The organism is Martinezella lusitana (genome assembly GCF_014207095.1).
Classification (GTDB): domain Bacteria; phylum Pseudomonadota; class Alphaproteobacteria; order Rhizobiales; family Rhizobiaceae; genus Rhizobium; species Rhizobium lusitanum_B.
In genome coordinates this window covers 401446-459116 of sequence record NZ_JACHBG010000003.1, presented here as the reverse complement: position 1 = coordinate 459116, position 57671 = coordinate 401446, and the positions used below count along the sequence as shown (strand labels likewise).

Annotated in this window: 48 protein-coding genes (2 of these 48 only partly in view); 18 read left to right on the top strand and 30 right to left on the bottom strand. The window is 59.6% G+C overall.

Features of this window, described 5'->3' with window-relative positions:
* Together GGD46_RS10135 and GGD46_RS10130 are read left to right on the top strand one after the other, a co-directional pair.
* Positions 1–596: the 3' portion of a response regulator transcription factor gene (locus tag GGD46_RS10135; RefSeq protein WP_184703615.1), read on the top strand. Its footprint begins 64 nt before the window's first position; the window shows 596 of its 660 coding nt (coding positions 65–660); its start codon lies off the left edge, out of view; it ends in the stop codon at positions 594–596.
* Positions 597–806: 210 nt separating this feature from the next.
* On the top strand, positions 807–1424 hold the full coding sequence (locus GGD46_RS10130) for a LysE family translocator (RefSeq protein WP_184703614.1): 618 nt from the start codon (positions 807–809) through the stop codon (positions 1422–1424).
* Between the two features lie 232 nt (positions 1425–1656).
* Here GGD46_RS10130 and scpA read toward each other — a convergent pair whose 3' ends face one another.
* From scpA to GGD46_RS10115, 3 genes are read right to left on the bottom strand one after another with little or no spacing between them, the layout of a single operon-like run.
* The gene (scpA, locus tag GGD46_RS10125; protein ID WP_409527672.1) at positions 1657–3795 is read right to left on the bottom strand and encodes a methylmalonyl-CoA mutase; all 2139 of its coding nucleotides are present in this window, start codon (positions 3793–3795) and stop codon (positions 1657–1659) included.
* Positions 3795–5801 carry an acetyl/propionyl/methylcrotonyl-CoA carboxylase subunit alpha gene (locus GGD46_RS10120; RefSeq protein WP_184703612.1) on the bottom strand — a complete coding sequence of 669 codons (2007 nt, stop codon included), beginning with the start codon at positions 5799–5801 and terminating at the stop codon, positions 3795–3797. Before GGD46_RS10120 ends, scpA begins: the two co-directional genes overlap by 1 nt.
* A gap of 12 nt (positions 5802–5813) precedes the next feature.
* Positions 5814–7346: an acyl-CoA carboxylase subunit beta gene (locus tag GGD46_RS10115; RefSeq protein ID WP_184703611.1), complete on the bottom strand. Its 1533-nt coding sequence runs from the start codon at positions 7344–7346 to the stop codon at positions 5814–5816.
* Between the two features lie 115 nt (positions 7347–7461).
* Between GGD46_RS10115 and GGD46_RS10110 the strand changes: the two genes are divergently transcribed.
* Positions 7462–8871 (top strand): short-chain fatty acyl-CoA regulator family protein, encoded by a 1410-nt coding sequence (locus tag GGD46_RS10110; RefSeq protein WP_184703610.1) that lies wholly within the window; start codon positions 7462–7464, stop codon positions 8869–8871.
* A 57-nt stretch (positions 8872–8928) separates the two neighbouring features.
* On the opposite strand, the gene GGD46_RS10105 is transcribed toward GGD46_RS10110, so the two are convergent.
* The 8 genes from GGD46_RS10105 to GGD46_RS10070 form a co-directional block, all read right to left on the bottom strand.
* Positions 8929–10356 carry a mannitol dehydrogenase family protein gene (locus tag GGD46_RS10105; protein WP_184703609.1) on the bottom strand — a complete coding sequence of 476 codons (1428 nt, stop codon included), beginning with the start codon at positions 10354–10356 and terminating at the stop codon, positions 8929–8931.
* Positions 10353–11573: a mannonate dehydratase gene (gene uxuA, locus GGD46_RS10100; RefSeq protein ID WP_184703683.1), complete on the bottom strand. Its 1221-nt coding sequence runs from the start codon at positions 11571–11573 to the stop codon at positions 10353–10355. The genes GGD46_RS10105 and uxuA overlap by 4 nt, the downstream gene beginning before the upstream one ends.
* 65 nt (positions 11574–11638) lie before the next feature.
* On the bottom strand, positions 11639–12493 hold the full coding sequence (locus tag GGD46_RS10095; RefSeq protein ID WP_184703608.1) for a carbohydrate ABC transporter permease: 855 nt from the start codon (positions 12491–12493) through the stop codon (positions 11639–11641).
* A complete protein-coding gene (locus tag GGD46_RS10090) occupies positions 12490–13380 on the bottom strand; it encodes a carbohydrate ABC transporter permease (protein WP_184703607.1) in 891 nt (296 codons plus the stop codon). The genes GGD46_RS10095 and GGD46_RS10090 overlap by 4 nt, the downstream gene beginning before the upstream one ends.
* A 65-nt stretch (positions 13381–13445) precedes the next feature.
* Entirely contained in the window at positions 13446–14714 is a 1269-nt protein-coding gene (locus GGD46_RS10085) for an ABC transporter substrate-binding protein (protein ID WP_184703606.1), read from the bottom strand.
* A 42-nt stretch (positions 14715–14756) separates the two neighbouring features.
* The gene (locus tag GGD46_RS10080; protein ID WP_184703605.1) at positions 14757–15833 is read right to left on the bottom strand and encodes an ABC transporter ATP-binding protein; all 1077 of its coding nucleotides are present in this window, start codon (positions 15831–15833) and stop codon (positions 14757–14759) included.
* 2 nt (positions 15834–15835) lie between these two features.
* Positions 15836–16999 carry an N-acetylglucosamine-6-phosphate deacetylase gene (locus GGD46_RS10075; RefSeq protein WP_184703604.1) on the bottom strand — a complete coding sequence of 388 codons (1164 nt, stop codon included), beginning with the start codon at positions 16997–16999 and terminating at the stop codon, positions 15836–15838.
* Entirely contained in the window at positions 16996–17775 is a 780-nt protein-coding gene (locus GGD46_RS10070; RefSeq protein ID WP_246806258.1) for a 6-phosphogluconolactonase, read from the bottom strand. The genes GGD46_RS10075 and GGD46_RS10070 overlap by 4 nt, the downstream gene beginning before the upstream one ends.
* Positions 17776–17981: 206 nt before the next feature.
* Between GGD46_RS10070 and GGD46_RS10065 the strand changes: the two genes are divergently transcribed.
* The 3 genes from GGD46_RS10065 to GGD46_RS10055 are packed head-to-tail and all read left to right on the top strand — an operon-like array spanning position 17982 to position 21041.
* The gene (locus tag GGD46_RS10065; RefSeq protein ID WP_184703603.1) at positions 17982–19019 is read left to right on the top strand and encodes a Gfo/Idh/MocA family protein; all 1038 of its coding nucleotides are present in this window, start codon (positions 17982–17984) and stop codon (positions 19017–19019) included.
* Complete coding sequence (locus tag GGD46_RS10060) at positions 19019–20011, top strand: Gfo/Idh/MocA family protein (RefSeq protein WP_184703602.1); 993 nt, start codon at positions 19019–19021, stop codon at positions 20009–20011. The genes GGD46_RS10065 and GGD46_RS10060 overlap by 1 nt, the downstream gene beginning before the upstream one ends.
* Entirely contained in the window at positions 19977–21041 is a 1065-nt protein-coding gene (locus GGD46_RS10055) for a LacI family DNA-binding transcriptional regulator (protein WP_313206294.1), read from the top strand. The genes GGD46_RS10060 and GGD46_RS10055 overlap by 35 nt, the downstream gene beginning before the upstream one ends.
* Positions 21042–21167: 126 nt before the next feature.
* Here the strand turns inward: GGD46_RS10055 and GGD46_RS10050 are convergent, their stop codons facing one another.
* From GGD46_RS10050 to GGD46_RS10025, 6 genes are all read right to left on the bottom strand, one after another.
* The gene (locus GGD46_RS10050; RefSeq protein WP_184703601.1) at positions 21168–22301 is read right to left on the bottom strand and encodes a gluconeogenesis factor YvcK family protein; all 1134 of its coding nucleotides are present in this window, start codon (positions 22299–22301) and stop codon (positions 21168–21170) included.
* A gap of 126 nt (positions 22302–22427) precedes the next feature.
* Positions 22428–23195: an amino acid ABC transporter ATP-binding protein gene (locus tag GGD46_RS10045; protein ID WP_281414630.1), complete on the bottom strand. Its 768-nt coding sequence runs from the start codon at positions 23193–23195 to the stop codon at positions 22428–22430.
* A complete protein-coding gene (locus GGD46_RS10040) occupies positions 23192–23851 on the bottom strand; it encodes an amino acid ABC transporter permease (RefSeq protein WP_184703600.1) in 660 nt (219 codons plus the stop codon). The genes GGD46_RS10045 and GGD46_RS10040 overlap by 4 nt, the downstream gene beginning before the upstream one ends.
* A 10-nt stretch (positions 23852–23861) precedes the next feature.
* Positions 23862–24509, bottom strand: a complete 648-nt coding sequence (locus tag GGD46_RS10035) for an amino acid ABC transporter permease (protein WP_184703599.1) — start codon at positions 24507–24509, stop codon at positions 23862–23864.
* A gap of 65 nt (positions 24510–24574) precedes the next feature.
* Positions 24575–25363 (bottom strand): ABC transporter substrate-binding protein, encoded by a 789-nt coding sequence (locus tag GGD46_RS10030; protein ID WP_184703598.1) that lies wholly within the window; start codon positions 25361–25363, stop codon positions 24575–24577.
* A 361-nt stretch (positions 25364–25724) separates the two neighbouring features.
* Positions 25725–28772 (bottom strand): aminotransferase class III-fold pyridoxal phosphate-dependent enzyme, encoded by a 3048-nt coding sequence (locus GGD46_RS10025; RefSeq protein ID WP_184703597.1) that lies wholly within the window; start codon positions 28770–28772, stop codon positions 25725–25727.
* Positions 28773–28932: 160 nt separating this feature from the next.
* Here GGD46_RS10025 and GGD46_RS10020 point away from each other — a divergent pair, with 160 nt between their 5' ends.
* Entirely contained in the window at positions 28933–29373 is a 441-nt protein-coding gene (locus tag GGD46_RS10020; RefSeq protein ID WP_184703596.1) for an Lrp/AsnC family transcriptional regulator, read from the top strand.
* A 64-nt stretch (positions 29374–29437) separates the two neighbouring features.
* On the opposite strand, the gene GGD46_RS10015 is transcribed toward GGD46_RS10020, so the two are convergent.
* Positions 29438–29932, bottom strand: a complete 495-nt coding sequence (locus GGD46_RS10015; protein WP_184703595.1) for an Lrp/AsnC family transcriptional regulator — start codon at positions 29930–29932, stop codon at positions 29438–29440.
* Between the two features lie 214 nt (positions 29933–30146).
* Here GGD46_RS10015 and GGD46_RS10010 point away from each other — a divergent pair, with 214 nt between their 5' ends.
* The gene (locus GGD46_RS10010; RefSeq protein WP_409527674.1) at positions 30147–32471 is read left to right on the top strand and encodes a transketolase-like TK C-terminal-containing protein; all 2325 of its coding nucleotides are present in this window, start codon (positions 30147–30149) and stop codon (positions 32469–32471) included.
* 22 nt (positions 32472–32493) lie between these two features.
* Here GGD46_RS10010 and GGD46_RS10005 read toward each other — a convergent pair whose 3' ends face one another.
* The 7 genes from GGD46_RS10005 to GGD46_RS09975 form a co-directional block, all read right to left on the bottom strand.
* A complete protein-coding gene (locus GGD46_RS10005; RefSeq protein ID WP_184703593.1) occupies positions 32494–33699 on the bottom strand; it encodes a glycoside hydrolase family 172 protein in 1206 nt (401 codons plus the stop codon).
* Between the two features lie 28 nt (positions 33700–33727).
* Positions 33728–34576, bottom strand: a complete 849-nt coding sequence (locus GGD46_RS10000; protein ID WP_184703592.1) for a carbohydrate ABC transporter permease — start codon at positions 34574–34576, stop codon at positions 33728–33730.
* Positions 34566–35510, bottom strand: a complete 945-nt coding sequence (locus tag GGD46_RS09995; protein ID WP_184703591.1) for a carbohydrate ABC transporter permease — start codon at positions 35508–35510, stop codon at positions 34566–34568. Before GGD46_RS09995 ends, GGD46_RS10000 begins: the two co-directional genes overlap by 11 nt.
* A gap of 63 nt (positions 35511–35573) precedes the next feature.
* On the bottom strand, positions 35574–36926 hold the full coding sequence (locus GGD46_RS09990; RefSeq protein ID WP_184703590.1) for a sugar ABC transporter substrate-binding protein: 1353 nt from the start codon (positions 36924–36926) through the stop codon (positions 35574–35576).
* Between the two features lie 59 nt (positions 36927–36985).
* Positions 36986–37990 carry a LacI family DNA-binding transcriptional regulator gene (locus GGD46_RS09985; protein ID WP_184703589.1) on the bottom strand — a complete coding sequence of 335 codons (1005 nt, stop codon included), beginning with the start codon at positions 37988–37990 and terminating at the stop codon, positions 36986–36988.
* A 207-nt stretch (positions 37991–38197) separates the two neighbouring features.
* The gene (locus GGD46_RS09980; RefSeq protein WP_184703588.1) at positions 38198–38470 is read right to left on the bottom strand and encodes a hypothetical protein; all 273 of its coding nucleotides are present in this window, start codon (positions 38468–38470) and stop codon (positions 38198–38200) included.
* Positions 38471–38788: 318 nt separating this feature from the next.
* Positions 38789–39559, bottom strand: a complete 771-nt coding sequence (locus GGD46_RS09975) for a GGDEF domain-containing protein (RefSeq protein ID WP_246806256.1) — start codon at positions 39557–39559, stop codon at positions 38789–38791.
* 492 nt (positions 39560–40051) lie between these two features.
* Between GGD46_RS09975 and GGD46_RS09970 the strand changes: the two genes are divergently transcribed.
* From GGD46_RS09970 to GGD46_RS09960, 3 genes are all read left to right on the top strand, one after another.
* The gene (locus tag GGD46_RS09970; RefSeq protein WP_184703587.1) at positions 40052–41080 is read left to right on the top strand and encodes an amino acid ABC transporter substrate-binding protein; all 1029 of its coding nucleotides are present in this window, start codon (positions 40052–40054) and stop codon (positions 41078–41080) included.
* 167 nt (positions 41081–41247) lie between these two features.
* Entirely contained in the window at positions 41248–42396 is a 1149-nt protein-coding gene (locus GGD46_RS09965) for an amino acid ABC transporter permease (RefSeq protein ID WP_184703586.1), read from the top strand.
* A gap of 2 nt (positions 42397–42398) precedes the next feature.
* Entirely contained in the window at positions 42399–43493 is a 1095-nt protein-coding gene (locus GGD46_RS09960; RefSeq protein WP_184703585.1) for an amino acid ABC transporter permease, read from the top strand.
* Positions 43494–43708: 215 nt separating this feature from the next.
* Here the strand turns inward: GGD46_RS09960 and GGD46_RS09955 are convergent, their stop codons facing one another.
* A complete protein-coding gene (locus GGD46_RS09955; protein WP_184703584.1) occupies positions 43709–44203 on the bottom strand; it encodes an invasion associated locus B family protein in 495 nt (164 codons plus the stop codon).
* A gap of 605 nt (positions 44204–44808) precedes the next feature.
* Here GGD46_RS09955 and GGD46_RS09950 point away from each other — a divergent pair.
* A complete protein-coding gene (locus GGD46_RS09950) occupies positions 44809–46152 on the top strand; it encodes an amidase family protein (RefSeq protein WP_184703583.1) in 1344 nt (447 codons plus the stop codon).
* 233 nt (positions 46153–46385) lie between these two features.
* Positions 46386–47036, top strand: coding sequence for an HD domain-containing protein (locus tag GGD46_RS09945; protein WP_184703582.1), 651 nt, complete (start codon positions 46386–46388; stop codon positions 47034–47036).
* A gap of 55 nt (positions 47037–47091) precedes the next feature.
* Here the strand turns inward: GGD46_RS09945 and GGD46_RS09940 are convergent, their stop codons facing one another.
* Together GGD46_RS09940 and GGD46_RS09935 are read right to left on the bottom strand one after the other, a co-directional pair.
* On the bottom strand, positions 47092–48048 hold the full coding sequence (locus GGD46_RS09940; protein ID WP_184703581.1) for a GlxA family transcriptional regulator: 957 nt from the start codon (positions 48046–48048) through the stop codon (positions 47092–47094).
* Between the two features lie 187 nt (positions 48049–48235).
* Complete coding sequence (locus GGD46_RS09935; RefSeq protein ID WP_184703580.1) at positions 48236–49285, bottom strand: LacI family DNA-binding transcriptional regulator; 1050 nt, start codon at positions 49283–49285, stop codon at positions 48236–48238.
* Between the two features lie 201 nt (positions 49286–49486).
* Between GGD46_RS09935 and GGD46_RS09930 the strand changes: the two genes are divergently transcribed.
* From GGD46_RS09930 to GGD46_RS09920, 3 genes are read left to right on the top strand one after another with little or no spacing between them, the layout of a single operon-like run.
* Entirely contained in the window at positions 49487–50053 is a 567-nt protein-coding gene (locus tag GGD46_RS09930; protein WP_184703579.1) for a sugar dehydrogenase complex small subunit, read from the top strand.
* 2 nt (positions 50054–50055) lie between these two features.
* Positions 50056–51702 carry a GMC family oxidoreductase gene (locus tag GGD46_RS09925; protein ID WP_184703578.1) on the top strand — a complete coding sequence of 549 codons (1647 nt, stop codon included), beginning with the start codon at positions 50056–50058 and terminating at the stop codon, positions 51700–51702.
* A gap of 14 nt (positions 51703–51716) precedes the next feature.
* On the top strand, positions 51717–53156 hold the full coding sequence (locus tag GGD46_RS09920) for a cytochrome c (protein WP_184703577.1): 1440 nt from the start codon (positions 51717–51719) through the stop codon (positions 53154–53156).
* A 111-nt stretch (positions 53157–53267) separates the two neighbouring features.
* Here the strand turns inward: GGD46_RS09920 and GGD46_RS09915 are convergent, their stop codons facing one another.
* Positions 53268–53432, bottom strand: a complete 165-nt coding sequence (locus tag GGD46_RS09915) for a fumarylacetoacetate hydrolase family protein (RefSeq protein WP_409527671.1) — start codon at positions 53430–53432, stop codon at positions 53268–53270.
* Positions 53433–53550: 118 nt separating this feature from the next.
* On the bottom strand, positions 53551–54501 hold the full coding sequence (locus tag GGD46_RS09910) for an alpha/beta hydrolase (protein ID WP_184703576.1): 951 nt from the start codon (positions 54499–54501) through the stop codon (positions 53551–53553).
* A gap of 264 nt (positions 54502–54765) precedes the next feature.
* On the opposite strand from GGD46_RS09910, the gene GGD46_RS09905 reads away from it, so the two are divergent.
* Both GGD46_RS09905 and GGD46_RS09900 read left to right on the top strand, forming a co-directional pair.
* Positions 54766–57189 carry a glucan 1,4-alpha-glucosidase gene (locus tag GGD46_RS09905; protein ID WP_184703575.1) on the top strand — a complete coding sequence of 808 codons (2424 nt, stop codon included), beginning with the start codon at positions 54766–54768 and terminating at the stop codon, positions 57187–57189.
* 39 nt (positions 57190–57228) lie between these two features.
* Positions 57229–57671: the 5' portion of an ROK family protein gene (locus tag GGD46_RS09900; RefSeq protein WP_184703574.1), read on the top strand. 277 nt of this gene lie beyond the right edge of the window; only the first 443 of its 720 coding nucleotides appear in the window; it begins with the start codon at positions 57229–57231; its stop codon lies off the right edge, out of view.

Sequence of the window (57671 nt, the reverse complement as noted above, 5' to 3'; positions counted from 1 at the left end):
TGCTCATCTCGACCATTGAGAACGTTTCGGTGGTTGGCGAAGCGGCCAATGGCGAAGCCCTTCTCGGGCTCTTGCATGATGCTCGCGCCGATGTGCTGCTCCTCGATCTTGGCATGCCGGGTGTTGCGGGAATTCACTTTATCTCTGCCATCAAAGAAGTTGCGTCTCGCATGAAGATCGTGGTGCTGACGGCGAACATCGAGCGGAGAACCGTGCGCGCGGCGCTCGATGCCGGTGCGAGCGGCTATCTGACCAAGGATGGCGATCCCGAGGAGATCGCAGCCGCCATCGAGGCCGTACGAAGGGGTGGAACCTATTTGGCAAAATCGATCAGATTTGCAGTCGACCAACCAGATCGGCCGAGCAAGGCTCCAGCCACCGAGGAAATCGTCTCGCCTATCCCGCTGACCTTGAGAGAGAGACAAATCCTGCTGCTGTCGGCACAGGGACAGACCGCACGGCAGATGGCGGAACGCCTCGGGATCAGCATTCTGACTGCCCGCAAGCACCGGGAAAACCTGATGCGCAAACTCGATCTGCATAGCTCCGCGGAAGTGACAGCCTATGCCGTCCGCCTCGGAATGCCCGCTGGCTAAAGCTTGCATGCTTGTCTCCCGCGCTGCTCGCGCCCGTGCGTTTTCCTGAGAAAATCAACATAAGCGGGCACCCCGCGGCGCTGAAATACGGCAGGCGTCGTATATGCCGCCATATCGCCTGGGAGTAGTTCTCGGCGCGAGCGGTGCCTTGGCCATCCGCTTCGGCCACTCCGGAAGAGGAGAGTGGTCTGCTAAAGCGGAGGATACGCCATGCCATCGTTGGAACACTGGACCTCGTTTGCCGTCGCGACGATTGTGTTCGCCTGTATGCCGGGTCCGGCAATGCTCTATATGACCGCACAAACCCTGGCGCATGGCACACGCGCCGGACTGAAAGCCGCGCTTGGCGTTCATCTCGGCTGCTATTTTCACATTATCGTCGCCGCCGTCGGCCTTGCGGCTCTTCTCGATGAGGCTCCCGCTGTTTACGCGATCATCAAGCTTGTGGGAGCAGCCTATCTGATCTGGCTGGGAGCCACGATGCTCTTGGGATGCAATCAGCGATCACCCGAAACCACAGACACCAAATCTGCCGTATTTCGCGACAGCGCCATCGTCGAAGTTCTCAACCCCAAGACAGCGCTCTTCTTTCTGACCTTCCTGCCGCAATTCGTGGATCCGGCCGCGGCCATGCCGATTTCCATGCAGTTTCTTGTCCTCGGTGTGATCGTCAACATCGTACTCTCGGCAGCGGATGTAACGGCAGTCGGCGTCGCGTCCCTTACGCTGGGCCGATTTACCCACGCCGGCGGCGGAAGACTGATGCCGAGAACCTGCGGCTCGATTTTGATCATCCTCGGCTTTGCTCTGGCGCGACAGCACGCATGATCGAACATGAAGCGGGTGTGCAACATGATACGGTGGCCAAGTCTCCTTAAGGTATGCATTTTCGGCCAGCCGGCTGGGGTCGTGGAATATCCGCCCATGGAGGGGCAGCATAGCCGCCTGTAGCCATCATGGCAGCGCTCGCCGCTCCTGCCACCCTGAGTACTCCCTCAAGCACAGATCGGACAACCGCCGACATTATCTGCACCCATTAGAACGGCTCTGCTGAATAGCATCAGGCGTTCCTGCGCTTGCCTTCCAGAAGGTCAAGAATGGAGTTGGCAGCATAGAGCACATTGGTGCCGGGGCCAAACACCGCGCTGACGCCATGTTCGAGCAGGAAATCATAGTCCTGGCGCGGAATAACACCACCGACCACGACAATGACCTGATCGGCGCCCTTCTTCTTCAGCGCTTCGACAAGTTGGGGTGCAAGCGTTTTATGCCCGGCAGCAAGCGAGGACATGCCGATCACCTGAACCTTTTCCCTGACGGCAAGGTCTGCCGCTTCGTCCGGCGTCTGGAACAGCGGACCGGCAACCACGTCGAAGCCGACATCGCCGAAGGCCGAGGCGATGACTTTGGCACCGCGGTCATGGCCATCCTGACCGAGCTTGGCGACCATGATCTTCGGCTTGCGCCCCAGCGATGCAGTCACGTCGGAGAGGCGGTTGCTGAGCGTCACAAGCTCGGGATCGCCGGCATAGGCAGCACCGTAAATATCGCTGACAACTTGGGGGACGGCTGAGTGATCGCCGAAGACGGTGCGCATGGCGTCGGAAATCTCGCCGACGGTCGCGCGGGCGCGCGCTGCATCGACGGCGGCGTCGAGGATATTGCCCTCGCCCGTCGCTGCCACCGTCTTCAAGCGCTCGAGCGCCTGCTCGACCTTGACGTCATCGCGGCGCCGGCGTGTCTCTTGTATACGCTTGATCTGAGCACTACGAACGGCGGCATTGTCGATCGCCAGGATCTCGATGTCTTCCTCCGTCTCCAGCCGATACTTGTTGACGCCGACAATGACTTCGTCGCCCCGGTCGACCGCTGCCTGCCGGCGCGTCGCCGCCTCCTCGATCAGTCGCTTCGGCAAGCCTTCGTTGACGGCCTTCGTCATGCCGCCCAGCGCTTCCACCTCTTCGATCAGCGCCCAGGCCTTGTCGGCCAGTTCGTTGGTGAGGCTCTCGACGTAATAGGAGCCTGCAAGCGGATCCACGACATTCGTCACGCCTGTCTCATGCTGAAGGATGAGCTGGGTGTTGCGGGCGATGCGCGCCGAAAACTCCGTCGGCAAGGCGATTGCCTCGTCGAAGGAGTTGGTGTGCAGAGATTGCGTGCCGCCTAGCACCGCTGACATAGCCTCGAAGGCGGTGCGGATGATGTTGTTGTACGGGTCCTGTTCCTGCAGCGAGACGCCTGACGTCTGGCAGTGCGTGCGCAGCATCAGCGACGATGGCTTGGCCGGCTTGAATTCTTCCATGATGCGCGTCCAGAGCAGACGCGCCGCCCGCAGCTTTGCTGCCTCCATGAAGAAATTCATGCCGATGGCGAAGAAGAAGGACAGGCGGCCGGCGAAATCGTCGACATTCAGCCCCTTGGCCAGCGCCGCGCGCACATACTCGCGCCCGTCGGCGAGCGTGAAGGCAAGCTCCTGCACCAGCGTCGCTCCGGCCTCCTGCATGTGATAGCCGGAGATGGAGATGGAATTGAACTTCGGCATTTCCTTGGCCGTATATTCGATAATGTCGGCAACGATCCGCATCGAGGGCTCGGGCGGGTAGATGTAGGTGTTGCGGACCATGAACTCCTTCAGAATATCGTTCTGAATCGTGCCCGAAAGTGCGGCACGCGGCACGCCCTGCTCCTCGCCGGCAACAATGAAATTTGCCAGGATCGGGATGACGGCTCCGTTCATGGTCATCGAGACGGAGACCTTTTCCAGTGGAATGCCGTCGAAGAGGATCTTCATGTCCTCGACGGAATCGATCGCCACGCCGGCCTTGCCGACATCTCCGACCACTCGCGGATGATCGCTGTCATAGCCGCGATGAGTGGCGAGATCGAAGGCGACGGAGACACCCTGCTGACCGGCGGCGAGCGCCTTGCGATAGAAGGCGTTGGAGGCCTCGGCGGTGGAAAAGCCGGCGTATTGGCGGATCGTCCAGGGACGGCCGGCATACATGGTGGCGCGCGGGCCTCTCGTGAATGGCGCAAAACCGGGCAGCGATGAGAGGTGCGGCAGGCCTGCCGTATCCGCCTCGGTATAGAGCGGCTTGACCGCTATTCCCTCAGGCGTTTCCCAGATGAGCGTCTCAGGCGATGCCTTGAGCTCCTTCTCGGCCAGATCAGCCCATTCCTCTAGGGATCGTTCAACCATCATTCGAACTCCAGAATCAGCTCGTCGACCGCAAGGCTATGCCCTACTTTCGCTTCGATACGTTTAACGACGCCCTTACGTTCCGCTTTCAAGGCATTTTCCATCTTCATGGCCTCAACAACGGCCAGCGTCTGACCCGCTTCGACGACACTGCCTACCTCGACGGTGAGAGAGGTAAGCACTCCCGGCATCGGGCACAACAGAAGCTTCGACGTATCCGCCGCCGCCTTGACCGGCATCAGGCGGGCAAGCTCCGCAACGCGTGGCGAGCGGACACGGGCAACAATCTCCGTCCCCCGCCAGCGCAGGCGGATCGCCGACCCCACCAGATCGACCTTGACGCCCAGTATATCGGAGCCGACCGAAAAAGCGCAGTGCGTTTTGCCGGGCAGCCAGTCGGTCTTCACACGCAGCATGTCACCGCCGGCAAACGATACGTTAAGATCACCATCCATCGATTCCACGGAAGTCTCGAAGCGCCACTGGCTGAAGCCAACGACCCAATCCCGGCCGATTTTGCGGCGGTGATTGCCGATTGTGCCGGAAATATCCGCAGCTCGCCTTTGAACGACCTGATTGATCGTGACTGCGATCGCTGCAAGCTTTCGGGCCGACGCCTGGTCAGGCTCGACGCCATGGAAGCCTTCGGGGAATTCTTCGGCAATATAACCTGTTGTTAGCTGACCGGAACGGAACCGCTCCTGGTTCATGACGGCGGACAGGAAAGGCAAGTTGTGTCCGATCCCTTCCACTTCGAAATCGTCGAGCGCATCGCTCATCGCATCGATCGCTTCTTTGCGGCTGGGTGCCCAGGCGCAGAGTTTTGCGACCATGGGGTCATAGTACATCGAGATTTCGCCACCCTCATAAACGCCGGTGTCGTTACGCAGGATAGCACCAGCGCTCGTCGGGCCTTCGACCGGCGGGCGGTATCGCGTCAACCGGCCGATCGACGGCAGGAAGTTGCGATAAGGATCTTCGGCATAGAGGCGACTTTCGATGGCCCAACCATTGAGCTTTACGTCGGCCTGGCCAAAGGACAGAGGCTCGCCGGACGCAACCTTGATCATTTCCTCTACGAGATCGAGCCCGGTCACGAGTTCCGTCACTGGGTGCTCCACCTGCAGGCGGGTATTCATTTCAAGGAAATAGAATTTGTTCTGCTTGCCATCGACGATGAATTCCACCGTTCCTGCGGAATGATAGCCGACGGCCCTGGCGAGCGCGACGGCCTGTTCGCCCATGGCCTTGCGGGTCGCTTCATCAAGGAAGGGTGACGGCGCTTCCTCGATGACCTTCTGATTGCGCCGCTGGATGGAGCATTCCCGCTCGCCAAGATAATGGACCGTGCCATGCTTGTCGCCAAGCACCTGGATTTCGATATGGCGCGGCTCGGTGATGAACTTCTCCATAAAGATGCGGTCGTCGCCGAAGGAATTTTTGGCTTCGTTGCGCGATGCCTGGAACCCCTCCCGAGCCTCGTCGGCATTGTGTGCGATGCGCATGCCTTTGCCGCCGCCGCCCGCCGATGCCTTGATCATCACGGGATAGCCAATCTCATTTGCGATCAACACCGCTTCTTCGGCATTTTCGATCAGCCCCATATGTCCGGGGACCGTCGAGACGCCCGCGCGAGCCGCCAGCTGCTTGGACGTGATCTTGTCGCCCATGGCCTCGATCGCGCCGACGGGAGGGCCGATGAAAATCACGCCTTCACGCTCGAGCGCGGCTGCAAAATGTGCGTTCTCGGAGAGGAAACCGTAGCCCGGGTGTACAGCGTCGGCACCGGTCTTGCGCACGGCATCGATGATCCGGTCTATGACGATGTAGGACTGGTTCGAGGGCGACGGACCGATATGCACCGCCTCGTCCGCCATCGACACATGCAAGGCGTTGCGGTCGGCATCCGAATAGACGGCGACTGTCGAGATGCCAAGACGCTTGGCGGTCTTGATGACTCGGCAGGCGATTTCGCCACGATTGGCGATCAGGATTTTCTTGATCATGGGAGTGGCCTGTCAGAGAGGTATCGTGTCGTGCTTCTTCCAGCGCGCGTCCACCTGCTTGTTGCGAAGCGAGGCGAAGGCACGGGCGATGCGACGACGGGATGAGTGCGGCATGATGACTTCATCGATGAAACCGCGTTCGGCGGCAACAAAGGGATTAGCAAAGCGCTCCTCGTATTCGCGGGTTCGCGCGGCAATTTTTTCCGGATCGGCCAAATCGGCTCGATGGAGGATTTCCGTCGCGCCCTTGGCACCCATGACGGCGATTTCGGCGCTCGGCCAAGCGTAGTTCACATCCGAGCCGATATGCTTCGACGCCATCACGTCATAGGCGCCGCCATAGGCTTTACGCGTGATCAGCGTCACCATCGGCACCGTGGCCTGGGAATAGGCAAACAAGAGCTTGGCACCATGCTTGATCACCCCGCCATATTCCTGCGCCGTGCCGGGAAGAAAGCCGGGCACGTCGACCAAGGTCAGGATCGGAATATTGAAGGCGTCGCAAAAGCGAACGAAACGCGCAGCCTTGCGCGAGGAGTCGATGTCCAGGCAGCCGGCCAGCACCATCGGCTGATTGGCAACGACACCAACCGTCTGTCCTTCCATGCGCATGAAGCCGGTGATGATGTTGCGCGCAAAAGCTGCCTGCAGCTCGAAGAATTCACCCTCGTCGGCAAGGGCGTGGATCAGCTCCTTCATGTCGTAGGGCTTGTTCGAGCTATCGGGTATCAGCGTGTCGAGCCGATTTTCCAGCCGCGCCGGGTCGTCGTGGAATGGCCTTACCGGTGGTTTCTCGCGATTGTTCAGCGGCAGGAAGTCAAAGAGCAGTCTGACATGTTCGAGCGTATCAATATCATCGTCGAAGGCGCCGTCGGCCACCGAGGATTTCGAGGTGTGGGTGCGTGCGCCGCCAAGCTCTTCCGCCGTGACGATCTCGTTCGTTACCGTCTTCACCACGTCGGGGCCGGTGACGAACATGTAGGAGGAATCCCGCACCATGAAGATGAAATCCGTCATGGCCGGCGAATAGACGGCACCGCCCGCGCATGGTCCCATGATGACGGAAATCTGCGGCACGACGCCGGAGGCCTCGACGTTGCGCTTGAACACCTCGGCATAGCCGGCAAGCGAATCCACACCTTCCTGAATGCGCGCGCCACCGGAATCGTTGAGGCCGATGACCGGCGCACCGTTCCGCATGGCCATGTCCATGATCTTGCATATCTTTTGCGCGTGGGTCTCCGACAGGGAGCCACCTAGCACGGTGAAATCCTGGGAGAAGATATAGACCTGGCGGCCATTGATCGTTCCCCATCCGGTCACGACGCCGTCACCCGCGATCTTCTGCTCCGCCATACCGAAATCGGTCGCGCGGTGAGTGACATACATGTCGTATTCTTCGAAGGAGTCTTCATCGAGAAGCACTTCGATGCGCTCGCGCGCAGTCAGCTTGCCCTTTCCGTGCTGGGCCGCGATTCTGCGCTCGCCACCACCCTGCCGCGCCTCGGCTCGGCGTGCTTCGAGTTGATCCAATATCGTCTGCATGATGCCTCCCTCGATATGCCGAAGTCATAGCGAGGGACTGCCTGTGAGAAAATAATTGAACGCGCAGATATGCGGACTTATAAAAATTCAAATTAACAATTGCGAAGTTGCGAAGATGGCCATCGGGAAACTCTTCATCGGGCGAAAAGTCCGGGAACTGCGTCTGGAACACGATGCAACACAAAGCCAGTTTGCCGAACGTCTCGGCATCTCGTTGAGCTATCTCAACCAGATCGAGAACAATCAACGCCCCGTATCAGCCGCCGTCCTGCTTGCGCTGGCTGATAAATACGGGCTTGATATTGCGGAACTCTCCACCGGCGAGACCGATCGACTTATGTCGGCACTCACCGAAGCGCTCGGCGATCCCTTGTTCGAATCCTATTCGCCGACCTTGCAGGAGCTGAAACTGATCGCGCAGAATGCGCCAGGATTTGCCCGCGCGCTTGTCAGCTGCCACCAGGCCTATCGGCGCAATAGCGAACAGCTAGCCAGCCTCGACGACCGGCTCGGTCGTGCCGCAGCCCTCGAAGCGACGCCCTATGACGAGGTTCGCGACTTCTTTCACTATGTCGACAACTATGTGCAGGAACTCGACACCATGGCCGAAGCGCTCGCAGGCAAGCTCGGGCTGCAAGGCGGAGATGGCCAGCCGATCCTGACGGACTATCTGGACAGTCAATTCGGTATTCGCGTTGTTCACGGACCATCCGCCATGAATGCGGTGCGCCGCTACGATCCGGCGGGGCGCGTGCTGACCCTCAACCCTTACGCTCCAGCCGAAACCCGCACGTTCCAGATGGCGGTACAAACCGCGCAACTCTACGCCAGCGAGGTCGTAGAAAGCATCGTTCGCCAGGCAAGCTTCCGTAGCGAAGAGGCCAGCGAGGTCTGCCGCATCGGCCTGCACAATTATTTCGCCGGCGCGCTTCTCATGCCCTATCAAAGTTTTCTGAAAACCGCCCGCGACCTTAGGCATGACATCGAACTGCTCGCCGCCCGCTTCGGCACGTCGCTGGAGCAGGTCTGCCATCGACTTTCGACCCTGCAGCGCCCGGGCATGAAAGGGATACCGATCTTCTTTGCCCGCATCGACCGCGCCGGCAACATTACCAAGCGCCACAGCGCCACCAAGCTGCAATTCGCACGCTTCGGAGCCGCCTGTCCGCTCTGGAACGCTCACCAGGCCTTCGAGACACCGGGCCGCTTCATCCGCCAACTCGCCGAAACGCCGGATGGCGTCCGCTATCTCTGTCTTGCCACGCATGTGAGCAAGGGCGTTGGCGGGTTTCGCACACAACGGTCCAGCCATGCGCTGGCGCTGGGCTGCGAGATTTCCTATGCCAGCGCCTTCGTCTATGCCGACGATCTCAACGTTACCGACAAATCCGCCTTCGAACCGATCGGGATATCCTGTCGTATATGCGAGCGAAACAATTGTGCCAGCCGGGCCGTTCCGCCTTTGCGCCGCAGCATCTCCGTCGATCACAATGTCCGAGAGACGACGCCCTATCAGCTGTCGTGAGACCAAGCTCGGCCGCAGGAAATAGCAACGCTGCATCCCCGCGGCTTCCAATGGAGCTCAAGCTCGCACGGTTCCGATGTGCCGCAGCAAGGCGGCGCCGAACTTTCCGTCCAGCAGCTCGGCTGGAAGAACATGCGGGCAAGCCGCACTGGCCGCCCGCAGGAGATCCATCTCGCTCGACGGCTTCGATAGCGCTTCGCGCAGGACCGCACTTTGCGGGTCGCTGACTTCATAGGCCGCTAGACCCTTTGCCCAGCGCTCCACATAGGCGATCCAGACTGCGATCGCAAAGGCGAAGGGCTCGAAGTCCGTTCCGCGCTTCAACGCGGCGAAGGCAGGAGCGGTTATTCGTTGCGGCAGCTTCTGCGTGCCGTCCATCGCAATCTGCGCCGTCGCATGGGCAATCGCGGGATTGGAGAAACGCGCCTTCAGCTTTCCGACATAGGCGTCAAGATCGATGCCGAGCTGCCCGATCGCGCTCGAAGCCGCCGAGAGATGCCGCGCCACCAGGTCCTTCAGGCGGCCATCGGCCATAACGTCCCGGACATACTTCTTTTCGTAGAGACAGCCGCAATAAGCGATCAGCGAATGGGTGCCATTCAGCATCCATAGCTTCATGCGCTCATAGTCTGTTATATCGGGCACGAAGAGCGCGCCTGCCGCTTCCCAGGCGGGACGGCCGACGCAGAAGCTGTCCTCCAATATCCACTGGCGGAACGGCTCGGTTTCAATGGCCGCCAAGTCATCATAACCGGTCTCTGCCCGTGCTAGCTCGAACACTTCTTGACCCGGAATGGGCGTGATGCGGTCAACGACACCAGAGGGAAAGGCCGCATGAGCCTCAATAAAGCGGACGAGCGATGGATCGTGCACGAGCGCGGCAAGCTCCAGCACCGCCTCCCTCAGTCGGCGGCCGTTTTGAGGAAGATTGTCGCAGCTAAGGACGGTGAAGGCGGGAAGCCCTTTCTGCTGCCGCAATGCCAACGCGGCGACGATTAAGCCGATCACTCCCTGCGGCGATTGCGGCCGGCCAAGATCCCGCGCAATGTCCGGATGAGACGTGTCGAGCTTCCCCGTGCCGGTCAAGCCATACCCCTTTTCCGTCACGGTCAGGCTGACGATCCGGCATGCGGGGGAGGCCATCAACGTGAGCACGTTTGGAATGCGCTCTCCTCCGGAAACCACGGAATGAAGAGCGCCGATGACGGAAGCCTTCGTTTCCACGCCTCTTTCCACAAGGGTATACCGATAGTCCTGAGGCTCCAGAAGGCCGGCAAGCGGCGAGCCACGCAATGATGCGCCGACGACCCGCCAGTCGCCGCCATGGGCTGCAAGCGCATCGTCCGTATAGGACAACAGGTGAGCGCGGGCGAAATTGCCGATACCGAGATGAACGATGCCGGCGCCATGGTCCTGCGGCCTATAGGCAGGCCATTTGGCCGCCCTTTGCGGCAACGGTACACTTGCTGCGCTCAGCCTGCTCATATCTTGCCGCCGGCAACAATCGGATGCGACAGGGCTGTCATGATGCCGCGCAGTTCCGCAAGTCCCTTGAGGCGGCCGATCGCCGGATAGCCGGGGCGTGTCTGCCTGATGTGGTCGTCGAGGATATTCTGGCCATGATCAGGGCGGAAAGGAATCTGCCAGTCTTTGCGGCCCTGCCCTTTCCGTCTCGTCTCTTCGGCAAGCACAGCGGCAATCACCGCCACCATGTCGGTATTGCCTTCGAGATGCGACGCCTCGTGGAACGAGCCGCCGTGCCTGTTGTCCTCAAGCGCGACATTGCGCAAATGCAGGAAATGGACGCGGTCGCCGAGCCTTGCCATCATGCCCGGCAGGTCGTTGTCGCGCCGGGCACCAAGCGAGCCGGTGCAAAGCGTGATGCCATTGGCCGGAATATCGACAGCCTCGACCATGGCGCTGTAGTCGGCTTCGGTCGACATGATGCGCGGCAGGCCCAGCAGCGGGAACGGCGGATCGTCCGGATGGCAGCAAAGCCGCATGCCCAGCTCCTGCGCAAGCGGTGCGACTTCGCCCAGGAAATCGATGAGGTGCGCCTTCAGCTTTTCAGCGGACAGACCGTTATATTGCGCGAGATGATCCTTCACCTCGTCTATCGTCATGTGGATCGCGGCACCCGGCAGGCCGGAGACGATATTGGCGACGAGCTGGCGCTTGCGCTCATCATCCATTTCGGAAAAGCGGCGCTGCGCGGCTTCGACGACCTCTGGCTCCAGTTCCTCCCGCGCCGCTGGGCGTTGCAGCAGGAACAGATCGAAAGCGGCGAAATCCACCGCATCGAAACGCATGCAGGTCGCACCGTTTTGCAGGCGAAAGGCGAGATCGGTGCGCGTCCAGTCGAGGACCGGCATGAAATTGTAGCAGATGGTCTGCACCCCGGCATCGGCGAGATGGCGAAGGCTCGTCTTCCAGCAGCCGATATGCTCCCGCCACGGCCCGCTCTGGCGCTTGACGTCCTCGGAAACCGGCAGGCTTTCGACCACATCCCAGCTCAATCCGGACGCGCTGCCATCGCTCATGGCCGAGATTTCGCGCTGACGGGCGGCAATATCCTCCGACGTCCACACCTCGCCGGGGGCGCGATGATGAAGTGCTGTGACGACGCCTTCAACACCCGCCTGTAACATGTCGTCGATCGATACCGGATCGGACGGGCCGAACCAACGCCAAGTCTGCCGCATCATCTGTCCCTTTCTTCAGTGCATATGTTGTTTGGCAAAGCGGGGGAATCGAAGTCTTGCCGAGACTATTCCTTCATGCCGCTCGTCGCGACACCTTTGACAAAATTGCGCCGCATCGCGCCGAAGAAGATGACACTCGGAATGAGCGACAGAGCGGCGGCGGCGCTAAGGCGGCCAAGGTCGACGGTGAACCCGGTCTGGAACAGAGCCAGCCCGACCTCTAGGACATATTTGTCTCGCGCCGTGTTGACGATCATGGGCCAGGCGAATGTGGTCCACGCCTGGAAGAAGGCAAGGACGGTCAGCGTTCCGATCGGACCGCGCATCAGCGGCAACACGATGCGAAGGAAAATCCACCATTCGCCGGCGCCGTCCATGCGTGCGGCTTCCAGCAATTCGTCGGGAATCGATGTCAGGGCATATTGCCGAATGAGGAATATGCCGAAGCTCATCACTAGGTACCCGGCGAGGAGGCCGCCGATCGAGTTCAGCAGGCCCAGCTGCTTCACACCGAGATAGAGCGGAATCATATAGACTTCGAAGGGAACGATGGCGGTCGCCAGCACCCCGACAAAGATGAGATTGACGCCGGGAAAGCGGAACTTCGCCAGCACATAGCCCGTGATCAATGATGTCAGGACGATCGCCACCGTGGAGATCGCTGCAAATGCAAGGCTGTTGCCCATCCATGTCAGCAATGGCGTGTCGGTCAGAACCGAGGAAAAATTGTCGAGCGTTGGCGATTGCGGGATCAGGCGCGGCGGCCATGCCAGCAATTCGGCCGGTGTCTTGAAGGCGTTCGCCGTGAGCATGATCAGCGGCAAGACCATCAGGATGCCGAAAACGGTCAGGACGCAATCGATGGCGAATTTGGAAGCGGAATATCGTTCCCGGCTCTTCTTGCTTGGGGTCATGCTCATCGACGTGCTGCCTTGTCACGAAAGAAAACGAATTGACCGGCCGTCAGGAACAAAACGATGGCAAGGAGAACGACGGCCTCGGCGGCAGCGTAGCCGACGCGATAATTGCGGAAGCTGTTTTCGAGCATATCGAGCACCAGTACCCGCACCAGCTTACCTGGCGCCCCTTGTGAATCGGAAGCAAGCACGAAGGCCTGACCGTAGATGTTGAAAGCCGCAATCATTGTGACCACCGAGACATAAAGCGTAACGGGTCTCAATTGCGGTATGGAAATATAGCGGAAGCACTCCCACGCCGTGGCGCCATCCAACCTTGCGGCCTCATAGAGCGAGGTGGAAATATTGCGCAGCCCGATCAGGAAGATCAGCACGGCGTAGCCGAGCGCCTGCCACGAGCAGAGCACGATGATGCAAACGATTGACCAGACGGGATGAAAAAGCCACGCCTGCGCCGGGATGCCGAAGATCCCGAGAAAGGCATTGAGCGGCCCCAACTGCGCGTCGAATACCCATTTCCAGGCCATGGCGGCAGGAACGAGCGAGACGATATGCGGTATAAACAGGCTGGTTTCATAGAAGCCGGAGAGCGCACTGCCAAAGCGGTGCTGGATGAGCGCCGCCAGTCCAAGTGCCAAGGGGATCGTCAGAGCCAATACCCCGAAGGCAATGATCGTGGTGTTGCGCAGCGCTTCCAGAAACAACGGATCGCCGACAAGCTCCTGGAAGTTCGCAAGGCCGACGAACGGCTTGTTTTTGGAAATGATATCCCATTTGAACAGGCTGAGCCGCAGCGTCTCGAAAATGGGCATGACTCTGACCAAAACGAAGAGCGTCAGCGGCACCGCCAGCGCGCTTATCACAAACCCCAATTGTCTGCGCTTTTTCATCAGACAGTCCTTCCCTTACGGGGACGGGAGCGTCCCATCCCCTCTCTTCTCTGCCTCTGCCGGCGCTATTGCGCCAGAAGACCTTCGCGCTTCAGGATGTTGTCGATCTCGCCGCTGGCTTCCTTGAGCATGGCATCGATGGCGGCGTCATCCTTCGCCAGGGCCGGGTTGGCGAAAGCGGCTTCGAGGCGGGCGGCAAAGCGGGTCAGGATTTCACTGGATGGTGCAATCGGCGGCAGGCTGAAATAGGTGTAATCGACCGGCGGCGCGACGAAAGCTTCGAGAACCGGCTTCTTGGTGATAATCGCGGAGAAATCGACATTGCTGCGCGAAGGCAACCAGCCGACATTGTCCAGAAGCCATTGCAGATTTTCGGGCGCGTTGGTCTTCTGCACGAATTCCCAGGCAAGCTTGCTCTTGTCGTTGTCAGCGGGAACGAACAGCGATGCCGGCACGACCAGAGACCCCGTCGGCAGCGGCGCGGTCGCGTATTTCAGATTGGGCGCCTTCTTGGCGATGTCGCCGATGACCCAGGATTCGCGAATGAACATCGCTGTCTGCCCCAGTTCGAAAGCCTCGGCATCGGCCTTCATCTGCGGGCTGACAGTCTTGGCGACGAAAAGCTGATCCAGATATTGCTTGAGAGCCTTGCGGCCGGCCTCGTTGGCAACAGCCGCTTTCCATCCCTCGCCATCCTTCTCGACGAGCTTGCCACCGAACTGGTGCAGATTGATCCAGAACTTCTCGCTGATCCCCTGGCCGCCGCCTGACAGGCGCAACGACCAGCCGCTGATGGTGGGATTGCCCGAGGCATCGCGCTCGGTCAGCTTCGCCGCATATTGCGAATAGTCGTCCGCCGTCTTCGGCGGGCCGGAAAGCCCGGCCTTGGCGAATTTCTCCGTGTTGTAGTAGAGGGCCGATTGGCCGTGATAGAGCGGCACGCCATAGACATGTTCGCTGTCAGAAACGGCCGCGATATAGACCGGGCTGAAGTTCTTAGGGTCCTTCACGAAGGCAGCGATCGCCTCCGGTGCCGGCGCCAGCAGCCCCGACTGCACGTATCGCGGCGCCTCCGACTGCATTTCGACGATGTCGGCCGCCGAGCCTGCCGGCAACGCGAAAGCAAGCCGCTTCTCATGTTCCCGCAGGCTGATCGTTTCCACCTTCAGTTCGAAATCCGGATGAGACGCCTTCATCTCGGCCGCTACATGATTGTAAAATGGCTCGAGCTCGGGAGAGCCGCCCCAAAGGGTCAACGTCTGAGCCTGGACCGAACAAGCAAGACCGGCGAGCATTGCGGCGAGCGAGACTGTCTTCAAAAAGTGCGATGCCATTTCAGTTCTCCTCTTCACGAATTGGACCTTCGTGGTCGATTATTATTGGATATTGTCCGGCACCCTTGCGCCGGTTGCCTTGTCGAACAGATGTGCGCCGGCGGCCAAGAGTTTCAAACTCAGCGCTGTACCGGGCTTGTCGGCCAGGCGCTCCCGAATGACCGCGACGATTTCCTCACCGCCAAGCGTGAGGCTTACATGGCTTTCCGCGCCGGTCGGCTCGACCGAAACAAGCGTCGCCGCCACGGCGGAGGGATCAGCGGGGTCACAACGAACCAGTGCCTCGGGGCGAATACCGAGCAGCAACTCTCCGGCGGCGTGGGGCAGGTTTTGCGGAAGCGGGATGGCGGTGCCGTCCTGCGTGATGAAGGCGGATCCCGTAATGCTACCCGCCAGAATATTCATCGACGGGGAGCCGATGAAGCCGGCAACGAAGACATTGGCCGGGCGATCGTAAAGCTCCAGCGGCGAGCCGATCTGTTCGACCACGCCACCCTGCATGACGACAATCCTGTCCGCCATGGTCAGCGCTTCCACTTGATCGTGTGTGACATAGATCATCGTATTGCCAAGGCGGCGATGTAGGGACCTGATCTCCGAGCGCATCTTCACACGCAACTTCGCATCGAGATTGGACAACGGCTCGTCGAACAGGAAGACTTTCGGCTTGCGCACGATCGCCCGTCCCATGGCGACGCGCTGACGCTGTCCGCCGGAAAGCTGCTTCGGATAGCGCTTGAGATGATCGCTCAAGCCGAGAGTGGCTGCCGCCGCCTCCACCTCCCTGCGGATCTGATCCGCCGGAGCCCGACGCAGTTTCATAGAGAAAGCCATGTTGTCGTGCACGGTCATGTGCGGATAGAGCGCATAGTTCTGGAAGACCATCGCGATATCGCGGTCCTTGGAATCGACCTCGTTGATCACGCGGCCGTCGATCAGGATTTCTCCGTCGGAGACGTCCTCCAACCCGGCGATCATGCGCAGCAAGGTTGACTTGCCGCAGCCCGAGGGGCCGACGAGCACGACGAACTCACCATCCTCCATGGTGATTTCGAGGTCGCGCAACGCATGAAAGTCGCCGTAGTGTTTATGCAGTTTGCGGATTTCCACGCGTGCCATTTCTATTTCCCCGGTGTCTTCTTGGGCGAAGCGGGAAGGCCCGCTGCCAATGTCGTTTCACACAGGCGCAGGTGGCGATCTCCCGGCGCCCAATGGAACGCGATGAAATCCGCTGTCGCGCCCTGGACGAAGTCCGTTTCCAGACCAAGCGCTCTCGCCGGGTTGACCGCCGCCATGGTGACCGCATCTCCGAGGCTGAAGCCCTCAAGGCTTGCCGCCAGAGCCACGCCGTCGACAAGCGGCGTCGCCGCGCCTGCAAGGGTCGCCATTCCCACCATCGCCAGACGTCCATCAGCCGACAGCTCGACGTCACCGCCGATGGGCTGGCGATAGCGGCCAGGCGCCATGCCGGCGAGCGCAACCATATCGCTGACGAGGATCGACCGCTCCACGCCTTTTGCTCTCAACATCGCGGTCAGCGTTTCGCGATCGAGATGGTGGCCATCGGCGATGAACATCGCCTGCAGCCTCGAATTTGCGAGTTGCGCCCATAGGAGATTGGGGTGGCGGGGCAGTGTCGAGGCAATGCCGTTACCGAGATGCGTGCTGAAGCCTGCCCCGGCTTGCGCAGCCATGGCGATGTCAGCCGTGTCGGCCGCGGAATGCCCGATGGAGACGAGGCATCCTCTAGCACGGACGTGACGAATGAAGGCATCCGCACCTTCCGTAGCCGGGCAGAGCGTCACCAACTTCACCAGGTTGCCGGATGCCTCCCGCCACTGGTCGAATTCCTCGCATGAGGGTCCGCGGACATGATCACGCGGATGCGCACCACGCGCGCCGTCTTGCGGCGAGATGAACGGCCCCTCGACATGTATGCCGGGTATCATGCCGGCGAGCCAGGCATGCTTCCGGCGCGCACCGGCAATGACGGAAAGCGCATTGCAGATCGTCTCTTGGGAAGCCGTGATCACGGTCGGCAGAAAGGCTCTGACACCCTGTTCGCGCAATCCTCTTGCAACGGCGTAAACCGTTTCTTCATCGATATCGGCACTGTTGAAGTCATGACCGCCCCATCCGTTGACCTGCAGATCGACCAGACCAGGCGCCAGCCAGGGAAGGTCTTCACCGGTCGCGCCGTCCAGCTCTTTGACGGCAGCAACCCGGCCGTCGCTCACGGTCAGCTCAAGGATGTCTCCTGATATCGCGTGCCGCCCGACGATCATGCCGCTCTCCGAAAGACGTCGGGCGTGGAAGCCTCATCGAGATAGAGCACCGCTTGTGGATGCCGCCGCAAAATGCTGGCCGGGCAATCCTCGGCAATCGGCCCTGTCAGCATCCGCGTGACGGCGGCTTTCTTCAGCGCACCGGGGACGACGGAAATCATTCGCCCAGCCGACAGCAGAGCCGGGATGGTGACGGTAATCGCCTGTTGCGGCACATCGGCCAGACTTGCGAAACACTCGTCCTCCACCTGCTGAATGCGGCAGTCCTGCGCAAGCGTGACCACCTTCACGCTCTGCCGATCCTCGAAGCGGGCGTCAGGCGGATCGTTGAAGGCAAGATGTCCGTTCATGCCGACGCCGAGACAGACGAGATCGAGCGGCTCTTCCGCAAGTCTTCCGGCATAGTCGGCCGCACAGGCCTCCGGCGAGGAAAAGCGATGGGGTTCGATACGGTGGATTTTCCCGAACGGAACCAGGGTGAAGAGGTGGCGATCCAGCCAATTGGCGAAACGCGCCTGATGACCAATATCGAGGCCGATATATTCATCCATGTGAAAAGCCGCGATCCGGCTCCAGTCAATATCTGCCGCATTGCGCAAAAGCGCGAGCGTATCCTGCTGGCTCGGAGCAGCAGCGAACATGACGCTGACGCGCGTCTTTGCAGCCAGAAGGCCGCGCAGGGCCTCGGCCAAATCGCGGCTTGCCGCTTCCGCCATCTCGTCGCGGGACGAATAGCTTTGGGTGGCGAGACGATCTGTTTGCCATGCAAGCGGCATTTGCTGTGCTCCCTGTGTCATTGCCTTCAAGTTATTTGCAACCGATTGCATAAGTCAATAGGCCAAATATCGACATTCTAAGATTATTGATACGGGATTGATGCGATAATCGCGACATTTTTACCGCCTTCACTTAAATGCTCTTGCAATTTCCATGAAAGCGGTTGCATAAATAAGCAACAGAGCGGACACTAAAGGAGATAGATGTGACGGCAATCAAAGTCGGGTTGGTCGGGCCAGGAACGATCGGCAGGGTTCACCGGGATGCGATCGCCGCCGCGGAAGGAGTGGAGCTGACCGCCGTTGCCGGAGGAACAGCAGAGGAGCTGGCAGCGTTCGGAACGCCGGCAAATGTGCAATTCTTCGCCGATGCATCGACCATGATCGACGATGCCGATCTGGATGCCGTGGTGATTGCGACCCCGAGCGGCTCCCACTATGCCCCCGCCCGTGCCGCGCTCGATAAGGGCTTGCATGTCGTCGTCGAAAAGCCGCTCGCGGTCGACCTCGAAGAGGCAATCGATCTCTATCACCGCTCCCTCGCCGCCGATCTCGTGTGCTCGACCATGTCCCAGCGACGGCTGGAAGCGCAGCATCAGGACATTCATCGCCGCCTGCATGCAGGCGAACTCGGCCGGCCTATCGCCATTGAAGGTCAGGTCTACTGGCATCGCGCCGACGCATATTACGATGAAAAACCATGGCGTAAGCTTGATGCGCAAGGCGGAGGATCGCTCTTCAACCAGGGCATTCACACGCTCGACCTGATGCTTTGGCTTTTCGGCCCCGTTGCCAGCGTCACGGCAGAGGCGACGAACATGGCTGGACGCGCCGGTGGCAGCGAGGATTTCTGCCAGGCACTTCTGGTCTTCGAAAACGGCGCGCGCGGCACGCTCATCACCAGCACGACAACACCTCCCGGTCGGCCTGCCGCACTCATGCTGTTCACCGATCAAGGGCATGTAGCGCTCAATCACACCGATGTCGTCGATTGGAGCTTTCCCGACCAACCTTTGCCTGCCGCCGCGGATTCCTCGATCAAAAGCGGGGCTGGAAGCCAGGTCAGCATCGGCATTCGCGGCCATGTCGACCAATGGGAGGATGTCAGGGATGCCATTTTCGACAAGCGCCCCGCGCGGATCACCTTCCGCGACGGGCTTGAAGCTGTGCGCGTGATTACCGCCATCTATCGCTCGGCCGAAACCGGCCGGCGAGTCGCGATGAATGAGATCGGAGACGCGTGATGTCCGTCAAGAAGCTTGCGATCCTAGGCGCCGCCCATGGCCATATCAGCTATGTGACCGACGCCCTTGCCACACGCTCGGACGTCGAACTGGTCGCTCTTGCCGATCACGATGAGGCACGGCGGGCCAGCTATGGCGCCAAGCTTGGTGTTCCCGGCTATGCCGATATGACGTCGCTGCTTGCGCGGCATGATATCGATGCGGCTGCGGTGATTGCCGAACCCGGACTTCGTGCCGGGCTGATCGAAGCCTGCCTTGAGCGAGGACTTTTTGTCATCGCCGACAAGCCTTTGGCTCTAACCGTCGCGGAGGTGGACAGGATCGCCAAGGCCGACGGCGGCCGCAACCGTGTGGCGCTGATGCTGGAGAAGCGCTTCTATCCCGTCACACGAAAGGCATGCGAACTTTTCCTTGGCGGTGAGATCGGCGATCTGGTCGCCATCACCTCCACAGGCCCGCACAAGCTGCTGCCGTCGGCGCGGCCAGCCTGGTTTTTCGACCCCTCACTCTATGGCAGCATCGTGAACGATCTGGCTGTTCACGACATCGATCTTGTCCTATGGCTGACGGGCGCGCGCTCGGGCCGTGTCAGCGGCTGGAAGAGCCCCGCTTGCCCGGAGAAGCACGCGGGATTTGCCCTGGCCGGCCGTGCGCTGCTAACATTGGAGACTGGTTTGCAGGCTGTGATCGACATGGATTGGAGGCAGCCCGAGGCCGCAGCAAGGCACGGCGATTACGCCATGCGCCTCATCGGCACGCGCGGGCGAATGGATATTCTTTTCGGCGAAGGCCGTCTTCTTGTCGAGACCGACAGCCGGAGCCTTTGGGAACCTGATCTGCCCGCCCCTATCGGCCCGGCGGACGACGCCCTCGACGCGCTGACGGGCAAGGCACCCTTGCAGGTTTCGACCGCAGAGGCTCTTCTGGCAAGCCGCATCGCGGCCCTTGCCGCCGCGAGTGCCGAAGAGGGAGGGCACGACTATCGCTGGTAAGAGGGATCCGAAGACGAGGGTAAAGCCGACGCTGGATGAGATCGCCGAACGCGCCAATACGTCCCGCTCGACAGTGTCGCGCGCGTTCAGCCGGCCCGACCTGCTTAATCCGAAGACCGTTGCGCAGATCCTCGCGATCGCCGAGGAGATCGGTTATCGGCCAAACAATATGGCGCGCGCGCTGTCGACGGGCCGGACAGGCAATATCGGCCTGCTGGTGCCCGATATCGCCAATCCGTTCTTTCCGCCGCTCATCAAGGCGATCCAGAGCCAGGCAGACGCGCTGGGGCTCTGCCTGTTTCTCGGTTCCTCGGGCGAGAGCGGTGCGCGAGAAAACACGCTCTTCGAGCGGCTTGCCGGACAGACCGACGGAATCATCCTGGCGTCGACCCGCCTGAGCGAGGCGCAAGTGAAGATCCATGCCGCGCGCCACCCCATCACGCTGATCAATCGCGATATGGCCGGTCTGCCGCGCGTGTTGATCGATACGCAGGCGGCTGTGATGGAAGCCGTCGGTTTCCTGGCCGAAAACGGCCACCGCCACATTGCATATCTCTCGGGCCCAAAGGAATCCTGGTCCAATCAGCAGCGTATGGAGGCGGCGACCGAGGCATGCCGCCGGACGGACATGCGCCTTTCGATCATCCCCCTATCCGAACCGAGCTTCGAGGGCGGCGAAGCGGCCGCCGAGGAAGCCGTCGCGGCGGGCGTGACGGCAATCCTGGCGTTCGACGATCTGACGGCCCAGGGAGCGCATGCACGGCTCTCGGCCCTGGGCATAGATGTTCCCAGGGATATCAGCCTCATCGGATGCGACGACGCGCTGCCTGCCATGACCTACCCAGCGCTTTCGACCTTGAGCGGTCTTTCGCAGGAGGCCGGACGGCATGCGTTGAAGCTTCTCTGCGACGCCATCGAACACAGGGACGGTTCGCAGGACATGAAGGTCGTTCTGGGCGCGCGCTTCATACTCCGCGACACTGCCGGCCCGGCTCCTGCTGGTGATGCCAAGGATCGAGACCGCTCGTAACGCCGCTGCGCGCCCATTTTAACGGCCTTTAACGTTGCTCACGTCTTGGCAAAGTCGTGCGCAAAGATGCGACCGGGATAGTCAAGCTTCGGAATAGACTTCGGCAATGGGGCCTATCCGCTCAACTCATGCCCGGCCAGCCTCGTTGCCGCTTGCCATGATCTTCAGCAGGCTTGCAGCAATCGCTTCGCCGTCATGCTGACCGCGGCTCCAGGCATCCTCGAACTCATCCCGAATAAGCATATAAGCAGGCGTTTCGGACAAACCGTCCGTGAGATAGGGGAATCTGCCAACCGTCTTTTCGAAGGGAAAGAGCACGCGGTTTGCCAGAATGTGAGAAAACAGGCCCGACGATCCACCGTGGTCGCGCCAGTGAAAATCGAACGCCGATGACACATCCGCCAACGTCAGGCCGATCGTCTCACGGCACTGCAGAATATTGCCGATGAGCACTTTCGGACAGTTGGCCCGTTCGACAGCTGCGACGACATCATCCACCAGAAGATGCGGGATGACGCTCGTATAGACGCTGCCCGGCCCGAAGGCGATGAGGTCAGCCTGCGCTATTGCGTCGAGAACAGCCGAGTTTGCGGTTGGCCGCTCACCGCTCGTGCGACTGAGGTCGAGTTTAGCGACCCCGATCCGGGCCTCCGGTTCGGACATGGTCGTGATCGCATCCTGCGGAACCACTGTCCTTCCATCTTTCAACGTCGCCGACAGCACGAGATCGCTATCGATCGAGGAGGGCCAAACATTACCGTTGATGCCACATAGCTTTCTAAACACGAAGATTGCCGTGTTGACATCGCCGTTGTGGGCAAGGCACGCTCCGGTCAAAATGAAGTTCCCGATGCTGCCATGCCTGAAATCGAAATCGTCGCCGACGGCCGAAGCGAACGTATTGAGATAGTTCAGGATCGCGCTGCGCAGGCCCGGCTCCATTCTCTCGAGCAGCGGATGGCCGCGCTTGGCATAGAACAGGAACTCCTTCCGGGCGTCATCGAGACCGAGGTTGGCCGAGATCCGCGCATTGCAGATCTTCACCACATCGCCGGCACATCCCTCTCCGTGGGCCATCGTCATCAGCGCCTGGCGGATGTCGCCGACGGAGAGGATGCCCAATCGCTCGCGAATGACCTTGGAACTTCCGCCGCTGTCCCAGGCGGGCACGATGCGTGTGACCTCGACACCGCTTTGGCACAAAGCGATGTTGATCGAACGACACGCGCTCCCACCGGAAAACAAGACGATCTTCTTCATGCCCACTCCCATAAATCTAAAGTGGAGAATATCGTGCGGCAACGATCCGCAAAAGAGAGCGGATCGTCACAAATCCTGACATGGGTGATATAAATGCATTTCCAAGCCGATCAGGCCGGATGCATCCTATCGATCGTGAAGGTGCTTTTTCAGGAACGACCGGGTTCTGTCATGGTTCGGGTTCTGCAGGATCTGTTGCGGCGCGCCTTCCTCGACGACCACGCCGCCATCCATGAAGACGATGCGATCGGCCACTTCGCCGGCAAAGCGCATTTCGTGGGTAACGATCAGCATCGTCATGTGCTCGGCGGCAAGCTGCTTCATGACGGCGTTGACCTCGTCGACCAGCTCTGGGTCCAGGGCCGATGTCGCTTCGTCGAAGAGCATCACCTTCGGCTGCATGGCCAGCGCACGCGCGATCGCGACTCGTTGCTTCTGGCCGCCGGACAGCCGCGACGGATAGGCGTCGATCTTGTCGGCAAGCCCGACCTTGGACAGCAGCTCCACCGCCAGTTCCCGCGCGGCCGGCTTCGAAAGGCCCTTCAGCTTGACGGGACCGAGCGTGATATTCTCAAGGACGGTCAGATGCGGAAACAGATTGAAATGCTGGAACACCATGCCCATCTGCTGGCGCACGGCGTTGATGTGCCGTTCGAATGCATTTCCCTTCAGCCGACGATTGACCAGCTCGCCATCGAGCCAGACCTCGCCGCCGTTCAGCACTTCGAGATGATTGATCGACCGCAGAAGCGTGCTTTTGCCTGAACCGCTCGGGCCGATGATGGCGATAATCTGCCCGCGCGAGACCGACAGATCGATCCCTTTGAGCACTTCGAGCGCCCCATATGCCTTGCGGGCACCCTTGACTTCGACCATGGGCTTTGCGGCGCTCATCGGGACATCTCCACCTTGTTTTCAAGAAATTGCAATCCGGCTTCGAGGACGAGGTTTGCCACGTAGTAAATACCTGCAATGGTTAGATAAAATTCGAAGGGCGTATAGGTTTCGCTGATGGCGATCTGCGCGCTGTAGACGAGCTCGGCGATACCGATGATCGAAACAAGCGAGGTGTCCTTGAGCAGCACGATCAGATTGTTGCCAATCGGCGCGATCGTCTTGCGGAGCGCCTGTGGCACGATGATGTAGCGTTGAGCCTGGCCGCGGCTGAGACCGATCGAACGCGCGCCTTCCATCTGGCCGGGATCGACCGACAGGATGCCGGCGCGGAAGACATCGGCGTTGTAGACGGCGAAATGCAGGCTGAGGCCGATAATGCCGGCGCCAACAGCGGGAATATCGATGCCGATCTGCACGAGCCCGTAGTAGATCAGATACAATTGCAGCAGGAGCGGCGTTCCCATGAAAAGCCAGGTGAGGAACCGTATAGGAAAAGCTGTTATCGGGGGCGCGTAGAGGACGATCAGCGCAAAGGCTATGCCGAACACAAGGCTGACCACACTCGAACAGACGAACATGATAAGCGTCCACCAGAGACCGGTCATCAGAAGACCGAAATAGGGCGTTACGACGCTGAAATCGAGATTTTGCATATGGGCATCCTCACCTTGGCGCGAAATGCTGATCGAGGCGATCGACGAGGAACCGAACCGCGTAGACCATCACGATGTAAATCGCGGCGGATACAGCGAAGATTTCGAAGGGCTTGTAAGTCGAGCTGATGAAGCGCTGAGCAGTATAGGTGAGCTCGATAACCGAAATCGTCGATACCAGAGCCGATCCCTTGATCAAGGCAACGGCATTCACGCCGAGCGGCCTGATCATCAGGCGCGCCGCCTGCGGCAGGGTCACCAGCCACAGCGTTTGGCCGCGACCGAAACCGATCGAACGCGCTGCTTCTGCCTGCCCGCGATCGACATTGATGATGGCGCCGCGAATGGACTCGGCCATATAGGCGCCGATGTTGAGGGCAAGACCAATGACGCCGGCCGAATATGGCTCAAGTTCCAGCCCGATTTGCGGGCCGCCGAAATAAAGGACGAACAGTTGCACGAGACAGGGCGTACCTCGAAACACACTAACATAAGCCCGCGAAAACCATCGAGCGACGAAGAAATCCGACAGCCGGCCCGCTACCAGGATAACTGCGATGCAGAAGCCAAGCAGGATAGCGAGGACGGAAATACTCAATGTCACCCACGCGGCCTCCAGAAAAAACGGGAGGACGCGCTGCATTAGCGCCAAATCCATAGAAACGCTCCGAAAAGTCATAGTGAATGGGCCGGAGACATATCCGACCCACACCGAAATGCCAGTTAGCGAATATCGCTACCGATCCATTTCATCGAGATCTTTTCATATGCGCCGTCGGCGAGCATGTCCTCGAGAACCTTCTGCATCTTTGCCTTGAGTTCCGGATTGTTCTTGCGGATCGCGATACCAAGAGCGACACGGCCGCCTTCGATGTTCGGCGTATCGAGAATGCGGATCTTCTGGCCGGTTTCCTTGACGGCGACCATGACCGGAACGCTGTCCATCACGAGAGCGTTGATGCGGCCGGCGTCGAGATCGACGAGCATTTCGGGAAGGCCCTTGTAGGAGCGGACCGTCAGGTTGCCCTGGGCCTTCGCCCACTTTTCATGCGCGTCGCCGAGCGTGACGCCGACGATCTTACCGTTGAGGTCTTCCAGCTTCTGGATGGAGGAATCTGCCTTCACGACGATCGCTCTGCCGGCGTGATAGTAAGGGCCGACGAAGTCTACGGCCTTTTCGCGCTCCGGCGTGATGGTCATCGACGCGACGACGGCGTCGTACTTTTTCGCCAGGAGGCCTGCGATGATCCCGTCAAAGGGCGTCGTGATGATTTTGGCCTTGACGCCCAGACGCTCGGCAATGGCCTCGCCGATCGACGCGTCGAAACCGACGACCTGGTTCTGATCGTTCGTGAAGCTAAACGGCGGATACTGGCCGCTCATAGCGACGCGCAGTTCGCCAGAGTCCTTCAGCGTCGCCAACTCGTCAGCACGAGCATGCGATAGGGAAAATGTCGCCGTGATCGCAACGGCCGCCGCAGCGATCAGATTTGTAAGTTTGTGTTTGAACACGTCAGTTTCCTCTGTTGGTATTTTGTTTCGTTTTGTCGGTTTCCCAGCAACCTTCACCATCAGAGTTTTGCATAGCCATTTTTGGCAAGCACCAAGCAAGGTGTCAGCGTACCTGACACATTGCCGGAACTGACCGGCATTGTGTCGGCCGGTGATTTTCGCGGTGCCATCGTCAGCCGAGAGCAGACGAGATGGGCCGCGCAAAATGGAGGTCCCCACATATTTCGATGCAGCCGATCGCACGGCCGAAGCGGTAGCGACAAGGTCTGCGCTTGGCCACCTGAAACGTAAAAGGCCGCACCCCCGACCATTGCTGGAGCGGGGGTGCGGCCTTTTTGATGGCCTGCCGATGTGCTACAAACTATCTCAGTGCGGCTTCGAAGCTTGCACTCAAAACATCGAGCAGATGATCGGCGTTTGCCTGGCTGAAGATCATGGATGGGCGCATCTTCAGGACGTTGTCGTGCGGCCCTTCGGTTCCCATCAGGATGCCGCGCTCTCTCGCGCCGTCATTGATCTTTCGCGCGAGATCCGTTGCAGGCACCTTTGTCTTGCGGTCGGTGACCAGCTCTATCCCGAGGAAGAGGCCAAGGCCGCGCACGTCGCCGATGATGTCGAAGCGATCCTGCATCTTGCGGAAGCCATCGAGCAGGTAGTTGCCGACATTGAAGGCATTCTCGCGCAACTTGTCCCGCTCGATCACGTCAAGGACCGCCAACCCTACGGCGCAGGACACGGGATTACCGGCAAAGGTGTTGAAATACTCCATCCCGTTGTTGAAGCTGTCCGCAAGCTCGCGTGTCGTGACGATCGCGGACATCGGGTGGCCATTACCGATCGGCTTGCCCATAGACACGACGTCTGGAACCACGCCCTGAGTTTCGAAAGCCCACCAATGGCTGCCGACGCGGCCGAAGCCGACCTGCACTTCATCGGCAAGGCAAAGACCGCCCGCCGAACGCACCATGGCATAGACTTCCTTCAGATATCCATCGGGAAAGAAGACCTGACCGGCAACACTCGGGATCGATTCAGCCATGAAGAATGCGGGAGCCCGCCCCTTCTTGCGCATGCTTTCGATCTGTTCGGCAACGCTTTCGGCAAAACGCTTGCCATGTTCTTCGGCCGGCCACTCCTCCGGAGCACGATAGCTATCCGGAATGACCGCTTCATGGACATGCTCCGGACGTCCCTTGCCGCCCTTGCGCTTGTACTTGTACGGACTGAGATCGATCAGCTCCTGCGTCGTGCCATGATAGGCCCAGTCGACGACGATCGCGTCGTTGCGTCCGGTGTGGTTGCGCGCCATGCGAAGCATCAGGCTGTTGGCCTCGCTCCCCGAGCAGGCAAAGGACGCAACCGACAAGCCCTCAGGCAATGTCGCGGTCAGGCGCTCCGCATACTCGACGATGTTATCGTGCAGGTAGCGTGTATTGGTATTGAGCAGCCCGGCCTGACGGGACAGCGCTTCGACGACATCGGGATGCGCGTGTCCGAGATGGCAGACGTTGTTGAAGCAATCGAGATAGGCCCTGCCGTAATTGTCGATCAGCCAGACACCATCGCCGCGGACGAACTTGATCGGCTCGGAATAAGAGATGGAAAGATTGGGCAGCAGCAATTCCTTGCGCTTGGCGATCAATTCCTCTCTCGTCCGACCATCCCGAGTGAAAGTCTCGGGTGGCAGACCGGCAAGAGCCGACGCGTCCGGGAAAAGTTCGGCCCAGACGTCGAGATAGGCGGATTCACCGACGCCCAGAATCTCCGTCGCCGTCAGCGCGGTGTCGGTCGAAATCTGGAAGTGCAGATGAGGAGTCCAGCCGCCGTTTTCGTGAATATCGCCCATATAGCCGACGAGATCACCGGCTTCCAGGCGTTGGCCGGGCTTCAGTCGGCCGAGCGCTTCATGCGCCATGTGACCCCAAAGCGTAACGAAGGTCGGGCAGCCTTCGGGGGCATGTTCGAGCGCGATAAGGCCGCCATAGCCAAGCGGTTCGTGTTCGATCTCGACACTTCTGACAATACCTGCCACGGGAGTGTAAAGTGGTGTTCCGGCAGGCATGAACAGATCGACGCCGAGATGATGGATGCGTCGCTTGCCCTCGATGAACCGCGATTCAAAGGCCTTGTCCGTATAAACGGTTCTCTTCTCACCCCAGGAACCGACGCCGAGTTCTATCTTGTGCTGCTTGGCAAAGTCCGTCCACCATTTGGTCGCTTCCTGCGGGCGTTGTTCCGCCGATGCCACGGTCATGACATGCGACGCGTCGCCATAAGGGACGATCGCCTTGCTCATCGTGGCGGCCGCCGGGCGGACGATATCGGCAAAGCTCTTGCTGTTGTCGGCGATCCAACGGCGGACCGCGCCGGCTCCGTCGACTGCATCGAAACCGCATGCCTTGCGCAAAACGGCAGTGGCAAAGCGCGGATTCATGGCATCCATCTTCTCAAGCAGACGCCATGCCGGCGCTTCGCTGATCGCCAGATAGGGATTGTCGTCGGTCTGGTCGTGGCGGGAAGCGGAGAAGGTGACACTCGTCACCAGACGCATAGCGATGAGGTCGAACAGGATGTCGATCTCTTCGGACTGCAGCGGATATTTCTCATGGAATCCGGCGGCGAGAGCCGCAGCCGCACCGATCGGATCCTCCATATCCAGGATCGAGTAGGCGCAGGCAATGGCCACTTCGGCGACGAGAACGGTGTGGACGGCATCGCCGAAATCGATAACACCCGAAATTCTCTGATTGTTGTGCTCGTCGACCAGCACATTCCAGTCGTTGGCATCATTGTGGATGACCTGCGCGCGCAACCGCGAGAGCTTGGGCTCGACGAGAGTTTCAAAGCGCTCGATAAAGCGTTCGAGGATTGCCCGCCTTGCTTCGTCGCGGACAAAATGCAGGCGAGACCGCGCCCGCGCCGCATGGCGCAGATCCCAATCCAGTTCGCGCAGGGCGCCTGGATGAATGAAGCCCTGCAGCGCCCGATCAAGTTCCCCGAGCGAACGGCCGAGGCTGCGCATCAAATCGATCGTTCTGCCGACCTCGGCAAGCGGCGTCCCGACCAGCCAGCCGACCAGGCGCAAGGCATGGGTCTCGCCATTCGGAGCCGTCGTGGAGGCCAGAAAGTCGCCGGAGAGACTGGGCTTCAGATGCGGAACCACAAGCTCCGAATTGGCGGCGGCAAGATGATTGAGAAGAGCAGTCTGAAACTCGCTTTCGATCCTCGGTTCGCTGGAGTTGACGATCTTCAGGATCCAGCCGGCATCGGCCTCCGTCTTCAATCGATAGTTGCGGTCGCGCTCGCTGTCGAGCGGCGAGGCCTTGGCCGTGACGCCGAATATTTCCTTGGCGAGCCTCTCGGCATCGCCTGCGGACAGTTGAGGAGCCGGATGGGAGAGATCAGTCATAGTTGTTGTTTTTCCAAGCTATTTTTCTTTCCGATAGCTTGGCATGCAATTGGTTTTCAGGCATCAAGTATCCTGCCGGATCAAGCAAGTATCCTGTCGGATAGAACCGGCACACTGTCGGAATATGCCGACAGATGTCCGGCCTCAAAGCGAGAAGACCATGCGTGACCTTGACGCCAAAGATCGGGAAATACTCGAAATCCTGTCGAGGGAAGCGCGCATCGCGGTCAAGGCCCTGGCCGGGCGGATCGGCCTGTCGAGAAGCGCAACGAGCGAACGCGTTACCAACCTCGAGCGCAGCGGCGTCATTCGAGGCTATCGCGCCGACATTGGCGAGATCGACGCGAACGTCATTCGCGCGATCCTTCTCGTCAGCCTCAAGCGCACACCGGCGCTCCACCTACTTGACCTGCTCGCACGACACACCGAGGTAAAGCGCGTTTCGTCGGTGAGCGGTCAGCTCGATCTGGTCGTCGAACTGGAGGCGGCATCGATCAACGACCTCAACCAGGTCCGCGACTTGATCGCCAGCCACGAGACCGTTGAAGACATCACAACCGCGGTGGTGCTGAGGCGGGATATCGACCGCGAGTCGCGATAATCCGAATAATCTCAGCTGTCATTTTCCCTGAATGAAATCGGCACAGCTATCTGGTTTCAACGCGCTACGATTTGCTCTTCAGATGGTCGGTCGGCAGCGCCGTCGTATATTTGATCTGGCTGAGCGCGAAGCTCGAGCGGATATTGGCAACGCCCGGAATGCGGGTAAGGAAATCGACGACGAGCGCCTGGAACTTCATCAGGTCCTCGACCACGACCCGCAGCATATAGTCTGCCTCCCCCGTCATAAGATAGCACTCGACGATTTCCGGTTTGGTCTTGATGGCGGCGTTGAACACGTCGAGCGATTCCCGGTCCTGCTGCTTTAGCGAGACCTGTACGAAGACGTTGACCGCCAGTCCAAGCGCTGGCGCATCGACCAGCGCCACCGACCCTTTGATGACGCCACTCTCCTTCAGATCGTTGACACGCCGCCAGCAGGGCGAGGCCGAAAGGCCGGTCGCTTCCGCTAGTTCGGAAATGCTCATTTCGGCATTCTGCTGCAACAGATCGAGGATTCGAATGGTGGCGGTATCGAGCGAAGATTTTGGTGTAGGCATGTTTAACCGGCAACTGATTATTTTTCGAAAGGAGATTTCGCATTTTCCCAAGATTAGGTCAACTGAGACCAATTTTACCTCGAATTCAGGTGTAGCATTTCGGAAAAGTCACACATGAGGGAGAGAGTCGACGATGAGAGGAGCGTCCTTGACGCCAGCAAAGCTGGAATGCCTGAAGGATTTGGAGCGCCAGGCTCTTTGGCACGCATGCTGGATGATCCACAATGCCAATCATCTGCGCGAAAAGGGCGAGGTGAAGGTCGGTGGGCACCAGGCCTCGTCCGCGTCTCTGGTCTCGATCATGACGGCGCTCTACTTCCATGTCTTGCGGCCGGAGGATCGCGTCGCCGTCAAGCCGCATGCCTCGCCCGTCTTTCACGGTATCCAGTATCTGATGGGCAATCAGACGCAGGAAAAGCTGCAGAATTTCCGTGGCTTCGGCGGCGCGCAGTCCTATCCGAGCCGCACCAAGGACATCGACGACGTCGATTTTTCCACCGGCTCCGTCGGCCTCGGCGTTGCGATTACCGCCTTTGCTTCGATCGTGCAGGACTATATCGCCGCCAAGTCGTGGTCGAAGGATCGCCCGGCGGGGCGGATGATCGCCCTGGTGGGTGATGCCGAACTGGACGAGGGAAATATCTATGAATGCCTGCAGGAAGGCTGGAAGCACGATCTGCGTAACACCTGGTGGGTGATCGACTATAACCGCCAGAGCCTCGATGGCGTGGTGCGCGAGGGACTGTGGCAGCGTATCGAGGGCATCTTCACCGCCTTCGGCTGGGATGTGAAGGTGCTGAAATATGGCGCACTCCAGCACTCCGCTTTCAAGGAGCCCGGCGGCGAGGCGCTGCGCGGCTGGATCGACCGTTGCCCCAACCAGCTCTATTCCGCGCTGACCTTCCAGGGCGGCGGCGCATGGCGCAAGCGGCTCAGCGACGAAATCGGCGGCGAAGCCGGAGTTACCGAGCTTCTTGCTGCGCGAAGCGATGAGCAACTCTCAGACCTCATGAATAATCTCGGCGGCCATTGCATCGAGACGCTGACCCGCACTTTTGAAAGCATCGACCATGACCGGCCGACGGTGTTCCTGGCCTACACGATCAAGGGCTGGGGCACGCCACTGGCAGGCCACAAGGACAATCATGCCGGCCTGATGACCAAGGCACAGATGGAATCCTTCCAGACCCGCATCGGGGTCAAGCATGGGGAGGAATGGGAGAAATTCGGCGCGATCCGCTCGCCCGAGCGGGTGCACAACTTCCTAAAGACTGTTCCCTTCTTCGCCGAAGGCAGGCGGCGCTTCAGCGCGCCCACGCTGCCGTCGGTCGGGCCGATTTTCCTCGACGATCGCGAATTGTCGACGCAGGCCGGCTTCGGCAAGATTCTCGACGCGCTGGCGCAACGCGACGATCCTATTTCCGCACGCATCGTCACGACCGCACCCGATGTCACGGTCTCGACCAATCTCGGCCCCTGGGTCAACCGCCGAGGTCTTTTTGCCCGTGAACAATTGCCCGACACATTCCGCGACGAGCGCGTTCCCTCAACGCAGAAATGGGAGTTCGGCCCGGCCGGCCAGCATATCGAGCTCGGCATTGCCGAGATGAACCTCTTCTTGCTGCTCGGGGCCGCCGGCCTCTCGCACTCACTATTCGGCGAGCGGCTGCTGCCGATCGGTACCGTCTACGACCCGTTCGTGGCCCGCGGCCTCGATGCGCTGAACTATGCCTGCTATCAGGACGCACGCTTCATGATCGTCGGCACGCCGTCGGGCGTAACGCTCGCACCCGAAGGCGGCGCGCATCAATCAATCGGATCACAGCTCATCGGCATGAGCCAGGACGGATTGGCAAGCTTCGAACCGGCCTATCTCGACGAATTGTCCGTCATCATGGACTGGGCGTTCGACTACATGCAGCGTGATGGCGACGCGACACACGATCCGCGCACCTGGCTTCGCGACGAAACCGGCGGCTCGATCTATCTGCGCCTGACGACGAGGCCGTTGGAGCAGATAGCCCTGCGGCGCGAGGACGCCGCCTTCCGGCAGGGCGTGATCGACGGAGCCTACTGGCTGCGCAAGCCTTCAGCCCGCACCCGCATCGTGCTTGCCTATCAGGGCTGCATCGCGCCGGAGGTATTGATGGCGGCAGGGAGCATGGCCGAAACCTATGGCGACGTAGCAGTGTTGGCTGTCACCTCCGCCGATCGACTGAATGCCGGCTGGACAGCGGCGCAACGTGCCCGTCGCCACGGGCATCTCGGCGCCCACAGCCACATCGAAGCGGTGCTCGGCAATGTTTCCCGCGCGGCTAACCTGATCACCGTTACAGACGGCCACCCGGCAACGCTTGGTTGGCTCGGCTCGGTTCATGGTCATAAAACCGTGTCGCTCGGCGTCGAGCATTTCGGTCAGACCGGCACGATCGCCGACCTCTATGCGCATTTCGGCATCGACACGCACGCCATTATCGAAACGGCCGAAGCCCTGACGCGTAGCGAAGCCGCCATACCGTTCGGAGTAAGCGCAGCCTGACGCTGTGCCGACGCCCGTGAAATCAGCCGGGATCACCCCTGGCTTTTTTCACGGCGATGTCCATCTCCCTGAACGGCCGGCGAAAAGTCGGAACGCGCTCGGTAACGCCTGGAAGGGCACCGAACGGCTTATGCGGCTCGGCCTGATACCAGAAGGCGACCGAGGAAATATCGTCGGAACGGCGATTGGCGTGGCCATGCTCGATCGTCACCCGAATATGCTCCTGAAAAATGGCCGGATCCTCGATATGCCAGCGGTATAGCGTCACCGGCTCGGTCCAGTTCGGGCCGCCGGCGGCGATGATGCCGTGATAGGGTGCGCTATATTCCTGGGTCGGGCACCACGCCGTGTTGAAATAATCCTCCGTCCCGGTTCCGTGCAGCGTCGGTGGCCAGGCATCATTGGCGCCGGGTGAGGTCTCAGCCCGAGGATCGATCAAAGCCGCTTTCGGCCCGATGCGCGGTTCGGGCTTCCGCACCGTATCGGACACGGAAAGCCCTTGCTCGCCATCGATGAAGATCATGTCATCGCCCTCACCATACCAGTCCCATACATCGGAGCGGCGCCGCGAATAGACGCTGTAGAGAACGCCGACATAGTGGCCCCGACCCTCGGCCTCCAAGATCGTGTAATTCTCCTTGCCGTCGACATTCTCGCCGCCGAAGAGATATTCCTCATTGGTAAGGCCTACTTCGCTCATGCCCTGCGGCCGCGATTGCCGGTATTGTGCATGGAAGCGGCCCATTCCCTCTTCCAGCTTTTCGTGTAGTTCAAGATCGACATAATAGTAAAACAGCAGGTCGTGATCGGCCTCGTTCGTCACTGTCAGCTTCATGTGCGATCCGAACGGCATCGGAAAATAGCAGTTGAACGCCTTGCCGTCCTCCGGGCTCGCCTGCATCGGCAGGCTGGCATAATTTGCGGTGCGGCCATGGCCCATACCGAAGAAATCACCGATCGGGGTTTCAATGCTGGGTTCCGTCTCACCATCCCAATAGGCGCGAAGTACGATCTTGCGCAGGAAGTTCTCGCTCTCGCAGGCAAGCGTCGCCCATATATGAGTGATGATGCCCGCTCCTTTGTGTTCGGCGATCACCTCGGTCTTGCCCGGCTCGATGTGGAAACGATCATCATTGCCGCCGGTACGATCGTAACTCGAAAACCGTCGCGTTTTTGCCTCGCGCAGTTTTGCCAGCCCGCGCAGGGGTGAAAGGCCGAGATTGTTCATGAAGGTCTCCTGTCTTGGATGAAGGCGGCTATTTCAGGCCGCTGGTCTTCAGCGAATCCATGATCTGCCGCTGGAAAATCACGAAGAGGATGAGGGTAGGAATGGCGACGATGGTAGAGGCGGCCATCATGTAGTTCCAGGATGCCGAATATTGGCTTTTGAAGTTGGCGATACCGACCTGCACCATCCAGAGGTTGGGATTGGAGGTGATGGTGAGCGGCCAGAGGAAAGAATTCCAGTTGGCAAGGAAGAACAAAATGGCGAGAGCCGACATCATCGGGCGACTCAAAGGCAGGATGATGCTCCAATAGATGCGCCAATAGCTGGCACCATCGATCACCGCAGCCTCCTCTATCTCGCGCGGTAACGAGAGATAATATTGTCGCAGCAGGAAGATACCGAAAGCATTGAAGATCGCCGGCACGATCAGTCCCGCATAGGAATTGATCATGCCCATCGCCTTGACAATGATGAAGAGCGGCACAATCACGACAGGGAGCGAGACAAGGAAGGTTGAAAATATCGAGAGGAATATGATTTCTCGCCCAGGAAATCGCAGTCGAGCGAGCGCATATCCAGCCATGGTGTGGAAGAAGAGAGCTACAACTGTCACTGTTGCCGAGACGAAGAAGCTATTGAGCATATAGCGAATAAACGGTACGCCGGTCAGCACGTAGATGAAATTATCAAACGTCGGCGCTTCTGGGATGAGCACCGATGAAAAAGATTCAGCTGCCGGCTTGAAGGCGATAGAGACCATCCAGAGCAATGGGAAAAGTGTCATCAGCGCCAATATGGCAGCGATGAGCATCCACAGACACCGCACCAGCGTTACCTGCGATCGCGTGACGTAGGTATTGGATGGATCATTCCGCATGGTCGAAACGCCCTCCGCGCGTGACGGCAAAGAAAATGGCGGTAACAGCCATGAGCGCAATCACCAGGATCGATGACATCGCCGCAGCGTAGCCGAACGCGCCAAAGGAGAATGCCTGCTGATAGATGTAGACAATCAGTACGGCCGTTGAATTTGCCGGACCGCCTTTGGTCATGACGTAGATGATGTCGAAGGCCTGCGCACCGGCCACGGCAGCGACCATCGACACCATGAGAACGAAAAAGCTGGTGGGCTTCAGAAGCGGCAGCGTGATGTACCGGAAGCGCTTCACCGACCCGGCACCGTCGATCATCGCCGCCTCGTAATATTCCTTTGGAATGTCCTGCAGGCCACCCAGGAAGATCAGCATGTAGAAGCCCATCAGGAACCAGACACTGACGAGGACGACAGTGATCAACGCGAAATTCGGATCGCCAAGGAAGGAAATCGAGTTGAGACCGAGGCTCGCCATCGTTTGGCCGACGACCCCGATCTTGTCGATGACCATGAATTGCCAGACGAGGGCGACGACCACGAGGCTCACCATGTTCGGCGCGAAAAACATTGAGCGGATGACGGCATTGAAGCGATTGGTCTGCTGCACGAGAAGCGCCAGCCCCAGGCCAGCGACAAAGAGGGAGGGCACGAGCATGACAGCATAGAGGGCCGTCACCCTCGCCCCCTTCCAGAACAACGGGTCATGCCAAATGCGGATATAGTTCTTGGCGCCGACGAAACTGTAACCGCCAAATCCGTTGACTTCGTAGACGCTCAACACCAGCGACAGAAGCATCGGCACGCCGAGGAAAAGGAAGAGGCCAAGCGCGTCAGGCAGCACGAAAAGATATCCCGCAATCCATTCACGATGGCGAGCGGAAAGCCCTTTGCGCTCTCCGTTGGCACGGTTTTCCGCTACATCCACAATTGTCGTCATGATCTCATCCCGAAATAGGAAACGGCCGCCGAAGCCGATTGCCACGGCGGTCGGCGGTTCCTCCTAGAGGATTGGTGCGCCGCTATAGGAGCCAAGAAACGCGTCGAGCTGCTGCGAGGCAGAGGTCGCGGTCGCCTGCGGATCGGCACCACCGAGTTGTGTCTGCTGGATCGCATCGGAGATGATCTTGTAGACCTCCGGCGGCAGGCGCGGCTCGGCGCGCGTACCTGGGTGAACGTCAGCGGCAAACTTGCCGATCATGCCTGTCTTGAACGCGTCACCGCCTGCGGCAAGCGCGCTTTCGCGTGGCGGCATGTCGGACTTGCCCTTGGTGCACCAGTCGGCCACCCGCTGAACGGAAGCCGCGTCCTTCGAAGCAAGCGCCCAGGCGCAAAACTGTGCAGCTGCATCCGGATTTTTGCCTTTCGCATTGGCCACGAAAGCCCAGCCACCGCCAACGGTGACATACTTGCCGTTGGGCGGCGTCGGCAGGCGAAAGACGCCATACTTGAAATCCTTGGCATTGCTCTGCAGTTGCGAGATACCCCAGATGCCGACATTCTGGATGGCGCAGTAATCCGAAGCAAGATTGGCGACGGTGTCATTTGCGCCAGTGCCCATGACCTGCCGTGGGGCGGCGCCCGACTTGATCGCATCCTGCCAGAGTTTCAGCGCCTGTACCGTGGCGGGTGAATCGAAGGCGCTCTTGCCGTCCTTCGTCTGGAATTCGCCGCCGCCTTGCCAGAGGAAGGGATACCAGGTGAAGTTTTGATAGTAGCCCGGCTGGGTCTCAAACAGCACGCCGAAGCGCTTCGGCGTCGTCAGCTTTTTGGCGAGTTCGAGCAATTCCGCCCATGTTTTGGGGACATCATTCTCATTCAGCTTCGCCTCTTCGAAGGCCTTAACGGAGTAGTACATCGCCATCGGCTCGACTTCCATCGGAATGCCGTAGATCTTGCCGTCGACCATCCGGTTGGCGATCACGCTTTCGGGGAAATCAGCCTTGGCGTCGATATGCGGCGTCAGATCCTGCAGAACACCGCCATTGTAATAACGCAGAAAATCGCCCGGCGAGATGAGGAAGACATCCGGCCCTTCGCCTGAGGCGAAGGCGGTCGCAAGCTTTGGGCCGTTTATGTATTCCGCATTGGGCACATATTCGAGCTCGACCTTCTGCGGATGGCTATCGTTCCAGGCGGCCACGGCCCTTTCGAACCAGTCGACCTGGCTCTGCACCGCGCCGCCCGGCGCGTAGAACTGCCAGAACTTCAGCGGCGCGCTTTGTGCCCGAACCGCCATGCGGTTCAAATAGGGAAATCCGCTCAATCCGGCAGCACCCCCGATTGCAATGGTGGCGCCTGCCTTAAGCACGCCACGCCGGGTGATTGCGGCAATAGACTTGTCCTTACCTGTCATGACTACCTCCCATTTTATCAACGCGCCACGGCAGCTCCTCCCGCGTGGCGTCAGTCAAATCATGCGGTATCGAAGGCGTGCAGATTGCACGGAATGACTTCGGAGCGCGGTGGCCCCGCATAGGCTCCGGAGAGCCTTTCGAGCAGCAACTCGGTGGCACGATGAGCTAACAGCGATGGCGTGTTGCCGACCCTGGTGATCCGCGGCCGCACATATTCCAGCTGCGGCTGATCGCCGAAGACGGCAACGCCGATATCCTTGGGCACGCTGACGCCGCGATCGAAGAAGGCGGCGAGCGCACCTGCTGCCATCAGGTAATTTCCAAAGAAGATCACCGATGGCAGATCATCGCGATATGTCGCGAGAAGCCAATCCACCGCTTCCTCGCCTGACGGGCCGAGATAGCTTCCCTCGCGCCGCAACTCAGCCAGCGGCTCGACGCCATTGTCGCGCAGCCCCTGTTCGAAACCGGCAGCGCGCGCCATGGCTTCGGCAAAGAACGAAGGGCCGGTCAGATGCGCTATCCGGCGATGCCCCTTCTTGGCCAGATAGGCTCCCATTTGGTAACCGCCGCCGAAGTCATCGATCTTAACGCTGTCGACGGCCTGATTGGGTAGATCGCCGATGAACACGGTCGGAAGGTCTATTTCGAGAAGTGCGTCATGCATGCCGTGCAGCGCGAAATCACCGACAATCAGCCCGTCGATCCGGCGGTTGCGGATCTGGCGAAGATAGTGCTCGCCGTGCTCCTGCGAGTGCCCGCCTGGAACGTCGGTGTTGAAGATCAACAGGTCGAGCCCGAGAGCTTCAAGATCGGACTGCGCGGCCTGGACCATTTCCGGATAGAACGGGTTGCGAATATCCGGGATCAGCATGGCGACAAGATTGGTACGGCCCGTCCGAAGGCTTTGCGCCATCGGGTTCGGCACGTAACCCAGCTCGGCGATCGCTTCCAGCACGCGCTTGCGCAGATCCGCCGAGACCCGATCGGCATGATTCAACACATGCGACACAGTGGTCGGCGACACTCCCGCATGCTTGGCAACTTTGGCGATCGTGGTCATACGGGCAAGCTAGGAGATTATGAATCGATTTGCAAATTGTTTTGCAAATCGATTTACACATAAGATCAGCTGATGAACACGCATGCGCTGGAAAGCAATGCCAGACTTCATTTCAGATGGCAGGTTGTCTCGCAGCGCTAGCTGTTGCTGCATCCCAGGCCAGAGCATCTCGTGCTCCGTGACTTTGCAGCAATGCCGGCATCCAGACTAAAAGCCGGAAAAGGTGGAAACGCCTCTCGCCTTGAGCTTTGTTCTGGCGACCGTAACATAGAAGTAGTTTTTGAGTTCGCCGAGGCATGTCTTGACTCTGCCCTCAACCACCTTGCGATCCAACTTTTCCGTTCCGGCTTCGCCATTTCGAAAGCGCATCAAAACGTCGATATTGCGATCGCAATCGGTCATCTGCTTCTGCAAGCCATCCGCCTGACGCTCTGTATCAAGCGGCCATCCATTTAACGCACCGCTGGCCAGCAGCACCATAAAGGCGCCGGCCGCAACCAGCTTCAGAATGCCACTCATCATGCCTCACTAAACCCGTCGGCGCACAACTTTCAAAATTGTAACCTCGGCACCACCATAAATGCAATCGACCGACAAGCCGCAATCACTGCTTGCTCTCAACGAGGATTTTCCCAAGACATACACGATTGGACAGCCAAATCGGCATGCCATTTCGGTTTTACACGGGATTGGCAAGCTTCAACAGGATGGGCCGGCTGGATGCGATCGGAACATGCCGGTGATGCCAAGGGATTTGAAGCGGCATCGCCTGGCTTTCAGGATCAAACCCTCAGTCCGTCATAAGTCCGAACCGGCAAGCGCGACGGTATTTCGACCACCCGCTTTCGCCGCATAGAGGTTCCTGTCTGCGTCACCAAGGCAGCCTTCCGCATCGAAACTTGCTTCGCAATAGACCGCGCCGATACTGACTGAAACGCGCACAGTCGCTCCCGTCGACGCCCGAACATCCAGCCGCGCGACAGCGAGCCTGATTTCCTCGCAGCGTTCGAACATATCTCCGACGGCGAGGTCGCCGAAGAAAAGCACGAATTCCTCACCTCCGAGACGCCCGGTCAGATCGCCCGGCCCGCAACGGCTGCTTAGCAATTGCCCAACCTTTCGCAGCACCTCGTCGCCGATTGCATGCCCATATCGGTCGTTGATCGACTTGAAATGATCAAGGTCAAGAAACAGCAACCCTCCAGGCGTGCCCATCTTGCTGATATCCGCCAGTTCCTTCTGAAAGGTCTGACGATTGGGAATGCCGGTCAGCCCGTCCAACCGTGACTGCACGCGCAACTCTTCATAGATCCTGGCCAATCGGACCAATGCGTTCGCAGCGCTAGCCTCGGCCCGCCGCAGCTTCTCCGCTTGATGAAAATGCACAGCCGATACCGGAATGGCGATCGTCAGGGGACAGACGATCGCCATCAGCAAGCCGGCACCATCGACCTGGCCGCCGAGAAGGGGAACGATGCTAAAGCAGATCGCCAGCGAGGCCATAAGAGACAGCAGACCGCTCAGAACGGCTTTGATCAGGACAACACGCATAGAAGACCGGCGGTTCATTGGCACTGAGGTCCAATAGCGACGATTTCCTTAAGATCCTCTACATGAATGGGTAAAAACCTATGTATCGGCACCCTGCACGCCGGCGAGGCCGGATAGGCCGCCCGCGCGAGCTGTTTTCATCACCGCCAATGACAACCGCTTGACGGCTTCGAACTGCAAGGCTTGTTGGCCGCTCCTATCGATGCGCAATCCGACGCTCGAGCAACCGATCAGATCGCTTGCGAGGCTCGACATGGGTTTGAGAGCGTCGGCCTCAAAATATTGTACACAATATTCTTCAGTTTGGCCTCGTTCTTGCATCCAAGAGTTTTTGCATTCAGCCAGATTGGTTCTGCAGTGCCGCCAAACCTGCACCACATGACAATGAACGATCAATTTCGAAACATCTAGTTGTTATGGGTATTCTTTTATTGTAGACAATTATGTGTGCAAAATAAGCCAAGCGGAGGAGCGCGGCGTTGCACCGAATGAGAAAATGGGAGGAATTTAATGAGACGTGAGATCTTGTGGGCAGGCGTCGCTTGCGTGCTCGCGACCTTCGGTGCGCTAGCACCATCTATTTCTCGAGCCGATACGCTCGACACGGTCAGGCAGCGCGGCAAGGTGGTATGTGGGGTATCCATCGCCAATCCAGGCTTTGCAGCGCCTGACGACAAAGGTCGGATGGAAGGCTTCGATGCCGATATCTGCCGTGCCGTCGCAGCTGCAGTGTTTGGTAACGGCGACAAAGTCGAGTTCATTCCCACGAATATCAACACGCGCTTCCAGGCGCTCCAGTCCGGGGAGATCGATATTCTGTCCCGGCAGACGACATTGACCTTTTCTCGCGATGCATCGCTCGGTCTCGACTTCGGCCCTTATGTGTTCTTCGACGGTCAGGGCCTGATGGTTCCGAAATCACTGGGGATCACTAGCGCCAAGGAACTGAAGGACGCTGCAATCTGCACCCTGCCGGGAACGACCACGGCGCAGAACCTCACCGATTTCTTCAAGGCGCAGGGTGCCAAATTCGAGATGGTCGTGTTCGAAAGCCCCGACGAAAATCGCGCCGCCTTCTTCGGCGGCCGCTGTGAAGCCATCTCGTCCGACCGCTCAGACCTCGCCTCAATCCGTGCGGTTGCCAACAACCCGAATGATTATGTCATTCTTCCCGAGACCATCTCGAAGGAGCCGCTTGCTCCTGCCGTTCGTCAAAATGATTCAAACTGGCACGACATCGTATCCTGGTCCGAATGGATGGTGATGGCAGCGGAAGAAAAGGGCATTACCCAGGCCAATGTCGACGAAAAGCTGAAAAGCGACGACCAGGAAATCCAGCGCATGCTCGGCGTGACGGACGAGCTCGGGCCGATGCTCAAGCTAGACAAGAAATGGGGCTACAACATCATCAAGTCGGTCGGCAACTATGCTGAGATCTTCGATCGCAACCTCGGGGAAAAGACCAAGCTCGGCCTGACCCGTGGCCCGAACATGCCCTGGAATGCTGGGGGCCTGCTTTACGCACCGCCCTTCCGCTAAGCCTTTTCGGGAAGATGCACAGCCGCTTTCCATCTGGAATGCGTATAACCAAGACGATAGAGCGTTTCACGGCTCAAAGCCGGTCGGAAACGCTCTAAGGAAATCAATCCCGTATTCGGATGCCGAATACGGGACATCCCCCGCTCTCGAATGTACCGGAAGAACGCATGGCTTTGCTTCATGACGTGCGGTATCGCGCGCTATTCTATCAATGCCTGGCAGTCGTATTCGTCGTCATCCTCGCGTGGTCGATGTTTACGACGGCCAGTCAGAACCTGGCCAAGCAGGATATTGCAACCGGCTTCGGTTACCTGTCACGACAGGCCGGATTCGTTATCAGCGAGACCGCGATCGCTTATGAGCCGACGGACACCGTCGCGCGCGCATTGTTGGCCGGCGTAGCAAATACGGTAAAGGTTTCCCTTCTGGCGGCCATCCTCGGCACCTTGATCGGCTTGCTCGTGGGCATCGGACGCATGTCACACAATCCGTTGCTGCAGCGCGTGATGCTTGCCTACATCGAAGTGATGCGCAACGTCCCTTTGCTGCTCTATCTGTTATTCTGGTATGCTCTTATCATAAATGTTCTGCCGCCGGTGCGCGCAGCGCTGGCAATTGCGCCAAGCGTATATCTTTCCAATAGCGGACTTGCTATTCCAGCGGTATCGGCAGCTAACGGTTTCACTGCTCCGCTGCTCGCAGTTGCCACCGGCTTGGTAATAGGCTTCCTGACCTATCGCGCGGCCTTGCGCCGCCGTCTTGCACGCGGCCAATCGAATCATGGTGGGTTGATTGCAATTGCATTGGCCATCACTCCGCTCCTGCTGGTTTGGCTTCTATACGGGATCGATCTGAGTTGGGATCTTCCTCAGCAGGGTCGCTTCCGCCTAAGTGGCGGCCTTCAGATACGACCGGAATTCGTCGCGCTTCTCGTTGGCCTTGCGCTGAACGTATCGGCCAACGTTGCCGAGATCGTGCGCGCTGGTATTCAGGCTATCAATAAGGGGCAATGGGAAGCTTCCATGGCCCTTGGACTTTCACGCGGCACCGCACTGCGCTTGATCATCCTTCCCCAAGCGCTGCGGATCATGATCCCTCCGCTTACCAACATTTATCTGACGGTGTTCAAGAACAGTTCGCTTGCAATTGCCATCGGCTATCCGGATCTCGTTATGGTGTCCAATACCATCATGAACCAGACCGGGCAGGCCATGGAAACGATAGCTATGTTCATGGGGGTCTATCTCGGCCTTTCCATTGCAATTTCACTTCTGATGAACTGGTACAATGCCCGCATGGCGTTGAAGGAGCGCTGACAATGGCTGATGTCGACCTTCGACTGACCGAGTTTACCCCGCAACTGCCGCCCAAAAGGCAGACGCAATGGATGCGGACCTGGTTCGGAACGCCTGGCAACACCGTGATCACGCTTGTCTGCGCAGGCGCCTTGCTGATGCTGGGAAGGCTGGCAATCGACTGGCTGCTGGTCAATGCGATATTTGCGGGCACTCCTGCCGATTGCAAGAGCGGTTCCGGGGCATGCTGGCCGTTTCTCGCCACGAAACTGCGCTACATGCTCTTCGGATTCTATCCTTATGAGGAACAGAGGCGCCCGCTTTTGGCACTGATTTTATTTATGGCCGGCGCCTTGGTGTCAATGCTGCCTTGGCTGTGGGGCAGAGCGTTGCTCGGCGCATGGTGCCTGGTACTGATGCCGACGCTGTATATTCTGATGGCTGGCGGCGCTTTCGGTCTGCCACCCGTGCCGACGAGCCAGTGGGGAGGTTTGCCGCTCTCGTTCCTGCTCTCTTTTGTCGGACTTGCTTGCGCCCTGCCGCTGGGCATCCTTCTGGCGTTGTCACGCATATCCGAGTTGCCCGTCATCAGAATTCTTGCGGTCGGCTTCATCGAGATCGTGCGCGGCGTTCCGCTGATCAGCATTCTCTTCATGGCGACGGTGATGCTGCCTCTGTTCATGCCGGAGGGCGTCACGATCGACAAGCTGCTCCGAGCGCAGGTTGCCATCATCATCTTTGCCGCCGCCTATATCGCCGAGATCGTTCGCGGGGGTCTTCAGGATATTCCAAGAGGCCAGAGCGAAGCCGGATCGGCCCTTGGCCTCCATTATTGGCTTGTCATGTACAAGATCGTACTGCCGCAAGCCATGAAGAAGGTCATCCCTCCGCTGGTCAGCCTCTTCATCGGCTTTTTCCAGGACACCACGCTCGTGACCATCGTCGGTCTTCTCGACTTTCTCGATACGGTCCGGTCGGCGATGCGAGATCCTGCATGGCAAGGCATCGCTGTACTGGAAGGCTATCTCTTCGCTGCAGCCGTCTACTTTACCTTCAGCGCGTTGATGGGCAGCTACAGCCGCTTTCTGGAACGCTATTTCAAGACAACGCACGATTAAAGATAGCCGCAGGCTCAAAGCCGCAACGAGCGACTATCCGGCCTACGTTCCAGCCCAGATTTTGGCGGAGCCTATCAACAGGATGGGCTCCGCTATCGTCTAAAGTGCTTCCGCCTTTTTGAAGCGCGGAAACGCGCTGGTGACGCTATTTGACCTCGCAGCGCATTTTGTGCGTACTGCATTGGTAACAATGAGGTTCTCTCGCAGAAACAATCTTATCGAACGATCATTTCCGCGCGGGCAAGCGCGCTCGCAAAGCCATTCAGGGAAACCGGGAAGGTGACGATCTGCCCAGTGTCGGCGGCAATGGCGTGGATCTGCATCGTCTTGCCTGTTTTCAGCAACGAAAGACGCAGCGCATCGATTTCGAGATCGATGAAGCAGCCAGCCGGCAGCGCCGTGCGGAAGGGAATGGCAGGCGCTCGGCTGCCCTCGTCCACCTGCAGGACAACCCCCTTCTGAAACAAAAGTCCGAACGGCAGCACCAAGGTTCCCGTCACCTTTCCCGCATCCGGGCGCAATTCGATCAACAGCAACCGCTGGCGCGTGTCGTTGTGGATCTGCTCCTGCACGATCACGCAGGACTTCTGCGTCGACGTCTCGTTCGCCTGGATCGCGCCGAGAACGAGCCAATCGCCATGAACCTCGCGCAACGCGTCGGCTCCGCCCGGTAGACGGGTCGTTCTGTCAGGGGTCATTTGGTCAGTCATTGTCATTCTTTCGTTGAGCCTGACGCAGTGGCGATGCAGAACAGGCAGTGGATAAATCGCAGAAATGCGGGTCTCGCGTCTGAGCGACCGCATGGCAATTGGCGAAGGCATCCGGGCGCTCACGGCAACTCGATCTCTTTGTTGGAATTGCCCTTCTCGCCCGTCAGCGCTGCCGCGCGCTGCGTACATGATCTCGATATTTCTCTAAGCGCCTTTCGCATCCCCTCAGCCGTCTATTTCGATCTCAACACCGACAGATCGGCCAGCGCCGCCACGCCGGACCGATCGTCTCCCCCAATTGGCCCGTGGCCGCGTTTTTTCGGTCACAGGCTCAACAGTCACGCAACCGGCTCAAACCAATCAGTCTCGACGCTATGAAGTTTCCCCTTCGCTGTCGCCGTCCATTTTTGACACAGTGAGATTTCCACTGCTGGAGGGCTGGAGCGTGCGTGTTCACCTGGCCGAAGGCGACTGAAGCCCGGCCTTTGCGCTACCGGCCTCGGCCAAGGGGACCATCATTTTCGTAACATTGACCTCGGGTCACGTTGATAAATCGACCGGCCCATCTATAACCACAGCATGCTTTGAACGGGGAGGTTCGCTGTATGAGTGTTGTTTATTCTCCCATGTCTCTTCGCGATGCTCGTTTCATCGTCGCAGAACATGGTCTTGACGCCCTGCGTGAAATCGTTTTGGCGCGCGCCGCGGATAATCATGACAACGCTGTCATTCAAACGAACGCCAAAGCTCTTCCCACGGCCGAAAGCGGGCCTCTTCACGGTATCGCCTTCGGAGTGAAGGATAACATCGACGTGGCGGGCTATATGACCACCGGCGCATGCCCAGGTCTCGCCGAAAATCTCGCAAACGCCAATGCGCCGGCGGTTGCCGCCCTTCGATCGGCTGGCGGCTATGTTCCGGTCAAGCTGAACATGCACGAGCTTGCGTTCGGCATTACATCGAACAACCCTGCATTCGGCGCCGTCCGCAACCCATTCGACCCGAACCGCAGCGCAGGCGGTTCCTCCGGCGGCAGCGGCGCCGCGGTCGCTCGCGGCGTCGTGCCCTTTGCCCTAGGCTCCGACACGGGAGGGTCGTCGCGTATTCCGGCTGCCTTCTGCTCGATCGTCGGCTTTCGGCCATCGACGGGACGGTACAGGGAGGGAGGAGCCCTCATGCTGTCGCCAACCCGCGACACGATCGGCCCAATGACGGTAAACTGTGCCGATCTGGCCGAAATCGACGGAATCATAACAGGCGAGCATGCCCTCCCGGCGCTGCCGGAGCGGCCTTTGCGCCTCGGTGTTCTCTGGGATAAACGCGGCTTGTCGCAGAGTGTCGACCATGCCATAGCTAGCGCACTCGGCAGACTTGCCCTCTCGGGAGAAATAGATCTCGTTCCGATTTCCGCTTCTGAATTTGAGGATATCGATGCGCGCATCGGTGGGCCTGTGGTGTTCAACGAGGCATTCGAATTCTGGACGGCCTTTTGTGTGAACCGGCTCGGCAAAACGCTGGCGGAATTCACCTCCACTATCGCCAGTCCCGATGTCCGCATGATTTTCGAGCGGCTTCCGTCGTTTGCCGCCGAAACCAGGGAGGCCTTTCTCTATGCCCACAACGGCGGATTGGCCTCGCTGCGAGATACATATGAGCAACTCCTCCGCAGCCAGCAACTCGATGCGCTCATCATGCCGACCGTTCCGGTGCAACCGCCTCTGATAGGCGAGGATGAACGCATGCAAACGGATGCCGGTTTGGTTTCGACCTTCCATACGGTGACGAGCCATGCGGTGCTGGCGACCCTGACGGGAGCACCTTCTATTTCGATTCCCGCAGGACTGGATCGGGATGGCCTTCCCGTCGCCCTAATGATCGAAGGCAGCCGCCATGGCGACCGCGCATTGCTCGCGATTGCCTGTAAGGTCGAGGCCCTGCTCGCCCAATAGTTTTCACCATCTGGAACAATCCGGACGGAATGGCGGAAGCTTCCGCTCTCTCAAGCGCCTGCCATGAATGCTGGCCGCTTTCGTACCCTTGTTGGCACCATTCAAACCCTCTACCCGTTTGAACGCCAAGGCCTCTTCCGCGAGTATCAAGCCGGTTCCGACGGATCGGCAAACACTGGTTTCGGTGACGAGAGCGGTCCGTTCGCCCACAACCCACTCGACTGGAGCTGCAAATGTCCCCTACTTCCGAAGTCATCGCAGGTATCAAGATCCCGGACAGTCCAATGGCAAAAGCCGCGACCGGATTGGTCCGGGACACCGAGACCGACCTGCTCTATCACCACTCGCGCCGCGTCTTCCTGTTCGGAGCGCTGACCGGCGAGCGCAAGGGCCTGAAATACGATCCAGAACTTCTCTATGTCGGGGCGATGTTCCACGACATGGGCCTCATGGATTCCTATGCCAGCGAAACCGAACGCTTCGAGGTGGATGGTGCGAATGCCGCACGCACCTTCCTCAAATCTTACGATGTCTCGGAACGCGATTTGGATGATGTCTGGGATTCCATCGCGCTCCACACAACACCAGGCATTCCCCAGCATAAGAGACCGACAGTTGCCCTTGTTACTGCAGGCGTCGAGATGGATGTCCTTGGCCTTGCCTACGACGACTTCACGAGCGAACAGCGTCACGAAATCTGCAATTGCCATCCGCGCGGCCTCAAGTTCAAACACGGTATCCTGTCGGCGTTCTGCTACGGCACGATCAAGAAGCCGGAGACGACGTTCGGCAATGTCAAGGCAGATGTCCTCGCCCGCATGGATCCCACCTACAAGCGGGTCGACTTCGCAGAACTGATCATGGGCTCGAAATGGGATAGCTGAGGACTGTTCGTCGCCGATGGCGATCGAAGGTAATGCCCTTCGGTCGCCACTTCTATCACGGGCTTCTGAAGCTCGCTCTATACTGGCCCGGCGTCACTCCAAGCCTTTTTGCAAAGACCTGCCGCATCCGATGCGGGGTGCCGAAACCGCATTGAAAGGCAATCTCCTTCAAGGCAAGCGGGCTTCCTTCCAGCAAGTTCCTTGCCGCGTCCACCCTTGCCTGCTCCACGAACTCCCCGGGCGTTGTCTTCGCCTCCTGCAAAAAGAAGCGCGCGAAATTGCGTCGGCTCATGCCCACATGTTCCGCCAGATCGCCGACCGACAGCTTCCCGTTCAAATTGGCCATGACGAATCTGTAGATGACGGCAAGCGGAGAACCATCGTCCGAAGGTGCGGCTATGTAAGGGCTGAACTGCGATTGGCCGCCTTGCCGCTGAGCCACGACGACAAGCCGCTTAGCGACAGCCAGAGCGACGGCGCTGCCGTGATCCTCATTGACGATGGCCAATGCCAGATCGATGCCGGCTGTAACACCCGCCGACGTCAACAGGGCGCCATCTCGAACGTGGATCCGGTCGCGATCGACCTCGGCGAGGGGAAATTGCTGCGCCAAGGCATCGGCATTCTGCCAGTGAGTGGTGACCCGTCGGCCGTTCAGAAGCCCTGCGTGACCGAGGATGAACGCACCTGTGCAGATCGAGCCGTAGCGGGTGGCAAGAGCGGTCAGCCGCTTTATGCAGGACAGGACGACCAAATCGGGCGCCTCGCTCGGAAGCGACGGGCCGCCGGCCACGAGAACCAGATCGAATTTCCGGGTCGCACGCTCATAGTGCTCGTGAGCGGCCATGGGCATGCCGTTGGACGCATGGAAAAACCCGCGGGGGCCAATCAAGGTCACATCATAACGACGCTCGGCGGCGACGAACGCATTCGCTTCGTCAAACACGTCCATTGGACCTGAGACATCAAGTGCCTGGACTTTGGGGAAAACCAGAATTGCAACCGAGGGCATCGACACTCCATGCGCCTGCCGCCGCCGGAAGAGTTGGGTAGGAGCGGAGCGAGTGATCGCGGATATTAGGAAACCGCCGCTGCCCGGTCAAAAACTTCCGATGGCGGTAGGCTATTCATCACAGGCTAAAACAGCGAAAGAACTCCTGCGGCAGCCTTCAAGGATCGACCCACCTCGCCGTTGCACCCTATGAGGATATGGTGTGGCTGCTTGCCTCTGAAGGCGCTGCAGCAGATGGGCGCAATACAAGCTCTGTTGGCAGAACAATCCGTTCGGCCGGCGCATCCGGCTGCTCGACGCGAAAGAGCATCCGCCGCGCTGCCGCTCTGCCGACCTCGCCGGGATGCGTAGCGACGGAAGCCATGCGCGGGCGTAGAACCTCGATCGCCTGCACATCGTCGAAGCCTATCAATGCATGGTCATACCCCGGTCGCAGCCCGCGATCGTGAAACGCCGCAGCCAGATGAAACGCTACCACATCGTTGAAACATATGGTCGCAGTCGGCGCGGGCGTGGCGCTCAGCAGTGCGGCAACCCGGCTCCCCATATCCTCGAAGGTCTCCGGGATCTTGACGATGCAAGGAGCGCCAGGGCCAAACGCCTCTATCGCCGCGTTATATCCCTCCAGCCGCTCGACAAGGGCGGAATGCTCCGCCTCCTGGATAGCAAACGCGATATGGCGATGACCGAGCCCCGCCAGCGCTTCGACTGCCGCCCACATTCCACCACGGTAATCGACGCCGACATAATCAACCGTTTCCACCACATGTCTCAGCACCTGCACGCAGGGGAGGCGACGCAGCGACGGCATGGCTCGCCAATCTTCCGCGGTCCCGACAGCAGGGCAGAAAATGATCCCGTCCACGCCGTGCTCGCACATGCGCCGCATGAGATCCGCCTGCCGCTCCCGATCGTCGCGACTGTTGCCGATCAGGACCGCCAGGCCATGCGTTTCGAGCGCCTCTTCAATACCGGCGAACAGCTCCGCGAAGAACGGGTTGCGCAGATTGGGGACGATGACGCCGACGATCCCGCCGCTACGCGACCTCAACCGTGCCGCCGTCATGTTGCGCACGTAGCCGAGCCGTTCCGTCGCTGCCAGAACCTTGAAGCGCGTCTCCTGTGCCACGAGCGGGCTGTCACGCATGACGAGCGAAGCCGTGGCGCGCGACACGCCCGCTTCTCTCGCCACGTCGATGAGCCGCGTGGCACCCTTTCGACCCTTGCCATTCACCATCAATGCGCCATCTCCTCCCCCGCGCCGCTATGAACGCGGCTTATTGCGGGCGCTATGATTAGTCCTCCCGCATCGCTTGGTCCACTCCTTCCATCATGCCAGATTTTTGTTGACTTAGATCGATCCAAGTACGAAGAGCGAGGTGTGTCCGTCGTCACCCGTCCGGTGCCCTCCCGCCGGCAGCTTTCAGGATATTGGATCATGAACACGCCAAAGACGCCCCAAGATGCCGCAACCGCGGCGCGCTCGAACGCGAAAGCGCCGGCAATCACCCGTCGTAGCTTGCTGGCCGGTACAACGCTTCTGCTTGCAGGCCTCAACGTGCCAAAGGCATTCGCCGACACACCCTCCGCGGCAGAAGCCGCCTTCTATATCGCGTCGAGCGTACTGACCGACAAGCGCGACCTCTCTCCAATAACCTCTAAGCGCATCTTCCAGATCCTGAATGCCGACGATTCCGGCTTCGCGGACAAGGCGATCAAGCTTGCCGTGCTGGCAAAAGCCAATGTGACCGGCACTTCGCTGAAGATGGCGGCCGCGGCAGCTGGCCTGGATGCCATTGCCATGAAAATCGTCTCGACCTGGTATACCGGCACTGTCGAGACGGCACACGGTCCCGTCGTGGTGGCTTACAAGGACGCACTGATGTACCGCCCCGTCGCTGATGGGCTGACGGTCCCCACCTATTGCAACAATGGCCCTATGTGGTGGATCGGCCTGCCGCCGGAGGTCACTCGCATGCCTGTCAATTCTCCAAGGGTGCTCTGATCATGAAATCTCCCGTTTTCAACAATGGCGATGCGGTTGCCGATGTCGTCGTCGTCGGGTCGGGTGTCGTCGGCGCCCTCGTCGCAGATGAACTTGCCGCCAAGGGCAAGTCGGTCCTCGTTCTCGATGCCGGCCTGCGCATCGAGCGCGCCCAAGCGGTGGAGAATTGGCGCAATATGCCCTTCGCCAACCGGTCGGGGTCGGATTTCCAGGGGTTATATCCGCAATCGAACATGGCGCCCGCGCCGCTCTATTGGCCCGAAAACAACTATGTTGCGCTCTCTGGTCCCGACGGAAAAGGCTTCAAACAAGGCTATCTGAAAACTGTTGGCGGAACGACATGGCATTGGGCGGCGTCCAGCTGGCGGCACTTGCCCGTCGATCTGAAGATGCGCTCCACATATGGGGTCGGCCGCGATTGGCCGATTTCCTATGACGAGCTCGAACCCTATTACTGTCGGGCCGAAGACGCGATGGGCGTTGCCGGCCCGAACGACCCGGCGCTTCAGTCTCCTTCCGAGCGGTCGCGGCCCTACCCGATGGACATGGTGCCGTGGAGCTATGGCGACAAGCGTTTCGCTGAGATCGTCAATGCACATGGCTATCGATCCGTGCCGATTCCGCAAGCCCGCAGCACCCGTCCCTGGAACGGACGTCCCACATGCTGCGGCAACAACAACTGTCAGCCGATCTGTCCGATCGGGGCAATGTATAACGGCATCCACACGGTCCAGTCTGCCGAAGCGAAGGGCGCGATCGTTCTTGCCGAATCGGTCGTCTACAAAATGGATACCGATGAGAACAATCGCATCACTGCCGTCTATTGGTACGACGCCGACCACAGGTCGCACAAAGCGACGGCCACGACCTTCGTTATTGCCTGCAACTCGATGGAATCGCCGCGCCTGCTTCTGGCGGCCGCCAACGATCGCAACCCGGCCGGTATTGCCAACTCCTCGGATCAGGTCGGCCGCAATATGATGGATCACTCGGGCTTCCACTGCTTCTTCCAGGCATCGGAACCCCTGTGGATCGGCCGCGGGCCGGCGCAATCGAGCTGTCTTGTCGGCCCGCGCGACGGCGCCTTTCGCTCGGACTATTCCGCTAACAAGATGATCCTCAACAACATCACGCAGGTTACTTCGGCCACATCGGCTGCACTCAAACAGGGGCTTGTCGGCGCGGAACTGGACGCGGAAATCCGCAAGAGGACCATTCATGGCGTCGACATGTCGATCAGCCTCGAGCCGCTTCCTGACGCCAAGAACCGCGTGACGCTCAGCAAGACGCGCATGGATCCGCACGGAATTCCTTGCCCCGACGTTTACTACGACGTCGGCGATTATGTCCGCAAAGGTTACGACGCCGCCGTCGTGCAGCTCAAGGAAATCGCCGCGCTGTTCAATGCGGCGGATCTGCAGATCACGACAGCACTCAACGCCAACAATCACATCATGGGCGGATGCATTATGGGAAGCGCCCCCAAGGATTCGGTCGTCGACGGCAATTGCCGCACCCACGATCACGCCAATCTCTGGATCCCAGGCGGAGCCGCGATCCCATCCGCCAGCGTCGTCAATTCGACACTGACCATGGCCGCGCTGGGCATCAAGGCCGCGGACGATATTTCAAAAGCCCTCGGCGCATGAGGGAGGTGATGACGATGAGAACGATCCCCCGTCTCGCCGGCTTGGCGCTTTTGAGCCTTACGTTCGGCTCTGCCTCTGCAGCGGCTGCCGCCGAGGATCTCACTGCCCTAGTCGACAAAGGCAAGGCAATTGCGACTGCGGCCGATTGCATGGCCTGCCACACCGCGCCGAGAACCGGGAAATCCTTTGCCGGCGGCTATGGCATCGTCTCTCCGCTCGGCACGATCTATTCGTCCAACATCACTCCTTCGAAGGCGTTCGGAATAGGTGACTATTCGGAGGAGGATTTCGAAAGAGCGGTGCGAAAGGGCATCCGGAAAGACGGCGCTCACCTCTATCCCGCCATGCCCTACGATGCCTATGGCGCGATAAGCGACCAGGACATGCAGGCACTCTATGCTTATTTCATGCATGGCGTTCAACCGGTTGAGGAAGCACCGGAGAACGCGACTCAACTGCCCTTCCCCTTTAACATTCGCTTCTCGATGGCGGCGTGGAATCTTCTCTTCGCCGATCGCAGCCCCTTCGTGCCGGATACCTCCAAGAGCGACGAGATCAACAGGGGTGCCTATCTGGCCGGTGCGCTCGGCCACTGCGCATCCTGCCACGCGCCGCGCAATCTGCTGATGGGGCAAGGCGCAGATGCCGCCCTGACAGGCGGCTTCGTCGGCCCCTGGTATGCGCCGAACATCACCTCCGATCCGATCAGCGGCATTGGTGCCTGGAGCGAGACTGATCTGGTGCAATATTTCCGCACCGGCCATCTGGACAGCAAGGCGCAGGCAGCCGGCGGAATGGCGGAAGCCGTCCAGAACAGCCTGCAGCGTCTGCCCGAGAACGACCTGAAGGCGCTTGCCGCCTACCTGAAATCGACGCCGCCGGTCCGCGATCCCATGGACAAGAAAGCCGCGCACGATTTTGGCGCGCGGGCATCCGACGAACCATCGATCCGAGGCCTTTTTCCACCCAATGCGCATGAGAGCCTGAAAACCGGCGCCGAACTTTACAGCGGCTATTGCGCAAGCTGTCATCAGCCCGATGGTGCCGGCAGCACCAACCAGGCTTATCCCTCACTATTCCGCAATACGGCGACGGGCGCGCGCAATCCAGCCAATCTGGTGGCGACGATCCTCTACGGAGTGGAGCGCGAGGTAGGCGGCCAGGAAGTCCTTATGCCGGGCTTCGGCAACCAATCCTATGTCACGCCTCTGACTGACGGACAGGTCGCAGACATCGCCAACTACGTGCTGACCCGCTTCGGCAATCCAGACGCAAAGGTTACTCCGGACGATGTCGCGACTGCGCGAAAGGGTGGTCCGATGCCGTTCCTCGCGACGGTGCAGCCCTATATCGTGCCGGTAATGGTCGCAGCTGGCCTGATCGTCATCCTCATCATCGCGGTCATTGCAATGTCACGGACAGCCAGGCGGAAGGATGCCGCCAGCACAACGTAAAACGAGATGCGCCAGCCATGCCTGGCGCATCTCCGCATTCGCGCAAGCCCGCGGCGCATGGTTCGGGACGGACCACTCACCTGCTAAATTGCCTGACGTCGGCTGCCGAAATCAGCTCTCGGCGACAACATGATTTTCGAGCCAGCCGATCTTCTCGATCTCGACCGCAATCTGGTCTCCAGCCTTCATGAAGATCGGCGGCTTGCGTTTGAAGCCGACACCCGCCGGAGTTTCGATCGCACGGTGATGGCAGAGCTTGTTGCGCCGCAAGACCACGGATAGTCGCAGCCGGGAAGGCCCATCTTAGGTAAGTCAATACTTTCTACATAGACATCAACGGCGCGCAAACTATGAACCGATCCCGCCACCAGCGCAGCAGAGTGCCGTGGCTCGATTAAGCTTCTAGAAATCGACGAAGAGCAGCCAGGCTGTCGGCGCGGTATTGCACCGTTACATCGGCATCCCTCTGAAAATCGAAGGCGTGAAATGCGCCGGGGTAGACATGCAATTCCGTCGGCACACCGGCCCGGATGAGGCGCCGCGCATATTCCAGATCTTCCTCAAGGAAAAGATCCAGCGTCCCGGTCATCATGAAGCAGGGTGGCAGTCCCGCCAGGTCGTCGGCGCGTGCAGGCGATGCGTAAGGTGAAACCTCATCTGTCCCGGGGGCATGCCCGAGAAGAGACGTCCACCCAAAGCGGTTCATCTTCGCCGTCCAGACAAACTCGCCGGTATAGGGATGCGGATTGGCGGCAACGCAAGTGCAATCATCGAGCATCGGATAGGCGAGATGCTGAAAGGCGAGCGGAACCTGCTTGCGATCCCGAGCCAGCAACGCCAGGGCGGCGGCAAGCCCTCCGCCTGCACTCTCTCCCTTGACGCCGATCCTGTTCGGGAGAACGCCAAGTTCGTCTGCATGTTCGTAGATATGGAGGAGCGCTGCGTAACAGTCTTCGATCGGAATCGGATGGGCATGTTCCGGCGCTAGCCGATAGTCGATGGAAAAGATGGCGCAGCCGAGATCGCGACAGAGCGCACGATTGTCCGCATCGTCCATATTCGGATTACCGACGACGAAGCCGCCACCGTGAATATGCACGATCCCCGGCAGACGCGCCGGCGACTGCTCCGGCCGGTAGGCCAGAACGCGGATGGAATACCCGTCGGCAGCAGAGACCATGAATTCATGGGCCAGCACGCCCGATACCTCAGCCTTCGGCATTGCCGCCATTTGCTCGTCGAACAGCCGTCTCAGCCCGGGAAGCATTTCGATCGAGAAGTCCTGCTCCACCAACACATCGAGCAAGGGCAGAAGTTGGGGGTCGACGAGGTGCTTTGATTGCATCTGAAAAGCCTCTTAGCTGGAACCGACGGAGCGTTTTGAGGCATGATTCATGCGATCGAGCGTCAAACTCGCTCGCCGATCAGTCTCCTACCCAGATCAACTATTTAACATGCTCATTAATATGTCAATTTGGCGATTTTGCTACCGCCAAGCATGATCCGTGATCAGACGGAAGGCCGTCAGATCTGCGACAACATCTTCACACGCAGCACTTGCCGAAGCCGTTTTGTCGGAGCAGATTGCAACGGCAACGGAGATAAACGAATGATACAGGACGATATCTCGGCCTCTAGTGCGGGGGGTATCGCTCCTCGTTGGACATCCAGCGCAAAAAGCGGTGTCGGAACGGCTCTCTCGCCGGCGTGCCGCATCTGGTTCACACTGAGCCACGGCATTCTCAACGAGGTTTATTTTCCGCGGGTCGATTGCGCGTGTACGCGCGACATCGGCCTGATCGTGACCGGTCCTGACGGCTACTTCTCCGAGGAAAAACGCGATACTGAAAGCGTGGTCACGACGATCGAGGACGGCGTCCCCGCCTATCGCCTCGTCAATACGGCCCTCGACGGGCGCTACCGCATCATCAAACGCATTATCGTCGATCCCGTGCGCAACAGCCTGCTGCAGCAGATATCGTTCGAAGCCTTGCACGGATCGGTTCACGACTACCGGCTTTATGTGCTGGCCGCCCCGCATCTCATCAATGCCGGTGCCGGGAATACCGGCTGGGTGGGAGACTACAAGGGCACGCCGATGCTCTTTGCGAAGGGCAGAGGCGGAATCTCGCTGGCGCTTGCCGTGAGCGGCGGATGGCGAACCGCGTCGTCCGGCTATGTCGGCATTTCCGACGGATGGCGCCAGCTTCAGGAAACTGGCCAGCTGGATCCCCGTATTGCCCATGCCGCCAACGGCAATGTGGCGCTGACAGGCGAAATCGACCTTGCTGCCGGCAGCGACACGGTCCTTCTGTCACTCGGCTTCGGAAACCGCGCCGAGGAAGCAGGCTACAACGCACTCGCCAGCTTGCAAGCCGGCTACAAGGATGCCGAACGCTCCTATATTGCCGACTGGCGGAAATGGCAGAGCACGCTGCTGGCACTGGACGAGCCGAGAGCGCCGCCGCCCGAACTCAATCGCTACCGGATATCGACCGCCGTGCTTGCAACGCACCGGCCGTTGTCGTTCGAAGGACCTGCCGTCGCCTCGCTCTCCATTCCCTGGGGTTTCGCCAAGGGCGACGAGGATCTTGGCGGCTATCATCTGGTCTGGCCGCGCGATCTGGTCGAGACGGCCGGAGGCTTTCTTGCAGCAGGCGCTCCGCAGGACGCAATCCGCATCCTCGCCTATCTGCGCGCGATCCAGGAGGCTGATGGACATTGGCCGCAGAATGCCTGGCTCGACGGCGAGCCCTACTGGACCGGCATACAGATGGATGAGTGCGCCTTTCCGATCCTGCTTGCAGACGCGCTGCGCCGCGAGGGCGCGCTGACCGGCGACGCTCTGCTCTCCTATGTCTCGATGGTCGAGAAAGCGGCTCGCTACGTGGTCGTCAACGGCCCGGTGACTGGCGAAGACCGCTGGGAGGAAGACGGCGGCTTTTCCCCCTTCACCCTCGCGGTCGAAATCGCCGCGCTGCTCGCCGCCGCCGACATTCTGGAAATTGCCGGGCACGATCACAATGCCGATTACCTCAGGCAGACGGCGGACGCCTGGAACGATCAGGTTGAGCGCTGGACCTATGTCGATGCGGACAGCACCACTGCGAATCTCGGGGTCAAGGGCTACTATGTCCGCATCGCGCCCCCGGACATTGCCGAAGGCGCCTCGCCCGCCGATGGCTTCGTGCCGATCAAGAACCGCCCGCCTGCGGAGTCCTATCTGCCGACTGCCCGTGTCGTCAGCCCTGATGCCCTGGCGCTCGTCCGGTTCGGCCTACGCGCCGCCAACGATCCGCGCATTGTCGACACGGTCAAGGTGATCGACGCGCAACTCAAATGCGATCTGCCGCAAGGCCCGCTCTGGTATCGCTATACGGGCGACGGCTATGGGGAACACGAGGATGGCAGCGCCTTTGACGGTACCGGTATCGGTCGCCCTTGGCCATTGCTGGCCGGCGAGCGTGCCCATTATGAACTTGCCGCCGGCAGGCCAAAAGCCGCCATCGCCTTGCTCGGAGCGCTTGAGGGATCGGCCGGACCGGGCGGGCTATTGCCCGAGCAGGTCTGGGATAAGCCCGATATGCCTGAGCGGGGCCTCGTCTTCGGTGAACCGTCTGGCAGCGCCATGCCGCTCGTATGGGCTCATGCCGAGCATATCAAGCTACTGCGTTCGCTGAAGGACAATGCCGTCTTCGATATGCCGCCGCAGGGCGTCGAACGTTACGTCAGGAACAAGACGACCGCGCCCTTCGTGCTCTGGCGCTTCAACAACAAGATGTCGCAGGTCCCGGCAGGCAAGCGCCTTAGGATCGAAGTGATGGCGAAAGCAATCATTCGCTGGAGCTCAGATGGCTGGGCGAGTGAAAACGATATCGCGACCCGGCAAAACGGCTTCGGTATCGATGTGGTCGAGCTTGCGACAGAGCGGCTGCCCATCGGCACACCCATCGTGTTCACCTTCTACTGGCCCGATACCGACCATTGGGAGGGAGCGGATTTTTCGGTGACCATTTCCGACAAGGCCAAGTAAACCTCAATCGCAATAAACGTACCCGGAGGGAAGCGCATCGTGAGCGTAAAACCTAAGTCTGCCAAGCAAGCGCCATCAGCCGCAGCCAAGGATCTTGTCGTATTGGCAATCGATCTTGGCGGCTCTCACGTCAAGGTTCGGCTAAGTTCTGGTAGCGAGCGCCGTACGGCTCCCTCCGGCATGGAGATGTCGGCGCAAAAGATGGTCGAGGCCGTCAAGCAGCTTACAGCCGACTGGCAGTTTGACGTTATCGGCATGGGATATCCCGGCCCGGTCGCAAATAACAGGCCGGCAATCGAGCCGCACAATCTCGGGCCTGGCTGGAAAGACTTCGACTTTTCCGCCGCCTTCGGCAAGCCCGTCAGGCTCGTCAACGATGCGGTCATGCAGGCAATCGGCAGCTATAAAGGCGGCAACATGCTGTTTCTGGGGCTCGGCACCGGTTTGGGCTCGACCATGATCGTCCATTACGTCTGTCTGCC

What these genes read in the sequence shown, in the direction of transcription:
- GGD46_RS10130 (WP_184703614.1), top strand. Translation starts at nt 807, where the DNA reads ATGCCATCGTTGGAACACTGGACCTCGTTTGCCGTCGCGACGATTGTG.
- scpA (WP_409527672.1), bottom strand. Translation starts at nt 3,795, where the DNA reads ATGGTTGAACGATCCCTAGAGGAATGGGCTGATCTGGCCGAGAAGGAG.
- GGD46_RS10120 (WP_184703612.1), bottom strand. Translation starts at nt 5,801, where the DNA reads ATGATCAAGAAAATCCTGATCGCCAATCGTGGCGAAATCGCCTGCCGA.
- GGD46_RS10115 (WP_184703611.1), bottom strand. Translation starts at nt 7,346, where the DNA reads ATGCAGACGATATTGGATCAACTCGAAGCACGCCGAGCCGAGGCGCGG.
- GGD46_RS10110 (WP_184703610.1), top strand. Translation starts at nt 7,462, where the DNA reads ATGGCCATCGGGAAACTCTTCATCGGGCGAAAAGTCCGGGAACTGCGT.
- GGD46_RS10105 (WP_184703609.1), bottom strand. Translation starts at nt 10,356, where the DNA reads ATGAGCAGGCTGAGCGCAGCAAGTGTACCGTTGCCGCAAAGGGCGGCC.
- uxuA (WP_184703683.1), bottom strand. Translation starts at nt 11,573, where the DNA reads ATGCGGCAGACTTGGCGTTGGTTCGGCCCGTCCGATCCGGTATCGATC.
- GGD46_RS10095 (WP_184703608.1), bottom strand. Translation starts at nt 12,493, where the DNA reads ATGAGCATGACCCCAAGCAAGAAGAGCCGGGAACGATATTCCGCTTCC.
- GGD46_RS10090 (WP_184703607.1), bottom strand. Translation starts at nt 13,380, where the DNA reads ATGAAAAAGCGCAGACAATTGGGGTTTGTGATAAGCGCGCTGGCGGTG.
- GGD46_RS10085 (WP_184703606.1), bottom strand. Translation starts at nt 14,714, where the DNA reads ATGGCATCGCACTTTTTGAAGACAGTCTCGCTCGCCGCAATGCTCGCC.
- GGD46_RS10080 (WP_184703605.1), bottom strand. Translation starts at nt 15,833, where the DNA reads ATGGCACGCGTGGAAATCCGCAAACTGCATAAACACTACGGCGACTTT.
- GGD46_RS10075 (WP_184703604.1), bottom strand. Translation starts at nt 16,999, where the DNA reads ATGATCGTCGGGCGGCACGCGATATCAGGAGACATCCTTGAGCTGACC.
- GGD46_RS10070 (WP_246806258.1), bottom strand. Translation starts at nt 17,775, where the DNA reads ATGCCGCTTGCATGGCAAACAGATCGTCTCGCCACCCAAAGCTATTCG.
- GGD46_RS10060 (WP_184703602.1), top strand. Translation starts at nt 19,019, where the DNA reads ATGTCCGTCAAGAAGCTTGCGATCCTAGGCGCCGCCCATGGCCATATC.
- GGD46_RS10050 (WP_184703601.1), bottom strand. Translation starts at nt 22,301, where the DNA reads ATGAAGAAGATCGTCTTGTTTTCCGGTGGGAGCGCGTGTCGTTCGATC.
- GGD46_RS10045 (WP_281414630.1), bottom strand. Translation starts at nt 23,195, where the DNA reads ATGAGCGCCGCAAAGCCCATGGTCGAAGTCAAGGGTGCCCGCAAGGCA.
- GGD46_RS10040 (WP_184703600.1), bottom strand. Translation starts at nt 23,851, where the DNA reads ATGCAAAATCTCGATTTCAGCGTCGTAACGCCCTATTTCGGTCTTCTG.
- GGD46_RS10035 (WP_184703599.1), bottom strand. Translation starts at nt 24,509, where the DNA reads ATGGATTTGGCGCTAATGCAGCGCGTCCTCCCGTTTTTTCTGGAGGCC.
- GGD46_RS10025 (WP_184703597.1), bottom strand. Translation starts at nt 28,772, where the DNA reads ATGACTGATCTCTCCCATCCGGCTCCTCAACTGTCCGCAGGCGATGCC.
- GGD46_RS10020 (WP_184703596.1), top strand. Translation starts at nt 28,933, where the DNA reads ATGCGTGACCTTGACGCCAAAGATCGGGAAATACTCGAAATCCTGTCG.
- GGD46_RS10015 (WP_184703595.1), bottom strand. Translation starts at nt 29,932, where the DNA reads ATGCCTACACCAAAATCTTCGCTCGATACCGCCACCATTCGAATCCTC.
- GGD46_RS10010 (WP_409527674.1), top strand. Translation starts at nt 30,147, where the DNA reads ATGATCCACAATGCCAATCATCTGCGCGAAAAGGGCGAGGTGAAGGTC.
- GGD46_RS10005 (WP_184703593.1), bottom strand. Translation starts at nt 33,699, where the DNA reads ATGAACAATCTCGGCCTTTCACCCCTGCGCGGGCTGGCAAAACTGCGC.
- GGD46_RS10000 (WP_184703592.1), bottom strand. Translation starts at nt 34,576, where the DNA reads ATGCGGAATGATCCATCCAATACCTACGTCACGCGATCGCAGGTAACG.
- GGD46_RS09995 (WP_184703591.1), bottom strand. Translation starts at nt 35,510, where the DNA reads ATGACGACAATTGTGGATGTAGCGGAAAACCGTGCCAACGGAGAGCGC.
- GGD46_RS09990 (WP_184703590.1), bottom strand. Translation starts at nt 36,926, where the DNA reads ATGACAGGTAAGGACAAGTCTATTGCCGCAATCACCCGGCGTGGCGTG.
- GGD46_RS09985 (WP_184703589.1), bottom strand. Translation starts at nt 37,990, where the DNA reads ATGACCACGATCGCCAAAGTTGCCAAGCATGCGGGAGTGTCGCCGACC.
- GGD46_RS09980 (WP_184703588.1), bottom strand. Translation starts at nt 38,470, where the DNA reads ATGGTGCTGCTGGCCAGCGGTGCGTTAAATGGATGGCCGCTTGATACA.
- GGD46_RS09975 (WP_246806256.1), bottom strand. Translation starts at nt 39,559, where the DNA reads ATGAACCGCCGGTCTTCTATGCGTGTTGTCCTGATCAAAGCCGTTCTG.
- GGD46_RS09970 (WP_184703587.1), top strand. Translation starts at nt 40,052, where the DNA reads ATGAGACGTGAGATCTTGTGGGCAGGCGTCGCTTGCGTGCTCGCGACC.
- GGD46_RS09965 (WP_184703586.1), top strand. Translation starts at nt 41,248, where the DNA reads ATGGCTTTGCTTCATGACGTGCGGTATCGCGCGCTATTCTATCAATGC.
- GGD46_RS09960 (WP_184703585.1), top strand. Translation starts at nt 42,399, where the DNA reads ATGGCTGATGTCGACCTTCGACTGACCGAGTTTACCCCGCAACTGCCG.
- GGD46_RS09955 (WP_184703584.1), bottom strand. Translation starts at nt 44,203, where the DNA reads ATGACTGACCAAATGACCCCTGACAGAACGACCCGTCTACCGGGCGGA.
- GGD46_RS09950 (WP_184703583.1), top strand. Translation starts at nt 44,809, where the DNA reads ATGAGTGTTGTTTATTCTCCCATGTCTCTTCGCGATGCTCGTTTCATC.
- GGD46_RS09945 (WP_184703582.1), top strand. Translation starts at nt 46,386, where the DNA reads ATGTCCCCTACTTCCGAAGTCATCGCAGGTATCAAGATCCCGGACAGT.
- GGD46_RS09940 (WP_184703581.1), bottom strand. Translation starts at nt 48,048, where the DNA reads ATGCCCTCGGTTGCAATTCTGGTTTTCCCCAAAGTCCAGGCACTTGAT.
- GGD46_RS09935 (WP_184703580.1), bottom strand. Translation starts at nt 49,285, where the DNA reads ATGGTGAATGGCAAGGGTCGAAAGGGTGCCACGCGGCTCATCGACGTG.
- GGD46_RS09930 (WP_184703579.1), top strand. Translation starts at nt 49,487, where the DNA reads ATGAACACGCCAAAGACGCCCCAAGATGCCGCAACCGCGGCGCGCTCG.
- GGD46_RS09925 (WP_184703578.1), top strand. Translation starts at nt 50,056, where the DNA reads ATGAAATCTCCCGTTTTCAACAATGGCGATGCGGTTGCCGATGTCGTC.
- GGD46_RS09920 (WP_184703577.1), top strand. Translation starts at nt 51,717, where the DNA reads ATGAGAACGATCCCCCGTCTCGCCGGCTTGGCGCTTTTGAGCCTTACG.
- GGD46_RS09910 (WP_184703576.1), bottom strand. Translation starts at nt 54,501, where the DNA reads ATGCAATCAAAGCACCTCGTCGACCCCCAACTTCTGCCCTTGCTCGAT.
- GGD46_RS09905 (WP_184703575.1), top strand. Translation starts at nt 54,766, where the DNA reads ATGATACAGGACGATATCTCGGCCTCTAGTGCGGGGGGTATCGCTCCT.